Origin of the sequence: Collinsella bouchesdurhonensis (assembly GCF_900155365.1) — a bacterium.
GTDB classification, from domain to species: Bacteria; Actinomycetota; Coriobacteriia; order Coriobacteriales; family Coriobacteriaceae; genus Collinsella; species Collinsella bouchesdurhonensis.
In genome coordinates this window covers 264,749-322,419 of record NZ_LT699743.1, presented here as the reverse complement: position 1 = coordinate 322,419, position 57,671 = coordinate 264,749, and the positions used below count along the sequence as shown (strand labels likewise).

Genomic DNA, 57,671 nt, shown 5'->3' with positions numbered 1-57,671 from the left:
GCAAGTCTTGCCTGTATGGCGCCGAGCATCATTCATTCTCTGTGGGGCATCGAGCTGGCGCTGGGGGTCAAGATTGCACTCGAGCTTATCTTTGTTTGGGGCGTAACGCTGCTGGCTTTCTCGCCCGTTTCCGATTCTGAATGGATCATGAACGGCGGGGCAATTATTAAAGTCTTTGTCGTGCTGGTGGTGGGTGCCTGCGGCGTCTGGTTTGCTTGTACGCAGGGCTTTGCCAACGATATGAGCCCCCAGACCTTCATTCCCGATTTTTCGGATACAAAATCGTTGACGTACCTCTCGATCATCCTCTTCAACTTTATGGGATTCGAGGTCGTGGCAACCTTTGCCGGTGCCATGAAGGACCCCTCGCACGACATTCCTCGTGCCATTATCGTGGGCGGGGTAGCCATCGCTGCTATTTATATACTGTGCGGCATTGGTATCGGCGCTGCGGTGCCCACCGAGAAGCTCTCGCTTGACTCAGGGATAGTGGATGCCGTGGCGGCTATGCTGGGAACGGCGCATCCTCTAACCACCGCGGTTGGAATTGCCTTTATGGTGACGCTGTTTGCAAATATGACCTGCTGGTCGTTTGGCGTAAACCAGGTGGCATGCTATGCCGCAGGACACGGCAATATGCCTAAGATCTTCTCACTTTGCTCGAAGCGTACGGGTATGCCAAATGGTGCTGCCATCATGAATGGCGTTATCGCGAGTGGCGTATTGCTTCTTCAAGTGTTTTTAGGTGAGGATTCCGACGTGTTTTGGGTCTTGTTTTCCACCAATGTCGTGTTTTTGCTCTTGAGCTATATTCCGATGTTTCCTGCTTTTTGGTGCCTGCGTACATACGACAGCAAGACCAAGCGCGTTTTTCGCGCTCCGTTTGAGGGTAAGGTGCTGTCTGTGGCGCTGATTTTGCCGGTGATTGAGCTCGTGCTTGCTATTGTGGCCACCATTGTGCCTTTGGGCATGGGCGCAGAAGAGCTTGCGAAGCTTCCCATGCTTTTGAGCGTCATCGTTCTCGCAGCGGTGGGGGAGGGCGTCCGTATTTACTCGAAACGGGGCCGTATGAGCGATTTTCCCGGTGTGGCAAAGCGCTAACGTGTTTGCGGCCTGCGTGCTCGGCCCAACTCTTGCTAAAAACAATGAAATAGAGCGCAAAAAGCGCGGTCCGAAGGCTTTCGGGTCGCGCTTGCGTTTGTCTACAAGGGTGTATCTCGACGTATCAGAAGATAATTACAGCGATGCAGAGGCGATGTGACCAAGGTAGGTACGATCTGCCAGATGCCTGCGAGGAGCCGTGCTATCAAAAGCGCATGCGGAGCAAAGATCCGCAAAATAGGTCTGAATCGCAAGAACAAAGGAACTGATCGCTGCCACTGCCACTCCAAGTCATTCGTCTATAGCCCATGTACCTGGGCATGTTGTCAAATCTACCAAACAGGAGTGTACCGGGGGCGCTTGTTCCCGTTAAAGGAGAGTCGCGATGCGCACAATAAATGCAACTCGAGAACACAAAATTTAAACAATTTGAACGGCAGGGATGAGAAAGGTTTAGTCCGGAAGCAGACGGCCTGGAGACAGAAAAAGGGGTTTGAAAAAATGCTTTAACCGGGTAAAGTAAGCGAATTTGAGATAAAACGCCTGCGGACGGTGAACGGTCGTTCAAGATGTAATGAAAAATAGGTATACTGCATCTACCTGCGGGTTTGTGCGGGTTTAGGGAAGGTCTATTTCTTTAGGCGGCCTTTAATCTCGAATAAACTAACGCTTTTCCGCCAATGTGGGAATCATGGAATTAGTGACAAAGCGGATGCGAAATAGATCGTGTCCACAAGGAAAGTCGGTGCTGCCGACGGAAAGGAATCGCAATGGCGCTGCCCAAGGATTTTCTCGACACTAATGACTTCACCAAAGAGCAGATTCTCGCTATCGAGGATCTTGGCCTGGCAATGAAGAAGGCCATCAAGGTTGACGGTTTCTATCCTCACCTGCTCCGTAACAAGAGCCTTGGCATGATCTTCCAGCAGGTCTCCACTCGTACCCGTCTTTCCTTCGAGACCGCCATGTGCGACCTCGGTGGCCACGCTCAGTTCTATGGTCCTGGCACCATCCAGCTCGGTGGCCACGAGTCCCTGGGCGATACTGCTCGCGTCATGGGCGACCTCCTCGACATCATGATGGCTCGCGTTGACCGTCACAAGGACGTCGTCGGCCTCGCCGCTGGCTCCGCTGTGCCCGTCATCAACGGCATGTCTGAGTTCAACCACCCCACTCAGGAGATGGGCGACCTCATGACCATGCTTGAGAACCTCCCCGAGGGCAAGAAGATCGAGGACTGCACCCTCGCCTTCATCGGCGACGCTACCCAGGTTTGCCTCTCCCTCATGTTCATCTGCTCCAAGATCGGCATGAACTTCGTGCAGTTTGGCCCCAAGGGTCACCAGATCTGCGACGGCGCCCTGCATGTTGGTACCCCCGAGGAGCGTGCTGAGTTTGGCAAGAAGCTCATGGCTATCGGCGAGGAGAACTGCAAGGTCTCCGGCGGCTCCATCGTCATCTCTGACGAGATCGACTGCATCAAGGGTGCTGACTTCGTCTACACCGACGTGTGGTATGGCCTGTACGACGAGGAGGTCGAGGGCGAGAACTACATGGACGTCTTCTATCCCAAATATCAGGTCACCATGGACATGATGAACTTCGCCGGCCCGAACTCCAAGTTCATGCACTGCCTGCCCGCTACCCGCAACGAGGAAGTTGTCGACGAGGTCATGGACGATCCCGAGCGCTCCCTGTGCTGGGTCGAGGCCGAGAACCGCAAGCACTCCATCCGCGCCATCCTGGCTGCCCTCGGCAATCGCACCCCGCTCAACGACGAGAACGTCGAGTACTCCGCCAAGGCCGAGCTCCATGCCGCTCTCGACGCTCTCGAGCAGCTCTAAGCCATCGCCTTTCTTCCTGATGGGCGGCAGATGCCCGTCTCCTGCCGCCCATCGTCCGCGCCGCTGCGCATGCGCGCTGGCGCCCTGTCTGAAAACGACCGAGCAAAGGACTAATTATGAGTGACGGAAAGAAAAAGCTTTCCTTCCTGACGGTCATCTCGACCATCATCTGCGTCGTCTTCGTGTGCGAGGCCGCCGCTCCCGCCGCCGCCATCGGCAACCAGCAGTTCTTCTGGTGGATCTTCCTGATCCTCACGTTCCTGCTCCCCTACGGCATGGTCGTCGCCGAGCTGGGGACCACCTATGACGGCGACGGCGGCATCTACGACTGGGTCCGCGATGGCCTGGGCGACAAATGGGGCGCCCGCATCTCCTACTACTACTGGGTCAACTACCCCCTGTGGATCGCCTCCCTGGCGACCATGTTCCCCGACATCCTGGGCATGGTCTTCGGCGTCGAGTTCAACATCGTCGCCAAGATGGGCATCGAGCTCGCCTTCGTGTGGATCGTCTACCTCATGGGCCGCTCCAAGGCCGCCGACTCCGAGTGGGTCCTCAACGGCGGCGCCCTGATCAAGGTCGCCGTGGCAGTTATCGTCGGCGCCCTGGGCATCTGGTTCGCCATGGAGAACGGTTTCGCGAACGATATGTCCGCTGCCACCTTCCTCCCCGAGCTCACCAACACCAACGCTTTGGGCTACCTGTCCATCATCATCTTCAACTTCATGGGCTTTGAGGTTATCTGCACCATGACCGATGATATGGCCGATCCTTCCAAGGACATCCCCAAGGCAATCATCGTCGGTGGCGTGTCCATCGCTGTTATCTACCTGTTCGCCGGCTTTGGCATCGGCGCAGCTGTGCCCGCCGATTCCATCGACCCCGACTACGGCATGATCGTCGCGGTCCAGACTATGGTGGGCAACTCCATGCTCTTCAAGGTCATCTGCATCGCCTTCCTGATCACCCTGTTCGCCAACATGGCCGCCTGGTCCTTCGGCGTCAACTCCGTCGCCCGCTATGCTGCTGAGCACGGCAACATGCCCAAGGTCTTCGCTTCCATGATCTCCGAGGACGACATGCCCAACGGCGCCAACCTGGTCAACGCCGTCGTCGCCTCCCTGGTCCTCTGCCTGCAGCTGGTGCCCATCGACGCCATTTCCAACGGCGTCTTCTGGATGCTCTTCGGTACCTCCGTCGTCTTCCTGCTGCTCACCTACATCCCGATGTTCCCGGCGTTCCTCAACCTTCGCAAGAACGACCCCGACCGCGAGCGCATCTTCAAGTTCCCGTTCAAGGGCGCGATGATGAAGGCCATGCTCGCCATCCCCTGCATCGAGCTCATCCTGGCCATCGTCGCGACCATCGTTCCGCTTTCTGCCGACGAGATTGCCGACAAGGTCCCGATGATCGTCATCTTCATCGTGCTCGTGCTCATCGGCGAGGTCGTCCGCGTCGTCTCCGCTAAGGGCCGCAAGGAAGAGTACAAGGGCCTGACCCCTGAGCTCGCAGCCCAGCGCCTGGCCGAGGAAGCCGAGGCTGGCGACGAGGAGTAAGGCATCTGCCCCTTCTCGGTGCCTGCCGCCTTATTTTCGATGAGATGGGCCGCGCACCCCTGTCTCCTTGCGCAGCCCGGACCCACCGCCCGCGAGTGCGGATATCGACTCGCTGAGGTAATCAAGTGACGTTGCTCTTGGGCCCTCCCTGTGCTCATCTCCTCTCTCGGCGTCATCGGGTCCTCAAACTAACCGGTCGTCCGGCGGGTGCGACCGAAAACAGACCCGCCGCACTTTGGTGTTTTGCCGCGGGCACTCGCGCCTGCGGTGCGATCGCTACGGTTTGGAGGAAATCACATGCGTACGATCACTGAATCCGAATCCACCCCCAAGGCCGACGGCTTCTTCATGCCCGCGGAGTTTGCTCCGCAGGATCGCGTGTGGATGGGCTGGCCCCACCGCACCGACACCTGGGCCCATGGCGCCAAGCCCGCCCAGAGGCAGTACGCCGCCATCGCCCGCGCCATCGCCGAGTTCACCCCGGTCTATATGTGCGCCAACCAGGCCGACTACGCCAACTGCAAGGCCGTCTTCGAGAACGACGAGAACGTCACCGTCGTCGAGATGACCACCGACGACGCCTGGTTCCGCGACACCGGCGCCACCTACGTCATCAACGGAAAGGGCGAGAAGCGCGCCAACCACTGGCACTTCAACGCTTACGGCGGCCTCGTCGACGGCCTGTACTTCCCGTGGGACAAGGACGAGCAGATCGCCCTCAAGATGGCCGAGCTCTCCGGCTGCCGCCGCTACCGTCCCGACGACATGATCCTCGAGGGCGGCTCCATCACCGTCGACGGCGAGGGCACCCTCGTCGTCACCGATCAGTGCCTGCTGTCCCCCGGCCGCACCTGCTCCGCGGTGCTCGAGGAGGAAGAGGATCCCGAGTCCATCTGGCCCAAGTTCAAGAAGAGGTTCGAGCCCTGGAGCGAGGAGCTTCGCGAGTACATGAACGAGCACCTCAAGGATTACCTCGGTGTCGAGAAGGTCATCTGGGTCAAGGAGGGCATCGATCCCGAGGAGACCAACGGTCACATCGACGACGTCGCCACCTTCATCGCCCCGGGTGTCATGGCCTGCATCTGGACCGACGATCCCGAGTACCCGTTCTATGATCAGTGCCACGCTGCTTACGAGACCCTCTCCAACGCGGTTGACGCTAAGGGCCGCAAGATGAAGGTCTACAAGCTCTGCATGCCCGTGAACCCGCTGTTCATGGACCAGGCTTCCTGCGACACCATCGACGCCGACGAGAACGCTGAGCCCCGCGTCCCCGACGAGCCGCTGATCGCCTCCTACATGAACTACCTCGTGACCAACCACGGCGTTATCGTTCCGCAGTATGGCGACGAGAACGACCAGCTGGCCGTCGATACCCTCCAGAAGATCTATGACGAGGTCTGGGGCGAGGGCGTCTACAAGTGCGTGGGCGTCCAGTCCGAGCAGGTCGTCTTCGGCGGCGGCAACATCCACTGCATCACGCAGCAGGAGCCTTCCGCTTAATGTGACAAAAGTCCTCAGACTTGATTTGTCATATTTAGCCGCGTAATAAAACGCCTTATTCGGGCGCCCCTTCGACTCTGCGCCGGGGCGCCCGTCTGTTTTTCACCCTTCTTTGAATCGAAAGGAACGAGCTATGTCTAAGCCTCTCGGCAAGCCCGACCGCATCGTCGTCGCCCTCGGCGGCAACGCCCTCGGCAACACCCCGGCCGAGCAGATCGAGGCCGTGGACAACACCGCCCACGCGCTCCTCGGCCTCATCGAGCAGGGCAACGAGATCATCATCACCCACGGCAACGGCCCGCAGGTCGGCATGATCCAGAACGCCTTCGCCGCCGCCCACGACGCCATCGGCACCCCCTCCATGGACCTGCCCGAGTGCGGCGCCATGTCTCAGGGCTACATCGGCTACCATCTGCAGCAGGGCATCGGCCGCGAGATGCACCGCCGCTACAAGCGCTGGCACGCCGCCACCGTCGTTACCCAGATCGAGTGCGACCCCGACGACCCCGCGTTCAAGAACCCCACCAAGCCCATCGGCCCGTTCTACACCGAGGAGCAGGCCAAGCAGATCATGGCCGAGGATCCCGAGATGATCTTCGTCGAGGACTCCGGCCGCGGATGGCGCCGCGTCGTGGCGTCCCCCGAGCCCAAGAAGATCGTCGAGGCCGACTCCATCCTCAACCTGCTCGACAACGAGTTTATCGTCATCGCCTGCGGCGGCGGCGGAATCCCCGTCGTGCGCGACTACGAGAACAAGGGCTGCTACAAGGGCGTGCCCGCCGTCATCGACAAGGACCTGGGCGGAGAGCTGCTCGCCGAGGATTGCTCCGCCGACGTCCTGTTCCTGCTCACGGCCGTCGAGCACGTGGCCATCAACTTTGGCAAGCCCGACCAGCAGGAGCTCGAGGAGCTCACCGCCGACGAGGCCGAGCGCCTGGCCGACGAGGGCCAGTTCGGCAAGGGCTCCATGGAGCCCAAGGTCCGCGCGGCCATCAAGTTCGCCCGCTCCCGCAAGGGCCGCACCTGCATCATCGGCGCCCTGGACAAGGCCGCCGAGACCATGGCCGGCCTTTCTGGCACCCGCATCACGGCCTAGTTTCGCCTATACGCTGGGGTGGGGGACATACGTCTCCCGCCCCTCTTTTCTTTGGCTGTATTTTGCACTGAAGACAGCGACCAGCATGTCTTTGGCGTAAAGGTCATCCACAACACATATCAATGAGCGAAAGGTCCGGTAGTGAGCGCGTTCTACTTCTTCTATGGAATCACGTTCGTCTTGGTTTGCATGGTGGCGGTGTGCGTATCGGTGTGCACGTACCTCGTCTCACATCGAACAAGCTACTTGACGGTCTCGGCCTTCTTTTTCTTCGACATGCTCGAAAGCGCCATCGTATTTCTCGATGAGTATCAGGGCCGTAAGATGATGACGGATATCCTCAGCGACCAATTTCCCATGACTCACCCTATAGTGAAACTCGTCCTATCGATTGGAATCATGACGAGCATGTGGGCATTTGCATTGGCGATCGTAAACAAGACGAGCCGGCTTCACGTGCTCGTGCCCTGCATCGCCTTTTCTGCTTTCGAGGCCATGTCGCTTGTGTTGCAGCCCGATTCAATCAAACAGCTCGCCTTTTATGCGTTGCGCTCCTTGTTCATGTTCGTGGCGTTTGGCATGATTTTCGTCTGCTACCGCAAAAGCAAGCCGTTGGCGCGAAAGAGTTTCTACGCACGCTACGGCAGGTTTCTTATTGTGATGGCTGTGTTGACCGTGTTTGTTCTGATCGAGGATGTGCGCGTTCTTGGGCTGGGCATCGGGCGGATCGAAGCCATTGATTACCTGTATTTTGCTCATGGCAGAAACATCCCAGAGAACATTATGAGCGTGGTGGCCGCAATATATACCGTTCGTAGGGCGTCGCAGATCTTGTCGTTGCGCTTTTCTGCTCCTCCCACAACGTCTGCCGCCTCTGCTAAACAGGTTGCGGAGGTTCGCTTCTCGGCATTCTGCGACCAGCACGATATCTCCGCGCGTGAACGCGAAGTGCTCGAGCATCTGCTCGATGGCCAGGATAACCGCGCTATAGCGAATGATTTATTTATCTCTGTCGGCACGGTCAAATCGCATGTTCACACGATATTCCGTAAATGCGGTGTCTCATCGCGGTCCGAGCTTCTTCAGAGCTTTTGGGCAGGTTAAAGGCAGGGTTATAGGGGATATAAGCCTCCGCTTACGGCAATAACCCTGTTTGTGCAGACAAGTTTATACCCGGGGGCGTTATTCAAAGGGATAGCAAGCGTCGCGAAAGCGCGGCGATGTCAACAGAAAGGTGGGTCATATGAGGACCTCTATCCCTCCCGTCTCCCGCAGAAGCTTCCTTGGCCTGAGCACGTTGGGCGCCGCGGCTGTTGCGGTGGGTGTCGCCGGTTGCGCCAACAATTCTTTGAATGCCGGAAGCACCGGCAGCGCGATTTCCGATAAGGCATCCATTGTCTTTCGTAACGGCACGATTCAGACGATGGTCAAAGAGGGCGACACCGCGGCCGCTCTGGCTGTTTCGGGCAACAAGATCATATATGTAGGCGAAGACTCCGGTGTTGACGAGTACATCGATGACAACACGCGCGTCATCGATCTTGATGGCGGTATGGTGACCCCCGGCTTTATGGACGGCCATATCCACGCTCCGGGCAACTGGGTGACCGCGCTGTACGAGATCGATCTTACCAAGGGCACCACGATCGATGAGTATAAGAAGGCGATCAGTGACTTTATAGCCAAGCACCCCGATGATAAGGCTTACGTTGGCGGCTCGTTCATGATCAACGCCTTCGAGCAAGAGGATGGCACCAATCCCGGCCCCAATAAGTCCATCCTCGATGAGATCTGCTCCGATAAGCCCATCATGCTGTGTGATGTTTCCTATCATTCGGTGTGGGTCAACAGCCGTGCGCTCGAGCTTGCGGGCATCGATAACGATACCCCCAATCCCACGGGCGGCATCATCACCCGCGATGCAAACGGCGAGGCGACCGGCTACTTGATCGATTCTGCTGCCACTATGGTGAGGGAGGTCGTCTCCGTCGAGCATACGGACAAGGAGCTTGAGAACGCTATCGACAAGTACCAGCAGGCGGCTGCGAAATACGGCATCACCGGCATTACCAACATAAGCGTCGTGGGAACGTCTACGGCACAGGATTGCCAGTTCTATACTGACCTTGAGAAAGATGGCAAGCTTAACCTGCGCATGCGAGTACTTCCTACCATTAGGCCCGGCATGACGGCTAAAGAGGCCCTTAAAACCGTGAAGGATCTTAAGAAGTTCGATAGCAACATGATCTCTACCGGTACGGTCAAGATCTACTCCGATGGCGTTACCGAGGGCGGCAGCGCCGTGATGCTCGAGCCATATACCTCCGCCGCCGGTAAGGGCGATAACTGGTACGGCGAGTCCGTCTGGGACCAGCAGGAGTTCAGCGACATGGTGGCCGCCCTCGACAAAGAGGGTGTTCAGATTCATGTTCACGCGATCGGCGACGGTGCCGTTCACAACACCCTCGATGCCTACGAGCGCTGCGTCAAGGAGAACGGTGAGCGCGATGATCGCCGCAACACCATGACGCATGTGTGCGCAATCACCGACGAGGACATTCAGCGCGTCGCCGATCTCGACATCGTGTGCGCGTTGCAGTTCCTGTGGATGTATCACGATTCTTTGTGCGACCTCGAGATCGCCTTTGTGGGCGAGGATCGCGCCATGAAGTTCTACCCCGTCAAGAACATGCTCGAGGCCGGCTGCTTTATCTCCGGTGCGAGCGATGGCCCGGTCACCGGCTATGCGCCGCTCGAGGAGATCGAGGTGGCCGTTACACGCAACAGCCCGTATCCCGAGGAGGAGGACACCGATATGTATCGTTGGCCCGAGCAGGCCATCACGGCATATCAGGCGCTTGAGGCATATACCAAAAACGTTGCCTTCGAGAACTACATGGAGGATAAAATCGGTACGCTCGAGGTGGGCAAGCTCGCCGACCTCACGGTGCTCGACCAAGACATCCTTCATTGCGATCCCAAGAAGATCTCCGATACCAAGGTTCTGTTCACTGTCTCCGATGGCCGTATCGTATACGAGGGATAATCGGTCGATCGAGGTGAAGAGCGGACGATCTGCTCGGTAGAACGCTCGGTTGCTAGCCGTCGTTGCGATTTAGCGCAGGCCGCCGCGCCCGTGTGAAGTAACGCTGGGCGACAGTGCAATGTATAGGGCCCGCCTCGGTAGATTGAACTGCATCGAGGCGGGGCCTTTGAGGTTTGATGGATCGCTGTATGTTGAAAGGGCGCCTTTAAGCAAGGCCGCCGTAGATGTAGACGATAAAGCCATCGCCAGTGTCTTGGCTGTGGTCCTCGGCGACACGCTCCATACCCAGATGCTCGTAGAACTCCCAATCGGAGCGGTTGTCGGTCATGAGGAAGAAGCGTTTGCATCCAAGCTCGCGCATATGCTTGCGCGCGACTTCAATCAAGCGACGTCCAAGGCCGCAACCCTGGTATTCGGGCAAAACGATAATCAAATTGAGCTGTCCGTCGGCGTAGACGCTGTCGGATGCGCCAAAGCGATTGCCGGTTGCCTTCTCGCGCGAGTCGCCAAACAGAGAACCCTCAAGATTGTCGTCGGCAGTCTGTGCGCGAGCGGTTGCCCGCTCGAAGAGCTCGTCGTACGCTTGCTGCCAATAGGGGTTCGTACGCGGCGTGCCCTTGTCATAGACACCCACATAGCACGCGGCAATGATCTTGCCGTCCAGCTCGGCAACCAGGGCAATGGGGGAGCACTGTGCTTGCATGACGGTATTGAAACGCGCAACGAGACGCTCATCCTGCGCGTGCTCTTCGCGCCTGAGCCAGCCGCACCACAGTGCCGAGTAGATATCGGCGATTGCATCGATGTCGTCAAGCTCTGCCGGTCGAATAACAACGTTGTTCAAGTCCATTGCAAACTCCTTGATAGAGGGGGTTATCTAAATGATATGCAGGGGCTGGGCCACGGTGCATCATGATTCGGCATCGGTGGCCGATACCTCGGCAAACGCGCTGTGCTCCCTGCGGCGCGACGTTATGTTTCGTATATGTGGCCGAGATGTCATTTTTGCCGGTAAAAGACGTTGCACTTTAGTGGGCAAAAGTGGATAATCCAACACATTCGATTTCTCTGGCGCCAGCACCAAGGCGCCACAATACGAAAGCAACAGGTGCATGCCATGGCCATGAATTTCAAACGCAGGCTTCCCATTCCGATGGAGATTCGCGAAGAGATGCCCCTCGGCCCCGAGCTGATGGAAAAGAAGAAGGACTTCGACGCCGAGGTTGCGCGCATTTTTGCGGGTAAGGATCCTCGCAAGGTGCTCATCATCGGCCCGTGCTCGGCCGACCGTGAGGACTCGGTGCTCGAATATGCCACGCGCCTGGGCAATCTTGCCGAGGAGGTCAAGGACAAGCTCCTCATCATTCCGCGTGTGTACACCAATAAGCCGCGCACGAAGGGCACGGGCTACAAGGGCCTGCTGCACAATCCCGACCCCGAGTCTCCAGACGATCTGCTCGCAGGCGTAAAGGCCATCCGCCATATGCATCTCCGTGTGATTCAGGAAACGGGCATGTTCACTGCCGATGAGATGCTCTACCCCAGCAACTACCAGTACCTCGTCGATCTGCTGTCCTATGTGGCGGTGGGTGCTCGCTCGGTCGAGAACCAGGAACATCGTTTGGTTGCGAGTGGCATTCCCGTGCCCGTGGGTATGAAGAACCCCACGGCTGGCTCGACCTCCGTCATGCTCAATTCCATCTATGCCGCTCAGGCACACCAGTCGTTTATCTTCCGCAATTGGGAGGTCGAGTGCGACGGTAACCCGCTGGCGCACGCTGTGCTGCGCGGCTATATCGGTCTTGACGGGCGCACCTACCCCAACTATCACTACGAGCACCTGGAGCGCCTGGCCGAGCGTTATACCTCGGAGAAGTACGCGAATCCTGCTGTCGTGGTGGATTGCAACCACGACAACTCGGGCAAGCGCCCCTTGGAGCAGATCCGTATCTGCAAAGAGGTGCTCGACTCTTGCCGCCGCAATGAGGCCGTGGCCGGTCTGGTCAAGGGCTTTATGATCGAGTCTTATCTGGAGGACGGTAACCAGGCGGTTGACGGCGCGGTATTTGGTAAATCCATCACCGACCCCTGCTTGGGTTGGGAAAAGACCGAGGCTCTTATTCGCGAGCTTGCCGAGCGTCTGTAGAGCGGCCGGCCCTTAGAGTAGGCGATTGATTGCGCCCGTCGCGAGCGAGTCGCGGCGGGCGCTTTGTTGTGCAGATTTGCGGGCACGGGGGAAGAACGGCCGTCGGTACCAAGGGCAGCTGACGCTAGTGCACACTGCTTGTTCTAGTGTTCGCTTTGTTGCAACTTGTCGCCTACAAGCATGAGCGCATATCCCAAGACTACATCGTTCATGTTTTTCCCGCCTTTGGGTGATTGTATGGCAGCTACGCCAGAATCGGCGCATTCGGGCGGCCCGAGGTCTCTTGATAGTCGTCGTCTCCATAGAGATCGCCGTCGTCATCGTCATAGTCGTATATGCCGTAGTGGTCGCCAAAATCGTCATCGTCGTAGACGTAGCACTCATCTGCGTCGCCGTTCCATCCCTCTAGTTCGACGCCGGGGTCGACAAGCAGGTCGTCAAGCTCGGGGACACCGCTGACGTCAAGCTCGTCCAAGCGGTTGTCGTAGGCCCACAGGGTAGTGAGTTTTTCTGTCTCGGGAAGCTCAAGGTCCTCAAGGTAATTGCCCGAGCAGTCCACAAAGCGCAGTTTGGTGTTCTGCGAAAGGTCGAGAGACTCGAGCTCGTTGTCGCAGACGAGTAAAACCTTGAGATTCTTGAATACCTCGATGCCATCGAGGTCCTCGACGCCGGAGGCGCAAAGGCCGTTTCCGTAGGTGAAATCTTGAGACAGATTGCCGATGGAGGTTACTCGGTCCGCTTCCTTTTGCGAAATGTAACCGTCTCCATCTGTATCGACCTTGCGCGAGAGATAGTCTGCAAAGGCGTCATCGTCCACATCGTCGATGTCCAGGACAGCGTCTACGCTGTTTGCCGTCTCGACCATCGCGGAACCGAGAATGAATCCGCCCAAGCCAAAGATAAGCGTGCCGATGATGACAAGGGCTGCGACACCCGCGATAATACCGATTACCAGTTTGTTGTTGCTCCTTTTTGGCGCCTGGAACGCAGGGGGCGCTGGAGTGTAGGGATTGGACGCAGGGGTTTGGTTTCCTGCGGTCGCATTGGGCGCCTGCGAGGGCGCGGCGGCGCTGGTGCCCGCCTGGGGCTCGGAGCTCGTCTGGCCTGCAGACGCGCTGGCACCGTTCGGGGCTTGTGCGTCTGCGCCCTGCGCCGATAGGGGCGCGCCGCAGGTGGTGCAAAACTTGCAGGTATCGGGAACAAACGCTCCGCATTCAGTGCAGTACATCGTGTTCCTTTCTATCGGGTGTGTGCATACGCACGCCGAGCCAACGGTTTCTTAGGAGACAGTCTAGTTGAAAGTGCAGCTATAGACACGAGCGAAGGTGTAATCGTGCTCAACGGCGGCATTGGCGGCTTGCATCGCTGCGGTTGCGGACATTAAACCCAAACCGCCCGGTGCAGGGGGATACACCGGGCGGCCAAGGGAAAGGAAGGCGATATGTTGAGACGTTCTCACAGGGTTGGCGCTGCCAGCGAGTTGTCGAGGGTGGCCTACACAGAAGCTGCGTAGGGGCGCTGCGGCCACATCTCCGACGGCGCGGGATTGTTTGTTGCCGCAGAGGTGGCGGGAAGCGCGCGCATGAACGCGTGATAGGAACGCTTGAGGTTCATACGCTGGGCATCGGCCCGGTTGGGAAGCGCGTTGATGCGAATGGAGTTCTCTCCTGTCCGCTCAAATACCGGGTGAGGCTTTGCCTTTTGCTTTGTTGTTGTGCGCATGCGATCAACTCCTGTTCAGCATTGCCGGGCGCATGGGCGACCGGCGGTCGATTATCGTTGCGCTCGTTATATATGTACCGCCCGGGGCGCGCGCTAAACATGCCTGTGTGCACTCCACACGCCATTCAGAATCCGCACACGCCGGCACCATATTTGCAGGATGGTATACTGGCGCTATTTCATTGTGCGGTATTGATGAGCGAGGATCGAGGCGTGATGCGTCCTTAATGCGGCTTACAGACAACTGATCGACCGATGTACGACGGCTTGCGCCGTCGCCTTTGTTTGCGAGCAACCAAGGAGCACATATGTCTTCCCACCTTTGTCCGGCGCTTTCCGCACAGGCAAAACGCCTGGTGGCAATACATTTTCTTATCTACACCGGTTTTCAATCGAGCTATTTTATCGGCGTAATTGGCACGCTTACCTATGCAGACGGCGCGTCTGTCGCTTTTACGTCAGCGGCGGTGCTGTTGATGAACATCTTTGTGATTTTGGGTTCCTTTACGGGTGGCTCGGCGCTCGATGCGTGGGGTCCGCGTAGGCATTACTTCACGAACGTTTTTGGCGTGCTTGTCGTGGGTTGCGTGCTTGTGTTTTTCGGGCATGCGACTATGGCCGTCCTTGCAGGTGCGGCGCTTTTGGGTTTCATGATCGGGTACTCGCAGGTTGCGGCCACATCGTATCCTGCCTATCTTTCGAGCGACCCTGCTGAGCTCAAGGCGATCAACTCGGTGCTCACTACGCTTTCCAACGTGAGCATTATCGTGGGACCTATTCTGGGCGGTTTTGTAGCGGCTGCGGGCTCGTCGCTTGCCGTCTTTCCGCTCATGATGGTGTTTGCCGCGCTGTCGCTTATTCCCGGCTGGGGCTTTAGACCGCAAATGACGTCGGCCCAATCCGATACTGCTGCGTATGAGAAGACGGATGAGGAGGATGGGGGTGCCCACGCCTCGTTTGCGATGAGCATCAAGACTGTCTTTACCAATACCTTGCTGCTGCTCCTTTTCGTCATCATGTTCCTTACGAACTTTGGCTACGGCGCGTTTGATCCGTTGGAGTCGTTTTTCTACCGTGATGTTTTGCACGTTGGCGTGGAATGGATGGGGTGGCTTTCTTCTGCATCAGGCGTGGGCGCCGTGGTGGGCGCGCTGTTGGTGCTGCACATGCCCACACGCCTCGTGAATCTCAAGACGCTGCTCGTGGCGCTTGCGGCGATGGGACTAGGTAGCCTGGTGTATGTGGGAACACCCTATGTTGCTGTGGCCTTGGTGGGGCAGATTGCCCTGGGAGTGGCATGGGGAGTTATCCATCCGCTTCACAACACCATTGTGCAGACAACGGCTCCGCTCGAACAGCTGGGGCGCGTGAACTCGGTAATGAGCTTTGGCAACATGTTTGCCGGGGTTGCTCCGCTTGTGGTGGCGCCATGGCTTGCCGCGCGCTTTGGGGTGCAGTCGACGCTCGTGGGCGCGGCCTGTATCGTTGCGGCAGTTCCTATGGTGTTGCTCCTTTGTGGGCATCGGTATTTGGGCCGGGTAGCTACGATGGAGGCCGATGCAAATAGCGCCGCGCGCACTAAGACGCGCGCTTAGGGGGTAACCATGGAGACCATTGCGAGCTTTACCGTCAATCACCTGCTGCTCGATCCGGGCGTGTACGTTTCGCGCCAGGATCGCGATGAGGCAACGGGGTGCGTCGTCACCACGTTTGATCTGCGTCTGACCAAGCCCAACTGCGAACCGGTGATGAACACGGCCGAGTGCCACACCATCGAGCACCTGGGCGCTACGTTTTTGCGCAACCACGCCGAGTGGTCGCAGCGCATTGTCTACTTTGGCCCCATGGGTTGTCGGACGGGCTTTTACCTGGTTGTTTTTGGTCAGGTGAGCTCCGAGGAGATCTTGCCGCTTGTTCGCGAGCTCTTTGTGTTTGTGCGCGACTTCGAGGGCGCGATTCCCGGTGCCGCCCCCGAGGAGTGCGGCAACTATCTGGATCAAAATCTTCCTATGGCAAAGTGGCTTGCCGCTCGCTACCTCGAGCGCGACCTCGACAATATCGACGAGGCACACCTGCACTATCAGGGGTAGTTTTTCTCGTTAATCGTACGGCGAATGTGTCTGTTACGTTTCTGCTGCACCCTCGGCGCCTCCTTCGTGCTTATAAGCCTTGGCGCCTATAATGGTGCGGTCAAACTGTGCACGGAAGGAGCGCCTATGGCACTCAGCGAGAAGGATGTTCGGGGAATAGCCGAATACGCCAAGATTGCGCTAACCGATGATGAGCTTACCGAGATGACTGCGTACATGAACAACGCAGTGAGCATTCTCGAGCCCATTCTTCAATACGACCTGCCCGACGTGGAGCCCACGTTCCATCCTATTGGAAGCCTGTCCAACGTGATGGGAGACGACGGGCTCGAGCCCGCGCGCGATCTGCCGCTCGACGTGGCGCTCGAAAACGCCGGGAGTGCGCGTGACCGTTACTTCCGCGTTCCGTCCATTCTGGGAGAGGGGGAGAGCGAGTAATGGCGCTGAATATCGATTCTCTGACCGCGTCCCAGATTGCCTCTGGCATTGCCGCGGGTGACTTTACCGCTACCGAGGTGGCGCACGCATCGCTCGATGCCATTGAAGCGCGTGACGGCGCCGTCAAGGCCTTTTTGCAGGTATCCCCCGAGCTTGCGCTCGATGCTGCTGCTCACATCGACGCAGCTCGTGCTGCCGGTGAGGCCCTGCCCCCGCTTGCAGGTGTTCCCCTGGCAATCAAAGACAACATGAATCTCGTGGGTACGCGCACTACCTGCGCATCGCGCATGCTCGAGAACTACGAGAGCGTCTACACCGCCACCTGCGTGGAGCGCATGCTCCAGGCGGGCTGCCTGCCTATGGGTAAGGCCAACATGGATGAGTTCGCGTTTGGCTCCTCCACGGAGAGTTCTGCCTTCCATCGCACGAACAACCCTTGGGACACCGAGCGCGTACCCGGTGGTTCCTCGGGCGGATCTGCTGCTGCTGTCGCTGCGGGTGAGGTCGCGCTTTCGCTCGGTTCCGACACAGGCGGATCTATTCGCCAGCCGGCGTCTTTGTGCGGCGTCGTGGGGCTCAAGCCTACGTACGGTGCCGTTTCGCGCTACGGCGTGGTGGCTTTTGGCTCCTCGCTCGACCAGGTGGGCCCCTTCGGCCGTACCGTCGAGGATGTTGCCCTTGCCATGAACGCTCTGGTGGGTGCCGGCCACGACCCGTATGACTGCACGAGCCAGGACTGCCCGGTCGATTTCCTTGAGCATCTTGAAGACAGTATCGAGGGCAAGCGCGTAGGCATCATCCCGTCCTTTATGGAGGCAGAAGGCCTGACCCTCGAGGTCAAACAGGCTGTTGAGCGCGCCGCTCACGAGCTGGAGGCTCAAGGTGCCAAGCTGGTTGAGGTTGACCTGCCGCATCTCGATGCCGCTATCGCTGCATACTACGTCATCGGTCCTGCCGAGGCGTTCTCCAATCTTGCCCGTTTTGACGGCATTCGCTATGGCTATCAGGAAGAGGGCTGTGCGAACCTCACCGACCAAAGCTCGCTTTCGCGTGCCCATGGTTTTGGCGCGGAGGCTAAGCGCCGCCAGATGCTCGGCGCTTACCTGCTGAGCTCGGGCGTGTATGACAAGTATTATTACGCGGCCCAGAAGGCTCGCACCCTCATCACGCAGGATTACAACCGCGCGTACGAGCAGGTCGATACCATCCTCATGCCCGCAAGCCCGCGCACGGCGTTCAAGTTTGGCGAGATCTCCGACCCCACCCAGATGTATCTTTCGGACCTGTATACCATTTCGATTAACATCTGCGGTAACGGTGGCATCTCGGTTCCGCTGGGTCTTGGCGGTGATACCCATCTGCCTGTATCCGCCCAGCTGGTGGGTCCCGCTTTCAAGGACCGTCAGCTGCTCACGTTTGCTCGCGCGCTTGAGCGTGGCATTGCCGGAGGCATGTCCGTTGCGCCTGATTTTGCCGGGAAGGGAGGCGAGCTGTAATGAAGGAGCTCTCCGAGGTTTTGCAGGATTGGGAGGCTGTGATCGGCCTCGAGATCCACACCGAGCTCACCGCGCTTGATACCAAGATGTTTTGCAACTGCAAGCTGAGCCATGATGACGAGCCAAACGCCAACGTGTGCCCGGTTTGTCTGGGTTTACCCGGTGCCCTGCCTGTGCCTAACAAGAAGGCAATCGAGAGCATCGTCAAGGCCGGTCTCGCCACAAACTGTGAGATCCAGAAGCACTCGATGTTCTATCGCAAGCATTACTTCTATCCCGATATGGCCAAGAACTTCCAGACCACGCAGGGTCCGGTTGCTTTTGCCATGTACGGTCATCTGGATTTGGATGTGACTGGTCAAGGCGCTGCCGAGCGCCCCGATTGCGCATTTGGTGCCGCCGAGGCCGAGAGCCTCGCTTCGGCCTCCGCCAATGCCGAGGGTCTTTCCACGTTCATGACCTCGCAGATGCGTGAGGGCAATCAGCGCGCCGGCCATCTGGCGAGCTACGATGCCTCCAACATGCAGATGCCCGAGCGCCGTGCCGATGGTTGCTATACCGTGCCCATCCGTATTCTTCGCATTCATATGGAAGAGGACGCCGCCAAGATGGTGCACGTGGGTGGTGCCGAAGGCCGCATTACCGCTGCCGCTGAGTCGCTCGTCGACTACAACCGCTGTGGTACGCCGCTCATTGAGCTCGTGACCGAGCCCGACCTGCGCACGCCCGAGGAGGCGCGCCTGTTCATGGAGAAGCTCCGTCGCATCTTTGTGACGCTGGGCATCTCCGACTGCTCCATGGAGAAGGGCTCCATGCGCTGCGATGGCAATGTGAGTCTTCGTCGCCGTGGCGAGACCAAGCTAGGCACCAAGACCGAGCTCAAGAACCTCAATTCCTTCAAGAGCCTGCATGATGGCCTTGCCTACGAGATTTGCCGTCAGGCCGAGGTTCTTGAAGAGGGCGGCATCATCTATCAGGAGACGCGTCATTGGGAGCCCAGCCGCAAGCGCACGGTGGTCATGCGCGTGAAAGAGACGGCCGACGATTATCGTCTGTTCCCCGACCCCGACTTGGCTCCGTTCGATCTGAATGATGCCTTCATCGAGAACTGCCGCGAGCAGATCCCCGAGTTGCCCGACGCCAAGCGCGCTCGTTTTGAGGCCGATTTTGGCATCAAGGCAGCCGATGCCGAGCAGATTGCGGGCGATCCTGCCTATGCCGATTTCTTTGAGAAGGCGGCTGCGGGCACGTCTGGTAAAGAAGCCCAGACGGTTGCGAACTTGCTGGTCAACGAACTTGTTGGCTATCTTAAGAGCGCGGGTACCGCTCTCGATGAGAGCGGTATTGCGCCCGTTCAGGTTGCCGCTTTGGCAAAGCTGCTGGCAAGTGACGCCATCTCGAGCAATCAAGCGCACGAGGTCTTCGAGTTGATGGCTCAGACCGGCGACGACCCCAATAAGATTGTGGACGAGCGCGGTATGCGCCAGGTGAGCGATACGGGGGCGTTGCAGCCGATTGTCGACGAGGTCTTGGCCAACTGTGCGGATCAGGCTCAGCAGTATCGCGACGGCAACCAGAAGGTGCTGGGATTTTTGGTAGGCCAGTGCATGAAAGCGAGCCGCGGCAAGGGCAACCCCAAGCTCTTCAACGAGTTGCTGAGAGCGTCGCTCTCGTAGCGTCAGAACCTGGAAGCCCCGGCGGGGCTCTCAGGTTTTGATGATTCGACCGTTCGGGTCAGACGGGCAGGGGGAGCATTTCATCGCCGTGTTCTATAGCGGCATTGGATCTTCGCTGCTACTTGCCGGCATCCTGTTTGGTGTCAACTTTGGCAAGGCGGTGTACGTTTCGTCCAATCGTGCTGCTGTCTAGATAACGTCAGCACAGTGTCCCAAATGCGGCCTTCAGCTGGATATTCCGCTGAAGGCCGCATTTCGTGATGCGTATTCGATCTGCTTTGAAAAAAGAACCGGCATCTCACAGTGCGCTACAGGGGGCTATTTGCCGCATATGACTGTCGCGCGAGTCTCTTTTATGCCAAGGCGGCTGCGGCTTCTATGGCATTGGCCTCGGCAAGCATGCTCATCGCGGCGTTGCCATCGCCCTCGAGGGCCGCAAGGCCGCGGTAGAGCCAAGCGTTGATGGTTTGATGCGTGGCCTCTTTAGCCTGAAGCTGACACGCTATATCCGCAAGGCGCCCGAGCAGCTCCTTTTTCGAGCTGGAGAACTCCTTGACGTTGGCGACGGAGTGTACGGGCACGCCGCGTTTTTCACTTACGTGATCGATGAGCCCGCAGACCGACTCGGTCTTCTTGCTAAGCTCTTCATCGGAGAGTCTGGCCTGGAGCGAGGCGAGGCCGTCGATGACGACGGTCGCAGGATGCCCACAGGGGACAAAGCCATCAATCTCATCCATGGCTTGATAAATAGTCCCACCAAGGCCGACAAGCGCTCCTGCAAGTTGTGCGTTTTCGTTCTTCATCGTTGGTATCCAATCTAGGGGGTTAGGGCCTAAACGGTTGTTTGATAGAGTAGCTATTCTTCGCGTGGGAGCAAACTTGTTCATATTTTTGTCAACAAGTTCTTGCAGGCTCTTCACGAAATATCGTTGTTATATTTCAAATTTGTTAAGAACGTGCTGGTCCAGAGGCTGGGCGGACGCATGTGTGATTTGGCGTGCGATTGAGGCGGCGTACAGTTGAGACAGAGTGCAGCCGAGACAGAGTGCGTTCAAGCCAATGTGCGCTCGAGCCGGTGTGCGCTCGAGTCGATGGCTCACAGCAGAAAATGATTGGCGGTAAATCGAACATTTTGTGATAAGTGGCGGTAGGTAGTGCATTTATGTGCGAAATCTTGCCCCGAGACGTTTCAAAAACCGCCACTCGTTTACAGATGATGGAAAAACCGCCACTCGTCTTGCGGTGCTGTTGGGACGAGTGGCGGAAAGACACGCAGTCTTGCTGCGACTGCCATCGGGAATCGAAGGGCTGCCACGCATTTGCAGCTCAGATACGAACGGGCGATAGCGCCGCTGATTGGCACGCCGGGGCCGGTTGGCGCTGGCGGGGCCGGTTGGCGCTGGCGGGCCGGTTGGCGTTGCCGGCGCTATCCGATAAACGAGCGGATTGCCTCGAGTTGTCGTTGCGCTGCCTGCCTGCCCTGGATATACAGGTCGAGGAGCTTGGACGCATCGCGTTCAACGTGCTTGACGGTGACGGGCTTTGCGGGCGCGATGACGAGTGCACGGCCCTGACGCTCGTACTCCCAGATGTGTTCGCGCTGCTCGTTGTAGCGATTGTGGCGCGTGGCGATGGCGTCGAGGAGATAGGGGTATTCGGCATAGCGGGCATTTGCTGCCGGCATGAACTCGTAAGAGCCCTTTTTGTAGTTGCGATCCTGGGTGAGGATTACGATTGCGCGGTCGAAGCCGGCATCTTCCAGCACGTGCTCCACAGGTACGGAGTCGGCGACTCCGCCATCAAGGTAGAGATGCCCGTTGAGCTCGACAACAGGGGTGACGAGCGGCAACGACGTGCTGGCGCGTACGGCGTCCAGGTCGAGGGTCGAATCCTTGACGGGGAGATAGTCGGCGGTGCCAAAAACAACATCGGTGACGGCGACGTAGAGCTCGAGGGGGTTGGCCTTAAACGTCTCATTATCAAAGGGGTCGATGTAATCCTGGATGTCATTGAACAAGAAGTCGTAGCCCACCATGCTTCCGCTTTCGGCAAAAGACTTGGTGCCTACGTAACGCGAGTCGCCGCAAAAGGCGAGGTTCAGGCGATTGCAGCGGCCAATTTGCTTGGATTTGAAGTTGACGCCGTTAAGAGCACCGGCAGATACGCCATAGCAGGCATCGACTGTGATGCCCTTCTCCAAGAAGACGTCGAGCACGCCGGCTGTAAACTGCCCGCGGAAGCTGCCGCCTTCAAGTACCAAAGCGGTCTTTCCCGCGTTGTTTGCTTTTTCGCTCATCGTGGCCCCTTTCGAAGTCTGTATCGGGCAAGGTGTGTTCCTGGGACTTCTTCTACCACAATGGGACGTTCTCAAACCAACTTGGGTAAATCTCAGGGCAATCTATTCGGCAAATCGCTTTGATTGCCCTGGGCGATAAGGCTCGACGAAGATCTAAATGCTCGAATAATAGGTATAGAGATTGCCGTTATAGCAAGTGAGTGTGTATCCAAACGGCACAAGTTTTCCCTCGCGTCTGGTAAAGGTGCTGTGCGAGGCGCAAAGCAGGGCGATGTCGTTTGCCTCAAGGAGTTCTTGCTGTTCTGCGGTGGGCAGCTTTGCCGTATAGGATGTTCCCTGATACTCTCGCTCGATTCCTTGCGAATCGAGGAAGGCGTAAAACGACTGTTCCAGGCACTTGACGTCGATTGCGGGGACGATTTTGGTGGATATGTAGTTGTAGCTGATGGCGATGGGCTTACCGTTGCCGGTGCGAAGGCGTATGAAGTAGTGCAGCAGCTCGTCATCGGAGAGCTTGAGGCGCTGAGCGATCTCGGGCTTATCGTGCGCGCGGATAACCTCATACGAGATAAGCTTCGAGCCGGCTACAAGGCCGATTGCCTTCATGTCTTCGGTGAAGCTGCGGGCGCTGTCGGTGGGCTTGGAAACGCGCGTGGCGCAGACGTATGTCCCCTTGCCCGGCTTGCGCTCGATAAAGCCGTCGTTGCTCAGGTTGTTGAGGGCCTTATTGATCGTCATGCGCGAAAAGCCAAACCGGTCGACAAGTTCCTCCTCGGTCATGATGCGCGTTCCAACGGGATACGTGCCGTTGATAATGCGATCTTTAATGAATGACTCGACTTGTCTATATTTTGCTACCTGTGACATAGACAGCCTTTCTAGCTGCTTAAATGCAATTTCTCGCGACCATCTTAACGCCGTTCAAGGCTTGCTTGCCTACCGATTAGGTAATCGGTAGGCAACATTGTATATACAAAGAGTTTACTAACGAGCTTTGTATGTATAATTCGAGCTATCTGCTACATATAGAAGGGAGCCCGGATGGTCGAGCTGTTGCGCGTCGATGACAGGTTGCTTCATGGCCAGGTGGCGTATGCCTGGTGCAAGAACCTGACGGTCAATCTCATTGTCATTGCAAATGATGAGGTGACAAAGGACCAGGCGGCGAAGAATGCCTTCGCGCTTTCGAAACCTGCTGGCGTCAATTTGGTTATTTCGACGGTTGAGAAGACGATTGCTTTTTTGAATTCTGCAAAGGCTCGGAAGTACTCCGTTCTTGTTTTGGTCAAGAACGTGGCCGATGCTGCGGCGCTCGCAAAGGGCTGCGAGGGCATCGATGCCATCAACGTGGGCGGCATTCGCGAACATGACGATTCTCGCCGTTACACCAATGCCGTATGCCTGGATGCGGCGGATGAAGAGGCGATCAAGGATCTTGCCGCTGACGGCGTCTTGGTCTATGCACAACAAGTTCCCGCCGATGGTAAGACCGATCTTGCCGCGATGATCAAATAAGGGGAGAAGATGAACATCATCCAGATGGCCCTTTTGGGCCTAATCGCTGTTTTTGGCTGGTGCGAGTACGTTGACGGTATCAATAAGTCCACGAGGCCTATCGTTATGTGTACACTTGTCGGCCTTGTGCTTGGGGATCTGCCGCAGGGCATCGTCATCGGTGGCACGCTTGAGCTTGCGACGATGGGCATGATGGGAATTGGCATTTCAATTCCCATCAATATCACTATCGCGGGCGTGCTGGGCGCAGGCTTTGCCATTTCGAGCGGGCTTTCGCCCAAAGCCGCAGTGGCGCTTGCCATCCCCATTGGCATTGTCTATCGACTCTTGGAGCACTTGGCAACGACGGGCTATGACCTTGTTGCCGCAAAGATGCTGTTTGATCATCCCGAGCGCAACACTACGCGCCGCGTTACCCAGACGTTTTGGTTGATCTTTGGTCTTTCCTGCGCCTTTATGTTCCTCACCGTGTTCTTGAGCTTGCTTATTGGCGCCGATGCCGTGGCCGGCGTTGCCAACGCTATTCCCGAGAATATCCTCAATGCAATCGGTACGGGAACCAACCTGCTCGCTGCCTTGGGCTTCGCGATGCTGTTCAACCTCACGCGCACGCCCAAGACCATGGCGTTCTTCTTTATCGGATTTGTTTGTGCATCGTATCTCAATATGCCTACGATGGCAGTTGCTATTGTCGGTGCGGCATTTGCCGCTATCGCATACTTCTTTACGGGTAACGAGAGCGCGCCGAAGGAGGCTGCCGAGGAGATTTTCGACGACTTCGATGCGTTGGACGACGATCCGGAGGAGATTGCCGCCGCCCGCGAGCACCTGCTTGGCAAGCGCGAGCTCAACCAGGTCTTCTTTAAATCGTTTGGCCTGGAGGGACCGTTCATTTACTCCCGCCTGCAGGCTATCGGCTGGTGCCGCTCGATGCTTCCGGTGATCGAGAAGCTCTATACGACCGAGGAAGATCGTTGCGCAGCCGTTAATCGTCACCTGGAGTTCTTCAACTCCAATCCGGAGTTCTCCACTGCCATTATGGGCATTTCCGCCTCTATGGAAGAGCAGAACTCGGTTGATCCCGACTTTGACACCGCGAGCATCAACAGCGTCAAGGCTGGTCTGATGGGTCCTGTCGCGGGCATCGGCGACAGCTTTTGGTGGGGCATCGTCAAGACGGTCGCATCGGGTATCGGTTGCCAGTTTGCCATGCAGGGCAGCATTTTGGGACCCATCCTGTTCCTTCTTGTTTTCAACATCCCGCATTGGGTGATTCGCTACATCCTCACCTTCAAGGGCTACGAGTTGGGCGGTCGCGTTCTTGAGTCGATGGCCGAGAACAACATCATCGAGAAGATCTCGCTGTGCGCGGGCATCCTGGGCATGATGGTGATCGGTGCCATGACCTGCAGCATGATCAGCGTTACCACACCGCTCGTGTTTAACATGGCCAACGGCGTGACCCTGACCCTTCAGGAGACGCTCGACGAGATTTTGCCGAACATGCTTCCGCTGGCTTCCGTGTTTATCGTTGCCACTCTGCTTCGCCGCAAGGTCAAGATTATTCCCTTGCTCTTTGGTCTTCTGGCCTTTGGCATTGTGTTTAATCTGCTGGGAATTATTGCGTAGGAGTAGTTCATGAGAAGTATGTATACCTATATTGAGCAGGCTCCGGCGATTGCTCGCGAGATCATCGCGCGTCGCGAAACGCTGGTGGGCCCTCTTGTCGAGCAGTTTTGCGGCATGGCACCCAAACGCCTGCTGATCGTCGCATCGGGCTCGTCTTACGACATCGCAATGTCGATGAGGCCATTTATGCAGCAGACGCTGGGTATCGAAGTAAGCGTCGAATGGCCTATGAGCTACATCCTGTATAACCATGCTCAAAATGGCGAAACGTTTGTTCTTTGCATGTCGCAGTCGGGCCGCAGCACGAACACTATTGAGGCAGTTCGTCGTGCCCAGGCGTGCGGGCATCACGTTGCCGTGCTGACGTGTAATCCTGACGCTCCGATGCGTGAGTACTGTGAACACGTGTATGCCTACGGTAGCGGTACGGACGACTACTATGTGGCAAAAGGATTCCCAACCAGCTGCGTCTATCTAGCGCTTTTTGCCATTGAGGCTGCTCGCGCCCTCGATGTGAGGGGTGCTGACGATTGCGCGACGCTGCTTTCGGATGTGTCTGCGGTTGTGGAGGATATGCCCGAGGCTTACCGCGCTGCGCGCACATTTGCCGAACAGCATCTGGACGCGTTTGTCGATGCCCGGCGCATCATGTGCGTGGGCATCGGCGCTGGATATGGCGTTGCCTTGGAAGGCGCACTCAAGCTCAATGAGATGATCGGTGTCGCGGCAAACGCTTATGAGATGGAGGAGTTTGTACACGGACCGACCTACGAGATTCGCCGTGGGCACGTTGTCGTCCTTGTTGATTTGGGCGGTCCTGGTCATGAGCGCATGATGCAGCTCTATCGCGCCTTGCATGTCCTGACCGACGAGGTCTATGTTATCGATACGGTTGGGGAGGGACTTGCTCAGTCCAACGAGAAGACGTTTGCGCTGAAGCCCCTTATGGGGTGCGAGCTCGACGCGCCTCGCGCGGTTATTCCGTTCCAGGTTCTTGCCGAGTCCATCTGCTCCAAGCTCGATCTGTTGAGCTACAACCTCTCCAATTTGGAGTTCGAAAAGCAGATCAAGAACAAAGCCAACTGAGATTGCCTTGATGTTTGCACTTCTTGATGGGCAGTAGAGAAGTGCAAACATCGACGGCACATGAATAGCATGGCGCTCAACGTGGTAGAATACAGGTCCGCGTTGAGCGCGTGTTCTTTGAAAAGGTCGATGTTGCTGCCGTAGTTGTGATGTGCAGCAATGCCATGACCTCTCGATTGAGGGGGTGACTGGTTTCGACACGATAGCCTTGAGAGAGGAAGCAAGCCGAGGTCTCCTCGCCTCGTAAAACAGGGGTACCGTCAAATTGAATTGACAACAACACTTCTTATGAGCCCATGGCTCTCGCTGCTTAATTTATAGCTGGCGCGTCAACCCGGTGATTTCCCTGACACCGGTGCGACGTCATTTTAGGGGAATGCTCCTGTGCACGTAATCGGTATGGCGCGGGCTAAGACCGAACCGGTTGGGATGCTGCGAGCGTGTCGCTGCGCGCAACGCGTCCGAGATTAAATCAGCGACTGAGCTTGGAGATGCCGATCAGGGGGCTTTCGTGGACCGGAGTTCGATTCTCCGCACCTCCACCACATGGAACAAGCAGGTAGATATGGGTATCTACCTGCTTTTTTATTGCTGTTAAGTCTTGCGGTGTGACAAAAACAAGACAGGTTTATTTTGTCACATAGGGTACCTAACAAAATGCACCCCGGTTACGCGGGGCCTTCCGGGTGTCGAATATAAGAAAGAAAAACGGCGGAAAAGCCTGAAATCCAGGCTTTTCCGCCGTTGCGTACATATTGATATGTGCGAGCGTTGCGAACTAGTCCAGGTAACGGGAGAGGAACTCGCGCGTGCGGGGGAGTTTGGGCGCGGTGAACATCTCGTCGGGGCTCGATGCCTCGGCAATGACGCCCTTATCCATAAAGACAAGCTCATCGGAGACGTTGCGGGCGAAGGCCATTTCGTGCGTCACGACAACCATCGTCATACCGCCTGCGGCAAGATCTCGCATGACGCTCAGTACCTCGCCGGAGATTTCGGGATCAAGAGCGGACGTGGGCTCGTCAAAAAGCATGAGGTCGGGCTGCATGCACAGGGCACGGGCAATTGCAACGCGCTGCTTTTGGCCACCAGAAAGACGGGTTACATCGGCGCGTGCAAAATCGGCAAGACCCACGGCTTCGAGATGGCGCATAGCCGTCTGCTCGGCCTTGTCTTTGCTCATTTTCTTGAGCGTGACGGGAGCGAGCGTGCAGTTGTCCAGTACGTTCATATTGTTGAAGAGATTGAACCCCTGGAATACCATGCCGATTTTCTCGCGCAGCTTGTTTACATTTACGTGGTCGGCGGCGAGGTCTGCTCCATGGAACCAAACATGGCCGGCATCGGGGGTTTCCAACAGGTTGAGGCAGCGCAAGAGCGTCGACTTACCTGATCCAGAGGCGCCGATGATGGTAACCACCTGACCGGGCATAACCGAAAGCTCGATGTCGCGCAAAACGACGTTGCCGTCAAAAGACTTGCGCAAGCCCTCAACGCGAATGACGGGCTCGTTTGCAGAAGGCGAGAAAGAAGTTGCGTCCAAAGCCATGACTAGGCCTCCGTTCCAAGAGAAAGGGGCTTTGCGTCCGAAGTGCTGCCAAGGGGCTTGCTCTTAACGTTGAGGCGACGTGACAGACGTCCCAGCAGCCACGATGCAATGGCAGTCATGATGAGATAAGCCACAGCGGCGACCAGATACGCATTGAGCTGTTTGTAGTAGATGCCCGCAACAGTGCTTGCGGCAAAGGTGAGGTCGAACACGCCGATGACAGAAAGAACCGAGGAATCCTTGATGTTGATGACGAGTTCGTTGGAAAGACCGGGGATGGCAAATTTAATACCCTGGGGGAAGACGACCTTGATCATTGCCTGCCATTGCGAAAGGCCAAGCGAGCGCGCTGCTTCCATCTGACCCATGTCGACCGACTCGATGCCGCCTCGCAGTACTTCCATCATGTAGGCGGTGGAGTTGAGCGAAACTACGACAAGGCCTGCGGTGAAGCGCGACCAGATGTTGTTGACCTCGGTAATGCTAAAGCCAAAGCTGCTCACAACGGCGATGCCCAAGTAGTAGATAATGACGCCCTGCACGAGCATTGGGGTGCCGCGCACGATAGTGGAATAAAACTTAGCAAAGCCCACGCCGACCTTCTTGAGGAAGCGTGTGAAGTCGTTATCGGACCGATCGATTTCCATGATGCGGATGGCAACCAGCAAAATTGCCAGGAAAAATGCGATGACCGTACCAAAGACGGCGAGCTCGATGGTGGTGACGACGCCGGCGATATAGGTTTGCTTGCCCTGCTGGAACATATAGAGCACCTGGACGAGCATATCCTTGGGCATAGAGGTTGCGCTGGCTGCGGCTGCCCATGCAGAGGCGAATCCCAGGACAACGCGATCGACGACGAGTATAGCCACCATCGCCCAGATGACATACGACCCAAGACGGAGGGCGCGCACGACGCCCGGTTTGGTAAAGGGTGCCGTTTGCGCATAGGTCTTCCAATGCGTGAATTTAAACACCAGCGCCACGGCAGAAAGAACGATCCAGGCTACGAGCAGGTAATACATCACGAGTTCAACAGTGAACGCGTGGGCGAGAAAGCTCATAGGGGAGCGGGGCTGGCTGGAGAGCATCATGCCGATTGCGGCGATCGCAGAGGTGCCGAGCAGCACGTAGCGATGATCGCGGCGGGCAAATGAGGCGATGCGTGAGAATGCGGACGCCATAATAATCCTTAGTGTAAATCAAGAAAGGGCGAAGATGCGATCTTCGCCCTGCAGCGTACATACAGTATGCGGCGATTAGGCCGGCTGGCGATCCATGCAGTCCTGCCAGATCTGCAGGCGTTCTTTTTGCGAGATATCGCCGATAATCTTATTGAGCTCGTCGAGGATGTCGTCTTGGCCCTTTGCGATGGCGGCGTTGTCGGGGTTGCTCGGATCGGAGAAGCCCTCACCGTCGGCCAGCTCGACCTTCTTAAGGTCGGGGTAGTTTTCAAGCAGGTTGGGCAGCGACATGGAGGAGAAGGTGATGGCGTCGCAGGTGCCGTTCTCGATGCCGTCGACTACAAGCGGTACGGTAGCAACCGGCGTAAGATGATTGACCTCGGGAATCTCGTCAATGAGCTCATCGTAGAAAGTGTCCTTCTGGCCAAGAACGGTGGCGCCGGTGAAGTCGGAGAGTTTGGTGGCGTTGGCGTACTTGGAATCTTTCTTCACGACCATGATCACTTCGTCATCGATATAAGAATCGGTGAAGTCGGCAGACTGGGTTCGCTCGGGCGTGACCGACATGCCAGCGCAGATGATATCGATGGTGCCGTTGCCAAGAGCGTCGACGAGCGCGCCAAACTCCATCTTGACGGCGACGGGCTCCATGTCGAGAGCTTTAGCAATGCGCTTGGCGATTTGCACGTCATAGCCGTCGGCATAAGCGCCCGAGACGTTCTCGATGGGGATTGTGGTGTCGGATTCGGCAGACTCCTGCCAGTTGTAGGGGGCGTATGCGGCCTCCATGCCGATACGCAGGGTCTTGCCGTCACCGAGCTTGCCGACGGCTTTCTTGGAGGAGCTGGATTTAGAGGAACCCGTGTTGGAGCCGGTGGTTTGTGCTGCAGGGCCGCAGCCGGTAAGGAACGTTGCACCCGCAACGGTGAATGCGGTGATGCCGCTGAGTTTGAGGAAATCGCGGCGTGAGCATGCGCGACCAAACGCGCCGAAGTTTTTCTCCATGATGAGAGCCTCCAAAAAAGTTGTGTTACCCCTTCCGCACGACGCAACCGGAAGGGACTCATTCCCTTCCCCCTTGCAACCTAATGCGAGAAAGTTACGCGCGCTAATCAACTAGAATACGACGAATGGAGCCGCTACCTGCAAAAAGCACAGACGGAAACAATGCAGAAACGTTGGGCGCCGTGCCAGGTAGCCGTAGCACCAAGAATAACCTGTCGTTTTGGCACGTGGGGTTCGTGCGGTAGGCGCCGACGATCAAGTGGCTACCAACCGAGTAGTGGTTTTTGGTGCGCTTCCGGGTTCGCTATTTCCGGTTTGTGTGATGGCGTGTCCTGTCGAGTGGCGGTTTTGGTGCATTTCTAAACGAGTGGCGGTTAATCGTGCATCCGAGGGGACAAATCGTTCGCAAAACGTTGGATTATCCGCCATTCATTTTGAAATGCGCGTTTTACCGCCACTGGTTGGCCTAGTGGTGAGTGCGGGCGGCGACAGAAGGGCGCGTCGGGGGAGGAAAGAATCTTGTCGAGGGGCGAAAAAGCCGCCAGCGGGCGCGCCGGTGACACGAGGGGGTATGGTGAGGTCGTTGAGCGCATTACAGAAGAAGTCGTACTTGGCCGAGTAGCCATGATCGCTTGCATCCTATGGGCAAAATGCAGGCACCATCCTTCATTTTCATGGCCAATGCCTCGGTGGGCATGGCACTCGTCAAATCGCAATCGCGCCCGTGTTGATATTCCCCTCTGTACCAGTGCGACCACTGCTGGCTATGCGCGTTTTCCTGCGCTGATCGTGCACTGAGACAATCGTCTCAAACCGTTATTGGAACGTGTGTCACCTGATATGGCCGCCCCCTTTTCTGAATAATCAGACTAAGGATATCTGGCAAAAGAAAGGGGGCTCGCTATGAGCAAGAGGATGAGGGGATTTGCCATGATGGCGCTCGTCTTGCTGCTGGCTCTGCCGGCACTGGCGATGGGCGCTGCCCCAGACTCAAACGCTTCTCCTGCAAGCGAAGGGGGAGGGGTGCAGGCGACCGCAAAGGTCGATCCCGATACCCGCGATCGCTGGCGCCATTGGGCGGCGGGTGGCGGCAACGAGTCGCACATCTCGACGCAGAGCGTCGGGCGTATCTGGACCGACAAGACCGTTCGAGTGGCGGATGACGAGAAGTCCGACTTCCTAACCACGCTCTCGGTCATGTCATCTACCTCCGATACCACCACGACTGAGGTCAAGCCTCTCGACATTGTACTGGTACTCGACGCCTCCGGATCGATGGACGATCCGATGGGCGGCCACGACAGAACTAAGCGCATCACGGCGCTCAAGGGTGCTGCCGGTGACTTCATCGACACGATTGTCGAGCAGAACGAGGGGCTTCCCGCCGAGAGGCAGCACAAGGTTGCCATCGTCAAGTTCGCGGGCAAAAAGTCCAGCAGCGTGGGCAACGGCACGTACCGCAGCAACGGCTATACTTACAATTACTCGCAGGTCATGAAGGAACTCACGCCCTGCGATACGGCTGGGGCGACAAGCCTCAAGGACACCGTTGACTCAATTAGCCCCGCGGGCGCCACGCGTGCCGACCTTGGCCTTCAGCTTGCGCAATCGCAGCTCTCGAGCAGCAATGGACGCGCGGACGCAAAGAAAGTCGTTGTCTTCTTCACTGACGGTTCTCCTACTAGCAGCAACGGATTCGAAAGTGACGTCGCCACGAGCGCTGTTACGTCTGCCAAGGCGATGAAGGATTCCGGTGCCACCATCTATACCATTGGCATCTTTAACGGGGCCGCGCCCACAGACGATCCCGCGAAGAGCGGCACGAGCAAAGAGAACAGATTCATGCACGCGGTGTCGAGTAACTACCCGCTCGCTACATCATATGCTGCAGGATCGCTTGGCTTGCGTGCGCAGAACTCCAACTACTACCAGTCTGCGGCCACGACCTCCGAGCTCGAGAAGGTCTTCAGCGGCATCTCAAGCTCTATCACCACGGGGGCGGGCTATCCCACTCACATCGAGGACGGGTTCGGCCCACATGAGACCGGCTACATCACGTTTACCGACACGCTGGGCGACTTCATGCAGGTTGACGGCTTCCACAGCGCCCAGATTAACGGCACGTCCTTCGCGGTCGCCGGCATGTCCACCGAGGGCAACACTGACACCTATACGTTTGAAGGCACGGCAAAGGACCTGGTCGTTACCGTCGAGCGCGCGGGCGAAGCGAACCCGCGCCAGGGCGATAAGGTTGCCGTCAAGGTGCCGGCATCACTCATCCCGCTGCGCGAGTACAAGATCGATAAGGCAAAGGGCACCTTTGAGGTGGCGGACATCGATGCCGTCAAGCCTCTGCGCGTGACGTATGCTTCGAGCGTCAAGGGCGTCGTGCGCGACAACCTTTTCACGCCCGCAAACGTCACCGGGCTCACTGACTATATCGATGCCAACGGGGATCACGACGCCAACACGGTGAGCTTCTTGGCTAACAAGTGGTCCGGTGGAGACTTGGGCGATACGTACGCCAGCTTCCGTCCGTCTTCTGCCAACAGCTACTACTATCTCCAGAAGGTGACGCCTCTCTACACTGATGAGGCGTGCACCCAGCGTGCAACCGGGAGCCTCGAAGACGCCGCGACGTACTACTACAAGGACGAGTACGTTATCCGTGGTGATGACGGAAAGCCAAAAGATGCCTACACCGCGGTTGCCATCGGCGGCAGCATGATCTCGAGCTTTGAGGGGGCCCTTACCTCCGACGGTACCGGCTATGCGCTTGCCAAGGGCACCGCGCGCCTGCTCTTCATCGACCAGCTGCACACCGAAAAGACCGCCGTGGGTGGTAACGCCACCGGCACCGCCCGCGATGTACTCAATCCCGAGTGGAATGACAGCTCGAGCCTGGCCCGCGCAACGCAGGTCAACGCCCATCTGGGCAACAACGGCAAAATTACGTTTGGTTTAGGCACCACGCCCGCCGCGCTCGATACCAAGGCAAGATTCGGCCTGACCAAGGTTCTCGAGGGTCGCGCGTGGACCGATGCCGACAAGTTCACGTTCGAGATTGGTCTCGCGTCCGGTGACCGCGATGCCCAGAGTGTGCCTAAGACAAGCGTTACCTTGACTAAGAGCGACGCAGACGGACAGGGTCACGCCGCTATCGACTTTGGCACCATCACCTACACCAAGGCCGGTACCTATGTCTACGAGGTCTTTGAGAGGGATGGAGGCGCAAGCGGTATTGCTTACAGTACCAACCGCGCCAGGATCACCGTGGTGGTCACCGTCGATAAGGCCGGCGTGCTTTCTGCAGTTGTCTCTAAGGTCGAGAACCCCACATTTACCAACACATATACCTCCGAGTTAAGCTATTCTGCCGCCGGCGGCCTTGTTATCACCAAGACGCTCAACGGCCACAGCATGGCAGAGGGACAGTTCACGTTTACCGTGGCACCCACCGACGCCGCCTCCGCCAAGGCGCTTGGCCTGTCGGAGGGCGACAACACGTTCGTGACGCCAGCTGCCGCAGACGGCGCGACGGTATCCATCGATGTTCTCGGCGGGCGTGACGTTACGTTTACGCAGGCAGATGCCGGCAAGACCTATAGCTATACCGTCAGCGAGAAAAATGACGGCGCCCTAGGCTATACCTACGACACCGCCAAGCGCACGGTGAGCATTGCCGTGGCAGACGATAGCGCGGGCAAGCTCACGGCTACCACGACCGTTACCGGTGGCGCCATGGGCAGCAAGACCTACACCTACGCCACAGGCGAGACGTCCGAGAAGGCAAAGGTCCCGTTTACCAACAGCTACTCCGCCTCAACCGATAACCAGGGCGGATCGACTGCAACTATCATCGCCGTCAAGGAGATGAAGGGACGCCCGCTTACTGACGGCGAGTTCACGTTCCATCTGGCCTATGCCGGCACCACTACTCCCCTCCGCACGGTACGCAACAACAAGGACGGCACCGTTGGCTTTGGGGCCTTTTCCTATGACACCGCCATGCTGGCAGACCTGGTCAAAAGCGGCCACGCGACCAAGAGTACGAACAAAGACGGCAACTTTGAGTGGACCGTTGAGTACGTGGCATATGAGGATGAGTCCAGCCTGCCCAAGGGCGTGAGTGCTGAGCTTGCGAGCTTCACCGTGATCGTGCACATTGTTGACAATGGCGACGGCAGTCTTAAGGCGACAGTACAGACTGAGGGTGAGGGCAAATGCGTATTCCGCAATGTGTACTCCACGGGAGATCCAGTGACCATGCGGCTTAACGGCACCAAGTTGCTGACCTCGACCGATGGTCTCACGCCGGCGAGCATCAAGGGCAAGTTCACCTTTACCGTGACGCCCAAGGAGGACGGAGCGCCCATGCCCGAGTGCGCGACCGCAACGAACGATGCCGACGGCAACATCGATTTCGGTGACATCACCTTCACCCTCGCGGACCTCAACCGTGCCCTTGGTAACAATGGCACGGCGGATCAGGACGCTTTGGAGCTTGACGCGGCAGTGACCGGTGATGAAAATGCCCAGGCGCTTGACGGAGCCGACGGCATTACTGCAAAAAGCGCGCCCGCAGGGGACGATACGACGTTCGAGCTCGAGGGACCTGCGGCATCGGACGAAGCCTCAGTGAGCGACGCTCCTGCTACCGATGAGGGCAGCGGGGACGTGGCGCCGGTTCCTGTCGAGAAGTCCGGTCCCGTTGGCGATACCATCATTGAATCCGATGAGCCCATGTTGCTCGGCATGCCCGAAATCGAGACCGTGGCGCATAAGATCGCCGATCCCGCAGCACCTGCGGCAACGAAACCCCGCTCCCATACCTTTGTCTATACCATCCGCGAGAGCGGAAGCGCCCCCGGCGTCGCCAACGACCCCGCGAGCACGCGCACGGTTTCTTTTACCGTGACTGACGACGGCGCAGGGCGTCTGACGGTCACGCGTGACCCCGCAGAGGGTCCGGCCTTTACGTTCACCAACAGCTATAGCGTAGAGTCGGTTAGCTCGAGCGTGACCGACCAGCTCACGGTTACCAAGAAGCTTGAGGGCCGCAACCTTGTCGCCAAAGAGTTCACGTTCGAACTCGTCGAGGGCGATACCGTGGTGGCGACGGGCACCAATGCCAAGGACGGCGGCATCACGCTGAGTCCCATTACGTACAAAGGGCCTGGCACGCATACATATACTCTCCGCGAACACGACGCGGGAAAGCACGATCGCGGCATGACGTTTAGCGGTGCCTCCTATATTGTGGTGACCACGGTTAGCGACAACGGAGAGGGCAAGCTTTCGGTGAAGCATGCACTCGAAGACGCTCAAACGGCGACTTTCACCAACGTCTATCGTGCTGCTCCTGCAAGCGTCAAGATTACAGCGATTAAGTCGCTTGTCGGGCGGGACCTCAGAGATGGCGAGTTTGCTTTCACGCTTACGAGTGAGGGCGATACGGCAGACATAAGTCAAACCGCCAAGAACGATGCGTATGGCAACGTATCATTCGATGAGCTGACGTTCGAGGCACCCGGTGTCTACACCTTCAGGATTGCCGAGGTCAAGGGTACCGAAGAGGGAATGACCTACGACGAGAGCGTCTATACGATCACGGTTACCGTCGTTGACAACGGAGAAGGTCAGCTTGAGGCGTCCCTCAGCTACACCAAGAATGGGGAGGCTGTCGAGGCGATTGAGTTCTGCAATACCTTCACCGAGCAGAAGACTTCCGAGAAGCCCCCGGTAAAACCGGATACGCCCATACCGCCGACCACGCCCAAGGGACCCGGCAAGCCAGGTAAATCTGGCGGCATCGTCACTCGAAGCTTCCTGCCCCAGACTGGTGACACCGCTGCGGTGGCCATGGTCATCGCAGCAGCACTCGCCATCGCGGGAATCGCCTTCATCGTCTACGGACGACATCGGCGCTAACGCCTTGCGCGATACGACGTAGCTTTGCCCACTCCCCTCAAGGGTCTGCTCCGTTTGGAGTGGGCCCTTTTCCATGGAGCGACTTTATGCCTCTACGAAGCGTTGTACCAGGTCCAAAAGAACGTGATGAGAGCCGTGCGCGAAGCGGTGCCCGTCTTCTTGTTAATCGATGCGATGAGACGGTAGAGCGTCGAGCGCGAAAGGAAGAGCGCGGATGCGATATCACTCACGCTGTCGTCCATAGTCAGAAGGGCGCGCACCACATCGCCCTCGCGTGGAGTGAGGCTGTATGCCTGGCAGAAGCGCTTGAGGGGCTCCTCAAGCGAGAGAGCGGCTGGCGGTGTCGATGTCGCCTCGCTCGAGTGCGCGGCACCTTGTTGCGACGTATCCTCGGTATTGATGTCGGCTCGGGGGTTCTCGTGTGGGTTCTCGTGTCCGATCTGCTCAGTTCCCGAGCTTAAGAGAAGCGATGCGGCGACGCCCGCGAGCAGAACGATTGTGGCAACTATCATGCCAAGAAGGTCTCCGTAGTCGATCAGGGCAATGGCAGGCGCGCTCACGAGCATCGAGCCGATGTTGTTGAACACACGGCCCATACTCGGCCACAGCTCATGCATCCTCATATGAGCAGAGAGTTTCATATAGGTCGTGGTGAAGAAGACGACAAATACGCCCGACCCCAGGTAGAAAACGATGGCGCTCGCACGTATGCCGACATTGCCTATGAGGATGAAAAGGGCGCAGGCTGAGAGCGCCGCGACGGCAGTCATGATCATGCCGACACGACGCATGTCGAGCTTATCGAAAAGCATGCCGGCGGTAAGGGCGCTTGGCACGAGGAAGAGGCGCGGCCACGAGCCGAGGTCGATGGCATTGGAGGCATGCGATAGGGTGAGTGCGGAGTTGAGGGCTGCAAAAATTCCCGTGAGGCAAAAGATCGCCACGGTGAGACGCACGGTTATCTCTCTGGTTGCGGGGGGTGGAACGGCACCCATGGTCGAAAGATCTTGCCACGCGGCACCATCGGGTGCTTTCGTCTCGGCAATCGCATGGAGAAGGGTCACCACGGCGAGCGTGGAGAGTACGAGGACAATCTGGTTGGGCATATCGCCTGGAACGATGATGTGGAAGATAAACTGAAGAACGATTGCCGAAGCGTAGGTGATAGCGACGGTGCGCGCCAGATAGGGCGTCTTGGCATAGCGGCGCGCAAGGAACGAATGGGCGGCGCTGCCGATATAGCCGAGCGTCGCGAAGAGGACGATGCCCCCGGCGAGGAACGCCCAGGTGCGTCTGGCCATGATTGTAACGACAATCGCGGCGACGGCGAGCGTGCCTATGAGGGTCGAGACATCGTGCCGCCTAGTGGGGAGGCGGTAGCATAGATAGGGCCTGAGGATGAAACCAATGACACTCGAGCCGAGCATGAGGCTCTCTAGGGGCGAGACGAGGGAAGGGCCAAAGAGTAGTGCCGCATGCTCGTCGAAGATAAAGGTACTCGTGAGGAAGACGAAAAAGAACAAAGCCAAGCTAACGAGCTCCCGATATCCTGTCTGCGTCCGCTGTGTTCTGTGCATCCGCGCTCGCATAAAGGCTTCCTTTCGCTATCGATTCTTCGTATTGTACAAAAGGCCTCAAGGATGCGCGAAGGATGTTCGGCCGCATATGCAGAAACTCTGATAGAACGCCGAATTATCGTTGACTTAAAGCGTTCGCGCGGTATACTCGACAAGTTACTTTGCAGAGCCCCGTGAATCTCTGTTAAGACACGCAATGTACATGGAGGAGTCAAGTGATTCAGAAATCGACTCACTACGCCAAGCAGGGCGAGGTCCAGCGCAACTGGGTTCTCGTCGATGCCGAGGGTGCTGTTCTGGGCCGTCTGGCCACTCAGGTCGCAATGATCCTGCGCGGTAAGAACAAGCCTCAGTTCACCCCCAACTCTGACTGTGGTGACTTCGTGGTTGTCATCAATGCCGACAAGGTCCAGCTTACCGGCAACAAGGCCAACCAGAAGGTCTACTACCGTCACTCCGGCTACAATGGCGGCCTCAAGGCCGAGACCTTTGTCGAAGCCATGGAGAAGCACCCTGAGCAGGTCATCGAGCGCGCCGTTCGCGGCATGCTTCCCAAGACCACGCTTGGCCGTCAGCAGCTCAAGAAGCTGAAGATCTACGCTGGTGCCGAGCACCCGCATGCTGCTCAGAACCCGACCAAGATTGACCTGGAGGCTTAAAGATGGCTGAGAACACCGTTGTTTATTACGGCACCGGCCGTCGTAAGAACGCCGTTGCCCGCGTCCGTCTCGTTCCCGGTACCGGTAAGGTCACCGTTAACAAGCGCGATGCCGAGGAGTACTTTGGCCGCAAGCAGCTGGTCGAGGACGCTCTCGCTCCCTTCAAGGTTACCGATACCTTCGGTTCCTTTGATGTCATCGCCCTTCTTGATGGCGGCGGCATCTCCGGCCAGTCCGGCGCCCTTCGTCTGGGCATTGCTCGCGCTCTTCTGAACGCTGGCGATTACCGTGCCGACCTCAAGAAGGCCGGTTTCCTGACCCGCGATGCTCGCGTGGTCGAGCGCAAGAAGTACGGCCTGAAGAAGGCACGTCGCGCTCCGCAGTTCTCCAAGCGCTAAGCATTTCGCCTGGTATTTGGATTCAAAAACGGAGTCTGCCGCATGTTCGGCGGGCTCCGTTTTTTCATGTCGCTGGATCGCATCCAGCGTTTGCATAATGAATTGCTTTGTTGTTGACACATTCCGATATTCTGTTTAAATCGGACGTGCTTCGCGTTACGATAATGTCTGTGCGCTATATCGCGTGCGACAAGGAGGATCATGCTGAGCGGGCTTTTCAAGACTTTTGGCATGCGGAGCAAACGCAATACCTTGCTCTCGCCGCTTGCGGGTAAGGTAATTCCTCTCTCTGAGGTGAACGACCATATTTTTGCCGCCGGGCTCTTGGGCCAAGGCGTTGCTATTGAGCCCTCGGGTAACCATGTGGTTGCCCCTTCCGATTCTAAAATCGAAGCGATTTTTCCCACTGGCCATGCCGTGGCGCTTCACACCAACGAAGGTATGGATGTTCTCATCCATGTGGGCCTTGATACCGATCGTCTGGATGGAAAGTACTTCCACGTTTGCACCGCTATTGGACAGAACGTAAAAAAGGGCCAGGTGCTTATCGAGTTTGACCGCCAGGCTATCAAAGATGCCGGCTTTGACGTTACTGCCCCGATTTTGATTTGCAACTCTGTTGAGTTCTCCAGCATCAAGGGCAACGTGGGAAGCACCGTTTCGGAGCTTGACGAGCTTATTACCGCTCGCGAGAGGTAGCTCAAGAAAAGACCACTACACGCTTTATTTAGCGTTATGCTTTTGAGGGATTGTTATTGCTCTTTGAAAGGGGCCTTTCATGATTAAAATCGTTCGCGCTCGCGATTATACGGATATGAGCCGCAAGGCAGCCAACATCATTTCTGCTCAGGTTATCCTAAAGCCCAACTGTGTTCTGGGCCTTGCTACGGGCGATTCTCCCATTGGCACCTATGACCAGCTTATCGATTGGTACAAGAAGGGCGATGTTGACTTTTCCGAGGTCAGCACGTATAACCTCGACGAGTACTTTGGTATCGCGGACGACGACCCCCAGAGCTACCACTACTTCATGAATAAGCATTTCTTCGATCATATCAACATCGACCCCAAGAACGTGCACGTTCCCGCTGGATCTAACACCGATGTCGATGAGGTTTGTGCTTCTTTCGATAAGATGGTTGCCGACGCTGGTTTCTGCGATCTGCAGCTTCTGGGCATTGGTCGCAACGGCCATATTGGCTTCAACGAGCCGGACGACGTTTTCTCCAAGGGCACGCATTGCGTTAACCTGACCGAGAGCACCATCGAGGCTAACAGCCGTCTGTTTGAGCGTGAGGAGGATGTGCCGCGTCGCGCCTACACCATGGGTGTTCAGACCATCATGAACGCTCGCTCCATCTTGGTTGTTGCCAATGGCGAGAAGAAGGCCCAGGCTGTTCACGATATGTGCTTTGGCCCGGTTACCCCGCAGTGCCCTGCCTCTATCCTGCAGCTGCACACCAACGTCACGATCGTTGCCGATGACGAGGCGCTCGCTCTGTGTAAGGACGAGCTTGCCTAGTTTCGATTTGATACACCTTGGTGCGTAGATAGCGTCAAGGTTGTACGGCCCTGAAGTGATTCGGGGCCGTTTTTTTATGCTGAGTTATCAACAAAACTGCGCCAATCTAACTCATTTCTTACGGCAATCTCAAATAAATCAAACAGACCGGCTGGAGCTTGGCAAAAACTCTGATTAACACGTTTAATTCTGTCGGACAAATATGCAATGGCGAGCGCCGTAAAATGCACCATAAACGGTAGCCAATGTATAGTTACGTTGACAAATGGCATCGCTAAACTGTCAATATTGAAGACAGATTCCAGAGTTTTAGCAGGTAAATACATATGCCTTGAGAAGTTGACGGTAAGTATCGCGAAATAGGGGAAGATATGCTATATATCTCCCCTCAAATCTAACAAACAAGATTTCTTCGCCGAATTTACTATGCCCCTCTGGCAACCAGCTCGTATCTTGAATCGACAAGGCTCACATTGCGCGAGAGTGGGGGATGCAGTGAATGTTGGCAAAACGTATGTGGGGGACTTAAAGGGCGAATCGGATACGAGAGAGTTCTATCGAGTGCCAGCTGGATTTTCTGCGCGCAGAGACAGATTGGTGCAAGATCTTGTGCGCAAATGCCGCGATGGCGGCATGGCCGTAGTAAGCGCACCGGCGGGGTTTGGTAAAACCGCACTCCTTCTTCAATACGCGGACAGTATTAAAGAAGATATGACGCGCGGCGACGTGGGCCTTATCGATGCACAGGGAATGCGTCCCGCTGAGCTTGGGGAGCGTTTGCGACGTCTGCAGCGCGATATCGCGCCAACCGCTTCGCCCGTTGTGATTGTGGACAACATGCCTCGCTTTGGAAAGGCGGGGCTGCAACGTGTGGTTGATACGCTATTTGATTTGCGCGATCAGGGCTTCGAGATCGTTGTCTCCTGCCTTCCCACCAACCATGAATTCGTCAAGGCGGTGGGGGAGAGCTCGCTCATTCCCGCTCGATCCTTGCTGGTCCAGCCGCGAGAATACGCTCAGTGGGCGCGCTTATACTCAATCTCGGCCTCGCTTGATGTCTATCATCTGACACAAGGTGTCCCAGCTCTTATTGCCATGCTGCAAAGTATCAGCTCACAAGAGGCAGATGGATCTGCTCTTAACGCGGGTATCCTTGGGATTTATCAAGCGATTCTCAACAACTTGCAGCAGGCGCGCGATGGCTTGCTCAGGATCGTTTGCTTTATGTTGGCGATGGGATCGGGAACGATGGCCGATCTTGAGGCGTGCGGGGTGCGCGTGAAGCCGAACGTGTTGTTGCAGCTTTCGCGCGATTGGCCTGTGTTTGGATTTGCGGTCAATACCGGCGAGTTTAAGTGCTTGGGGTTGGGCGCACAGATCAAGCGCTCGCTTCAGCAAATGGTCGCTCGGCTTTCGAGTCAAATCGTTAGCCATGCCGGTCGAATGCTCGTTAAGGCCTCCCGCTTTGACGATGCGGTTGAGCTGTGCGAGAACGTGCTGGAGGATAATGACGCCATCGCCTTGCTTGCGATGCGCCCTACCGGATTTGTTCTGAGTGGCCATGGCTTGTTTATTAGCCGATTGCTGGGCCGGCATGAAGCCTCTACAGAGGAGCCGCTTGAAGCCGGTGCTCTGCTTGCGGCATGTCTTGCGGCGTTGACGCTTGGTGACCTTCGTCTTGCTCGCGCTGCGGCACTCGAGCTGAGGAAGCGCGCCTACGATATGGAACGCGATGTCGACCCAACGGAGTGGGCATGTGCCTGTGCGTTTGTGGCTCTGTGGGATTCGTGCGCGGGAATATCGCTTCCGACGCTTTCGGAGCATTTTTGCAGAGGCGCAAGGTCGTCGCATGCTGATCGGTTGGAGGCTTGTATTGCCGCCTATGACCGTCTTATGGCAGGCGACGGAAACATCGCTGCCTATAGTGCTCCAGAGCCTTTGCCGCAAAACAGAAGATGCAACGGGGTCGATTTGCTGGAGATTCTCGAATCTACGGTGGAGGTGCTCAAGCAAGCCTTTTGCGGCCGCCCGGAAGACCTCAGCGAGGCGATGTCTCGCTTAAGCGGCTTGCGCGATGTGCTTCTCGAGCGCAGGCTTTTGCCTTGTGCCGCGCGAGTGCGTATGGCACAGGCGGTGGGACACCTGATGCGTCTCGAGCCGATTGCCGACGAGCGGGCATTTATCGATGCCAATACGATGGCGGTTCGGCAATCCGATTTGCCAACTCAGCTGTTTTGCCTTGCGGCGGAAGGCTGGCAGGCATTGACGTTGGGGCAGGTGATGAATGCGCAGTTTCGTGGGCAGCAAGTGGAGAAGCTCGCAGACAAGTCGAATATCTTTCTGCGCGGTTGGGCTCATTTGCTGGTGCAAAGCGCTCAGCTAAGGGATGCCTCGATGATAACCGTTCGCGAACAGGCAGATCTTTTAGATCTTGCGACGCAGGCCAAAGATCCGGCTTGGGCGTGGTCTACGGCGTTGCATCTTTCGGCCGCACGTTTTGATGCGGAGCTTTCGGCATGGTTTTCGATGCATCGGTCCGTATTACTGGATTCCTCTTTTGCAACGCGTGCTTGTCTTGCTATGTCAGTGCTGGGGGATAGATCCGATTCGGCGCGCCGTCTAGTTCCGCTCCGGCACCCCTCGCAGTATCGAGGCGTCATCGATGAGGCAAAGGAGGTGGAGTCATATGAGACGATGCTCTATTTGGGGACTCCCGATGTGGGGCAGGTAACTATCAACCTCTTTGGCGGCTTTCACGTGTTGCGCAACGGCCATACCCTGACCGATGAAGTTTGGAAGCGCAAGAAGGCAAGTGCGCTTGCTGCGCGCCTCGTGCTTTCGATCGATACCTTTGTGGACCGTCGGGTGATTTCTGAGGAGATGTGGCCGGAGATGGATTATGCCCATGCGCGCAAGAGTCTCTATACTGCGCTCTCCTCCCTGCGGAGTGCATTGAGTCAGCGGAAGGACGGTCCTCAGTATGTGGTAACGCAGGCCGATGCCATATCCTTCAACGGTGATTATGTTACGTCTGATATTCGTCGTTTTGACGCGTTGGCGCGTGAGGTCTTGCTGCGCAAGACGGGTAGGAGCGCACAGGAAGTTATCGACGATTGTTTAAAGCTCGAGGAGGTATATGCGGGTCCGCTTTTTATCCCGAGCATTGGCAATACGCAGTTCTTTGTTCAACTGCGTCGCATGTATCAGTCCAAGTTTATCGACTGCATGATTCGCGGGATTGATTTGTCTGTCGAGGCTGGGAACACGGCATCGGCTACTTGGCTTGTCGAGGCGGCCTTGAGACAAGAAGCGACACGCGAAGACGTGATTAGACGCGCCATGGCCGTCTTTGACTTATGCGGACGTCGGCGTGAAGTGGTCGAGCTCTATAACAGCCACCTGCACTATCTGGAGCATGAAGTGCATGCGCTTCCCGAGGAAAAGACGCGCATCGCCTATGAGCAGATCATTGGAAGGTCCAAGGCCCCTGTCATGCTGTGAGCGCCTGGGTAATATGAAAAAGCGCGCTCCTCCAGGTGGGGGAGCGCGCTTGAGCAAAAGCGTACGCGTACGCGTTAGTCGAGCTTGATGTGGTCGGCGTCTTTGCGCGAGCTCATGCGATAGAGCGAAAAACGGTGGCCAATGACCTGGACCACGTCGGCGCCGCAGCGCTCTGCGAGCTCGTTGGCGGCTTCGCGTGCCGTAAGATCGCTGCCGTCCTGGACATTGCATTTGATAAGCTCGTGTGCTTCGAGGCACTCTTCCGTCTGCGCGACGACGCCGTCGTTGATGTCCCCGCGGCCAACGTTGACGACGGGATTGAGGTGATGCGCCAGGGCGCGGAGCTGGCGAACCTGTTTACCGGTGAGGGCCATGGAAAGCTCACTTTCTGCTGCTACTCTGTATTCCGTGCAATACGATAACGTACCGCAGGTCTGCATAGGGGCGAAAACCTGTGCATACACAATTGCAGTATGCCTTGGAGAGGAGCGCGGATGGCGATGGAGACCAAGCGGAGGGATGGCCGCGCGAGCGATGGGCGCATGTCCCATGTCCGTATGCCCGTCAATGCGCTTGATGCCGCCAAGAGGGCGGCTCATGCCAGGCCGGTGGAGCGAGAACGCCTGCGTGCTGCAGCTGCGGGTACGCGTCGCGCGATATCGAACGGTGCTGTCGAGCGCTCAAGCCGTGCTGTTTCGTTCGCGGCGGCACTGGTGGGAATCGGGCTGGCGCTTGTTGTTGTATATCTGATCGGTGGCGCCCTGACGGGCGTAGCCCATCACCGTGATGGTGCGGCTGCCGGAGAGGCGGAGGTTGCGGTGGTCCGCTCTTCTGAGGGCACCGCAAAAAAGAGCATCGAGTACGGTGGATTTGTTTACCGTTTATCTGCAACAGGCGATGGATGCGTCCTTCAGCGACGCGCCCAGGGCTCCGAAGACGAGTCGAGCGACCTTTGCGAGATGGACGGTTCCCCGGTAGGCGTCATTGAGTACTCGGGTGCGGTATATGCCATATCGACAACCGATGCAGATTATCACGTGACAAGTCTTGCTTTAGGCGACGGCTGCGTGCCGTTCGAGCTTGTTCGAGGAGACGGCTGCGTGCAGAAGGCCAGCCTTTCCAAAGGCGTCTTAGAGCTCGAACTGCGGGATGGAACGATGAAGAATATCGAGCTTTGAGCGTAGCTGCTCTAAAGATACGAGAGGTAGGAAACGTAGTTTTGCGAGCTCTCGGGCACGGCAAGCGTAATGGTCTGACCCCAGGGGCTGATGGAGACATACGATGGGTCTGTGTAGGTTGTGACCGTGACGTTTGTGCCTTGATACGAGGTCTGAAAACTACCCGCTACGGTGGCATCGGCGGGAAGCGTCGTGACGCTCCAAGAAGAGATGTCAATTTGGTTGATGATATCTTCGACTTGACCTTCGGAAAGACCGGTCGCGGCGGCGATGTCGCCAGCGTGAGAGCGAAGCTCGCTGTCGAGTTTTCCTTTGATTCCCGAAGCATCGAGCGCGACGTTGGCGGCGGTAGCTCCGGCACCTCCCCCAAGATGCTGGAGGGTGGATGCCAACGGGGTTCCCGCAAGGAGCGTGCTGCACAGTACGGAAAGGATGCCAAAGACAACGACGATGCCCATGAGCACGCCGCCAAAGGTCTTAAAAAACTTCTTCATGTACAGCCTTTCTGCTGCGGGGTGACTGGTACGTAGCCCCAAACAATAGCAAACGGGCCGGTTGGCGCTGAGTCCAACCGGCCCGTAACACACATCAAACAGGATGCGCTAGTTCTTGAGCGAATTGAGCGGAGCGGGGAAGCGGCCACCGCGATGCGCAAGAACCGTGCCCGCGTTCGGATTGACGGGCATGATGGGCGCGCGGCCGAACAGTCCACCGTAGTCCACGCACTCACCCAGGCTCTTGCCGATGGCAGGGATGATACGGACGGCCGTGGTCTTATTGTTGATGACACCGATTGCCATCTCGTCGGCGATGATGCCGGCGATGGTCTCGACGGAGGTGTCGCCGGGAACGGCGATCATGTCAAGGCCGACAGAGCAGACGCAGGTCATGGCCTCAAGCTTCTCGAGCGAGAGGGCGCCTGCCTCGACGGCGGCGATCATGCCCGCATCTTCGGAGACGGGGATGAAGGCGCCCGAAAGGCCGCCGACGCTGGAGCTGGCCATAACGCCGCCCTTCTTGACGGCATCGTTCAGCATGGGGAGGGCGCATGTGGGGCCGGGGCCGCCACAGGTGCCCACGCCGATGATCTCGAGAATGCGGGCAACGGAGTCGCCTACGGCGGGGGTGGGGGCAAGGGAAAGGTCCACGATGCCCTTTTCCACGCCCAGGCGGCGGGAAGCCTCGCGGCTCATAAGCTCTCCGGCGCGCGTGATCTTAAAAGCGGTCTGCTTGATCTTCTCGGCAACTTCCATCATAGAGGCGGTGTCGGGAAGCTTCTCCAGTGCGGCTGCCATGACGCCAGGGCCGGAGACGCCAACGTTGATGACGGCATCTGCCTCGCCGCCACCGTGCACAGCACCTGCCATAAAGGGCGAATCCTCCACCATGTTGGCAAAGCAGACGAACTTGGAGGCGCCTACGGACTCGTGGTCGGCGGTGAGCTTGGCCGAGTCAATGATGGTATGAGCTGCCATGAGTACGGCATCCATATTGATGCCTGCGCGCAGGCTTGCCACGTTCATGGAGGAGCAAACGCGGCTCGTGCCGGCGAGCGCCTCGGGGATGGATTGAATCAAACGACGGTCGGCGTCACCGATGCCCTTCTGGACAACGGCGGAAAAGCCGCCCAAGTAGTCGATGCCGAGTGTCTCAGCGGCGCGGTCGAGTGCGTGGGCGATGGGGGTGAGGTCCTCGTCCTTGCAGCATGCGGCGATCTTTGCCACGGGCGTGACGGAGACACGCTTGTTAACGATGGGGATGCCATATTCGCGCTCAAGATCCTCGGCGGTCTGTACGAGATTCTCGGCAGTGCTGGTCACGTGGTCATAGACCTTGGTGCACATGCGATCGAGGTTCTCGTCGGCACATCCCATAAGGGAGATGCCCATGGTGATGGTGCGGATGTCGAGGTTTTGCTCCGCGACCATGCCGCGGGTCTCTGCGATTTCTTGAGGCGTGATCGCCATGCGCGCTCCTTATGCTTGAGTCCAGCTTGCGGGCACTATTCTACCGTGCTTTACCTGTGCACGGCGATAGGGTGTCGTTCTCGTTACCCATTTGTCAAAAAACGGGGACAAATCCTGCGGCGCTGTTCTGGTGTTTTGGATCTAGCCGCCAAAGACCTCTTCGGCGATGCGTGCGGATTCGGCGGCGTCCTTAGCATAGTAATCGGCGCCGATTTGCTTGGCATACTCGGGGGTGAGGACAGCGCCGCCTACGATAATTTTGACGCCGGGTACCTCGGCATGCAGCAGGCGGATGGTCTCCTCCATGCTGGTGACTGTGGTGGTCATGAGAGCCGAGAGGCCCACGAGTTTGATGTCACGTTCGCGCACTGCGTCGAGTACGGCTTGCGGGTCTACGTCGCGGCCCAGGTCAAAGACGGTGTAGCCGTAGTTGTCGAGGAGCATCTTGACGATATTTTTTCCGATGTCGTGGATGTCGCCCTTGACGGTGGCGACGCAGATCTTGCCTTTGTCGGCAATTTCGCCAGCGGGCATGGCCGCCTTGATGGTGTCAAAGCCCACGCGTGCCGCTTCTGCCGATGCCATTAGCTGCGGTAGGAAAAACTTTCCCTGGTCAAACAGGACGCCAACTTCGTCGAGCGCGGGGATGAAGTGGTCGTTGATGAGCTGCATGGCAGGAATTGTTTTGAGGAGTTCCTTGGTCGTGGCGGCAATTTCTCCCTTGCGTCCGCTAATGACCAAGCGAGCGATGGGGTCCTCGTTTGCCGGGGAATCTGCGGCCGCGGTAGGCACGGCGGCTGTTCCCGGTGCCAGTGCAAGGGCGGGGTCGGCAGCGATCCTGTAGGGATCGGTCCACTCGGCATAGCGGCCAATGTAGTCGACCGAGCCCTCGTCTTCGGCATTGATCACGCGATAAGCGCGGACAGCATCCATAAAGCGGGCGGATCCGGGATTCATGATGGGGGCGTCAAGGCCGGCACCGAAGGCGGCAGCCAGGAAGGTCGAGCCCAAAAGCGGGCGCGCAGGAAGGCCAAAGCTCACATTGGAAACGCCGAGGGCGCACTTCACGCCCAGGCGCTCCTTGACCATGCGTACGGCACGCAGGATTTCGATTACCTGAGCCTGATTGGTGGAGGCGGTCATGACCAGGCAGTCGATGAGAATACGATCGCGGGCGATGCCGTAACGCTCGCACTCATCTACGATGCGTTCGGCAATGGCAAAGCGCTTCTCGGCCGTCTCGGCGATACCGTCCTCGTCCAGCGCCAGACCAATCACGTTGGTGCCGTAGTGAGCTACGATGGGCAAGATCTCGTCCATGATCTGGCGCTTGCCGTTGACCGAGTTGATGATGGGCTTTCCGGCATAGCGGCGCGTTGCCGCCTCGACGGCGGTGGGGTCGGTCGAGTCGATCTGCAGGGGCAACAGCGTGGAGCCTTGGAGCTGTTCGCATGCCGCCTGGATCATCTTGACCTCGTCGATCTCGGGAAGGCCCACGTTGACATCGAGGATATCGGCGCCCTGCTCCTGCTGGCTGATGCCCTGGGATACCACGTAGTCGAGGTCGCCGTCGCGCAGGGCTTGCTGCAGGCGCTTTTTGCCCGTGGGATTGATGCGCTCGCCGATGACGGCGATGCGATGGCCCGCGACGGGAAGGGTAACGCAGCTCTGCGCGCTTGTGACGTACATGGAGGGGTCGTGATGGCGCAGCTGCGGCGTGTGCCCTTCGATGAGCTGTTTGAGCAAGCGCATGTGGTCGGGCGTGGTGCCGCAGCATCCTCCCACAACGCCTACGCCGTCTTCGATCATTTCGGCGACAGCATGGGCGTATTCGGGCGCAGCGATGTCAAAGACGGTGTTGCCCTCATCGTCTACGTGCGGCAGGCCGGCATTAGCCTGTACGAGCACGGGCTTATCGGTAACGTCGAGCATGCGCTTTGCAAAGGGGCGCAGGTCGGCAGGCCCCTGACTGCAGTTGATGCCTACGACGTCTGCTCCTAAGGCGTCAAGGGTGATAGCGGCGATCTCTGGGCTTGTGCCCAAAAACGTACGGCCATCCTCTTCGAACGTCATGGTGGCAAAGATGGGCAGGTCGGAGTTTTCCTTGGCAGCAAGGACAGCGGCCTTGGTCTCGGCAAGGTCGGTCATGGTCTCGATGATGAAAAGGTCGACGCCTGCCTTGACGCCCGCTTCGACCTCCTCTTTGAACAGCAAGTAGGCTTCATCGAAAGACATGGTGCCCAAGGGGCGCAGCAGGGCTCCGATGGGGCCGATGTCGCCTGCCACATAGCGCGCTCCGGCGGCGCGGGCACACACGACGGCGGAGGCAAAGACGTCTTCCACGCTAGCTGCCCCGTTGAGCTTGTGCGCGTTGGCGCCAAAGGTATTGGAGGTAATTACGTCGCATCCCGCCTCGACGTACTGGCGCTGGATGTCCGTGATCACATCGGGATCGGAAAAATTGAGGAGCTCCGGAAGGGCGCCCGCCTTCATGCCCGCCGCCTGCAGCATGGTGCCCATGCCACCGTCGAACAGCAGGTGCTTCTCGCCGCGCAGCACTGCACGCAGGTGATCGTCGCAACGCAAGGTTTCAATCGTTCGCGGCGCGTAGGCCGCCCCTTCGCGTCGTGCGCTGTCGATGGGTGCGGTGAGCGGATGACCGTTGGCGTCGGTGGTTTTGAGCGTGTATTTCATGAATGAGCCTCGCATCTTCAAAGGCGGGTATCGGGGTGTTGGCGTCTGCACAGGTGAGATAGCGTGGGCTACCGTGTTTTCTCACCATAGCAGGTCTTGCCCCGTGCACGGAAGGCGCAGCTGGGGCGCAGTCTGCAGATATTGCAGGTGGGCCGCGTATTGGCGTCGTGCACCGGGCCATCGAACAGGCCGATGAACGCCGTCACGCTCTTGGTGGGCATGAGCAGGTTTGTTGTTGTAGCGGTAAGGCCCAAAAGGCGGCTTGCGTTGAGCGCGGCGAGGATGCTTGGCTGGGCCGAGAGCGGGCAATCCCCGTAGCCGGGGCTAAAGCGCCAGTTTGCGCTCAGGCCCACATTGGCTGCTTGCGTGCGAACATCGCGGTCCATCTGCTCCACGGAAGCTTCGATATACGAGGAGCACGCGGCATCAAAGAGAGCGGCGTCAAGTGCCTGCTGGCTTGCCAGAGTGCGCAGTTTGCGTTCGCAATCCATGCCGAGCGTGCAGGCAAGCACCGTGCAAAAGGCGGCGTCTTTGAGATGCCGGTAGATGTCGCGTCCGGTGAGGACAATCTCGCTACCTACGAGTTGGATGCAGGGCATTCCATCGTCATCGGTGCCGCTGGCATCGACGCAAAAGGTGCGGCGCACGCCCTTGGGCTCGATGGAGAGCTCGAGCTCTTCGACGCAACGTACGATTCGGCGCTCAAGGTCGAGGTCAATCTCTTGGCCGCCGTAGCCTAGGTAGCGCAACATCTCCGCACGGTCCACACGGGGGCGCGCAGAGATGTTGGGCCGATAAAGCGCGGGTGTTGCAAAAGAGGCCGGGAGATCCATTATTTTCTGAGGGCCTCGATTGCGGCGCGGGCAACAGAAGGACGGTTCATGGTGTAGATGTGCAGGCCGTCGGCGCCGGCATCGCGCAGGCCCTCGAGCTGCCGGCAGGCGTACTCGATGCCAGCCTCGCGCAGGGCGTCCGGGTTGTCCTCATACTTGGCCAAAAGCTTGATGACCGGAGAAGGCAGCGACGCGCCGCACATGAAGACCATACGGCTGATCTGCTGCTTACTCATGAACGGCATGATGCCTGCGGTGATGGGTACCGTGATTCCCGCGCGGTCGGCCATCTCGCGAAAGCGGAAGAAGCATTCATTATCAAAGAAAAGCTGCGTCACAAAAAAGCTCGCTCCGGCATCTTGCTTTTGCTTGAGGTGTTCGACGGAAAGCTCGAGGTTCTCACAGGTGATATGTCCCTCGGGGTAAGCGGCTGCGCCTACGCAAAAACCGGCATCCACAAGGGCGGGGATGAGGTCTTTGGCGTAAGGGTATTCGGCGCGTGCGGCATCGGAGGCGTTGGTTCCCTGGGGCAAATCCCCGCGCAGGGCAAGGACGTTTTCCACGCCGGCCTGGCGCATCTCATCGATTTTACGTTGCAGCTCATCGTGCGTGAGGGAAATGCACGTCAGGTGGGCGACGGACGCGATGTCAAAGTCGTGCGTGAGCATCGAGGCGATTTTTGCGGTGGCGCCGGAGTTGCCCGAGCCGCCGGCGGAGTAGGTGACACTCACGAAATCGGGGTGAAGGTCTTGGAACTGCTCGGCAACCTCGCGTGCGTGTTCGAGGGTGAGCTCGCCTTTGGGCGGGAACATTTCAAACGAGATGGGCTGAGCGCCCGTTGCCTTTGCAGATGAGAAGATGTCGGCAACCTTCATGGGACCTCCGGGATGCGTTGGTGCGGCGTGTCCGCCGTTGTGTGGCAGAAATTTTACCGCAAGCATTGGCGATAGCATCCAAGCTGTTTCATTTGTTAACCATAGGTATTGTCTATTGCAAAGCGGGCATGCTACAGATTCGTGACAGGCGCATTTCCTGCACGTTGCGAGTTGGAGGCGCGCATGTTTCGCGTCCCTTTTCCCATCTTCTGAAAAAATCGTTTGACGTTGGGTTTTAGCTGCAGCTGCGGTATTCTCAACACGTTGGTTTTCGGCTGGCAACGTCTTGTTAATGCCGTCGAAACACGTCGCGCCTAATCTACGAATCGTTCGTTGGTAACAAACGCCGGCTGTAATCCGGTGTGAACATGAAGGGAGTTCCGCATGGCCGATCTTACCGACCGCTTCGGGACCATGGTGTTCTCGGAAGATGTGATGAAAGAGTATCTTCCCAAGGACATCTACAAGCGTCTCGCCGCCACCATCGAGGACGGCAAGCCGTTGGACCTGGACGTCGCTAACGCTGTTGCTCATGCCATGAAGGTTTGGGCTATTTCCAAGGGCGCCACGCACTACGCTCACTGGTTCCAGCCGCTCTCGGGCATTACGTCCGAGAAGCACGACAGCTTCCTCGAGCCCAACCACGACGGTACCGCCATCACCAAGTTCACGGGCAAGAACCTGATTCAGGGCGAGCCCGACGCTTCGAGCTTCCCCAACGGCGGCCTGCGCGCGACCTTCGAGGCCCGTGGCTATACCGCATGGGATTGCACGAGCCCCGCTTTCATCAAGGACGAGGTTCTGTGTATCCCCACGGCCTTCTGCTCCTACACCGGCGAGGCACTTGACAAGAAGACTCCGCTTCTGCGTTCCATGACGGCTCTTGATCGTGAGTCCAAGCGTGTATTGGCCCTCTTTGGCAAGAAGCCCAAGAAGGTCGTTCCCTCCGTCGGTGACGAGCAGGAGTACTTCCTGATCAAGAAGGACGCCTATCGCAAGCGCAAGGACCTGGTCATCACCGGTCGTACGCTTTTTGGTGCTACCCCCTGCAAGGGCCAGGAGCTCGAGGAGCACTACTTTGGCGCTATTCGCCCCACCGTCTCTTCCTACATGAAGGACCTCGATAGCGAGCTATGGGCCCTGGGCATTCCGGCCAAGACCAAGCACAACGAGGTTGCTCCCTGCCAGCATGAGCTTGCTCCCGTCTATGGCGAGGTTAACGAGGCGATCGACCAGAATCTCCTGATGATGGAGAAGATGAAGCTCATCGCTTCCCGCCACGACCTGGTGTGCCTGCTGCACGAGAAGCCCTTTGAGGGTATCAACGGCTCGGGCAAGCATAACAACTGGTCGCTGGGTACCGAGTCCGAGAACCTGCTCGATCCGGGTGAGACCCCGCTCGACAACCTGCAGTTCATCGTCTTCCTCACCGCGGTGATCGAGGCTGTCGATAACTATCAGGACCTGCTGCGTGCCTCTGTTGCCTCGGCTGGCAACGACCACCGTTTGGGCGCAAACGAGGCGCCCCCGGCGATCGTCTCCATCTTCCTGGGCGACCAGCTTACCGAGGTCGTCGAGAAAATCGCCGATGGCAAGGCTTCCATCCATGCCACGCATGGCGTGCTTGATCTGGGCGCCAACACGCTGCCCAAGCTCATGCAGGACAACACCGACCGCAACCGTACCTCCCCGTTCGCTTTCACCGGTAACAAGTTTGAGTTCCGTGCCTGCGGTTCCGAGCAAAACGTTTCCGATCCCAACACGGTGCTGGACGTCGCGGTTGCCAAGTCGCTCAAGTCTTTTGCCGACGCACTTGAGGGTACGCCCGAGGACAAGTTCCAGGATGCTGCACTTGATTACTGCAAGAAGGTTCTGACCGAGCACAAGCGCATTCTCTTCTCCGGCGACGGCTATTCTGACGAGTGGCCCATTGAGGCCGAGAAGCGCGGTCTGGCCAACAACAAGACCACGGCCGACGCTCTGCCCGCCTTTGTTGCCGAGAAGAACATCGCGCTCTTCGAGGAGATGGGCGTTCTTACCAGGGCCGAGGCTCAGTGCCGCTACGACTGCAAGCTCGAGAAGTACAACAAGCTCATGAACATCGAGGCTACCACGATGGTTCGCGAGGCTCGCCGCACCTATCGTCCGGTCATCACCGCCTATGCGACGAAGGTCGCCAAGGGCCTTGAGGCTATCCGCGCAGCCGGTGCCGATGCCGCCATGCAGTGCGAGCAGAACACGCTTAACAAGCTCTGCTACGGCATCACCGAGATCAACGATTCCATCAAGGCGCTCGACGCCCTGCACAAGGAGGCCGAGGCACTGGACGGCCAGGAGCAGGCAAACAAGTATGCTCACGAGGTCGTTCCCGCCATGGATAGGCTTCGCGCTGCTGTCGACGCCATGGAAGAGATTGTGGCTCGCGATTACTGGCCCGTCCCGACTTACGACGACATCCTGTTCTACGTGTAATCTCAACTGAGTTACCAAGGTAGATGGAAAGGAGCCTCGCTTTATGCGGGGCTCCTTTTTGTGCTAAGGGGATACAGATGAGGCCGTGAGCGCGGCTGCAGGCGTGACTCCTGCTTTGCGTCTTACCGAGCGCACCTTCGCATACAGAAGACTCCAAGGGCGATTGCGGCGACGCCAAGGACACCTATCGCTATCCACAGGGGCAAGCCATCGCCGGTCCCGGGCAAATTGTCGCCGCGACGGGTTTTGGACTTCTTGGTGTCTGATTGCTGGGGCACTTTCTGGTCCGTGCCGGGGCTGGGTTTGGGCTCAGGGGCAGGAGTCGGTGTGGGCTCGGGATCGCGCCACTGCGCGTAGAGCGTGATCGAGGCGCCCTGTTCAGAGCAGAGATTTATGACCTGCTGTGCATCTTCATAGGTATCGCCCGATCCGTCGCGTTGCGTGTTCCAACCGATAAATGTCGAATCTGCTAGTCCGTCGTTGTGGAAGACAAACGTGTTTTCGGGCAGGTAGAAGGCTTGCCCGTAGGTTGCTTCGACGGATTGCATGGCGGGACCATCGGCAAGATTGCCATCGAAATGCACGAAATAGGCGATGGGTTTCCACTGGGCGAAGAGCGTCAAAGTGCCCTCGCTATCCATGAGATTTTTGACAGTAGCGCCATCTGCAAAGGTGTCCCCGCTGCCGTCCGGCTTTGTATTCCAGCCGGCAAAGACGTAGCCCGTGCGTGCAAAATCACAGGTAAAGAGGTCTGCTTCGGTGTCGTAGGCGAGTGTCTGTTCCTCCATGGTACCCGTGGCGTCGTCTGCATTGGGGTCAAAGCGAATGCAATAGTCGATGGGGCGCGAGGTGGCATACATCGAGAGCGCCCTATCTACAAAGACCGTGGTCGGATTGGATGTTTCGGACGAGCTCTCGGCAAAGTGCGCGGTGCCGTCGGGCGAGGTCCATTGATCGAATGCGTAGCCGCGCGCAGTTCCACGCGCCGCCAGAGTCACATACGATTCCTCCAAGTACACCGTATCGGTACCCGCTGCGATGGGCCAGCTTGGCTGTACATCGACTCCTGCAAGCTTGCTATCGCAGCTGGTAGCAAGCGAGTAGAGGTTGAGGGACGCGACATCGGCGTCATCGCCTACTTCGACGGTTTTGCCCGTGTCTTTGCCGTCGAGCATGAGCATGTACGTGCCAGCGGGAAGCGCGCCTTCGCGCTTCAGCGCATAGTATGTTGCTCCCGATGCGTCGGTTTTCTCCTCGAAGGGGGCAAAGGAGGTCTCTCCGTCAACGAGCGTGAGCCTCGACGCAAAGCCTTTTGCGGCACTGTTGTCGATTCCGACGGTGACGGCAACGTCATGCGCGCTGACGCTGTTGTCAATCCAGCGAGCTGTGAGGGTTAGACCCATGGGCGAGCCGTTCGCGTCGAGGAGGATATTGCCGTCGACGTCTTTCGCACAGAGATTCGTGACCCATGCACCGTCAGAGATCGCGCCGCCCACAGATGCGGAGGGTGCCCAGCCGGCAAAGGTATATCCCGGCTTGTTAAAGCGGTTGGCGGGAAGCTGACCTGCGACGTCGATGTCGAACAGCGCGTCATCCATATGGCCGGTAGCGCCCTCTCCGCCTTAGAAATGAATCGTGTAGGGTTTGCGTGTCCACTGGGCGTAGAGCGTGACGGTTGCGCCATCGGTGTCGGAAAGATTGCTCGCGGCCTCTCCGGGGGCAAAGACAGTGCCGCTCCCATCGGCAGCGGTGTTCCAACCGCTGAGCGTGTATCCCGGAATAAAGAGCGTAGAGCCCTCGCCAATTTTGTAGGTTTTGCCGTATTTGGCGACTATGTCATCGGGCGCGGCACCCGATGCCGCGGCGCTTGAGCCTGCAGGCGCGTTGGCGTCGAAATGGACTGTGTAGGATACCGGACGCATCTGCGCATACAGCGTATACGAGCCGTAGGATCCCGAGCCATCGGTGCCGCCGCTGTAGATCCAGTTGCCCTGCGCATCGGTCAGGCGAGCGTCGTTTACCGTGACGTTTGGGGAGAGCTTCCCGCTGGCATCCATCACCTGCTCGCTATAGGGGTTGGGTGAGGCCGTGTATCGCTCGACAACTTGCCCTGTTACGATGGCGGGCTGGATTGCCTCGACACCTTGTCCGAACAGGGCAAGGGCGTGACCGTCTGTTCCCGTTCCATACGGGGAGAGGGTGAGCTTGCATGCTGGATACAGCGTTCCGGTCTTTCCGGACACGGCGGAGTCCGTATAGGGAACGCTTTGTGACTGCACGCTTGCATCGACGCGTACAAGCGTTGTCCCCGTGGGCAGCCAGGGACAAAAGAGCACCTCTTTCTTGCCGTTGCCAAACTCGTCATCAAGACTTATCGCGGTGACATCGTTCATGCCATAGTTGCTGCTCAGACCTTTGACGACTGCCTGGGATTTACCAAGGTCGAGCTGTTTGTTTTTCAGCGTGCCCATGGTTGCCGCTGTGGGTGAAACCTTATTGTGGGCGGCATCGGTGGGGTCTACCTGAAACGTGCCCAGGTTGGTTACGGAGTCGCCCGCGGCAAAGAGGATGGAACCTCCCGTGATGGTTGCTGCAAAGTATTTGCCTTTTTGGGTGTTGTATCCGTTGCCATTGGAGCCGAAGGCGCTCGCTTTGCTACCCCCTTTGGCAATGATGGTTCCGCCGCTGATATCGACCGCCACATGCGGATACGACCCGGGGCCGTTTGTGCCGCCTCCGCCGATGGCGTGGGCGTGGTCGCTGGTCGTGTAGGCGCGGACGATACCGCCCGTGATGGTGATGGTTTGGCGTCCGGTCGCCCTGCATTCATTGCCGATGGCGGCAGCGTGAGACGAGCTCGCTCCACCGCCAACAGCAGTGACGTTTCCGCCGGATATGGTAATCGACTTGCACCAGTGTTCGTTGGCCGTTCCGCCGCCACTGCCGATGCCGCAGGCGTATTCACCGGCGATTGCCTTGACGGTTCCGCCTTTGATCACAATGCTGTTGACCTTTGAGCGGAACGACCCACCGATGCCTGCGCCAAAGCCTCCACCCGTGGCATTGACGGTTCCACCCTCGATTGTGATAGCGCCATGGGTGAGGCCCTGCTCGTCGCGACCGCATCCGATTCCGGCACCGCTATCGCCGCCCTTTGCCGTGACGTTGCCGCCCCTGATGGTGATGTTTCGCATGGTCCCGTGAAAGCCGCATCCGATTCCCGCGCCGCCCGCGCTGCCATATGCTTCGATATTTGCGGTGCCTTCAATCGTGATCCCGTCGACACTGCCGCCGGAACCGCCGCCGATGCCAGCAGCGTCGGTTCCGCCTCGAGCGATTACTTTGCCGCTTTTGAAGACGATGTTTCCGGTGACCCCATTGGAGACGAGCTTGTAGTTAGTGCCAATGCCGGCGGACATGCTGCCAGAAGCTGCTGTTGCGCTGATGGTTCCCGGGTGTTCGGAATCGGCCGTGGAGAACACAAGCTTGGTTTGCGTTCCCTCCTTTTGGATCGCGGGGCTCGTAAGATAGCTCGACAGTTTTGCCTGGGCGTTTGCCTCGCTGATGATGTTGACGGTTCCGCCCGTGTTTTCAATCTTTATCGAAGGGCATGTCTTGCCCGTATTGGCCGAGATGCCGGGATTGATGTTGAGGCCGTCGGCAAGGTAGAGAGTGACGTTTCCCGTTTTGACGTGAACCCATGTTGTGCTGCTGGAGCCGTAAAGGCGGTAAGAGCCCGGCTTGTCGATGGTAACGGTGGTGTTGGAGCCTTTGCCAGAGATGTCAATCGTGGTTATAACGTCATCGGCAAAAGCGGGCGTTGTGGCAAGGACGAGCCCCAGGGTGCAGAGCGTAGCGAGTGCGAGCGTGCGCGAAAGATGGTTGCGCAGGGCGTGAAACATGCAGGATAGAGCGTCGGCCATAGCGGTTCCTCCTCGTGCGTTCGTTGCTCCGATTTTATCATGGGGCTTTTGGAGAGGTGGCTTTGTATGGGGGCAAAAGGTGGACGGCGGTGCGAGCCGATTGGGTGAAAAGCGATTCGTGCCGAGTTTTGCGACGGTATTGCAACATTTCATTGCGGCGCAA

The 57,671-nt window shown here is 57.8% G+C and carries 43 protein-coding genes and 1 other RNA gene (1 of these 44 cut by a window edge); 26 read left to right on the top strand and 18 right to left on the bottom strand.

Annotated elements, in window-relative coordinates; translation table 11 throughout:
* The 7 genes from BQ9843_RS07745 to BQ9843_RS07715 form a co-directional block, all read left to right on the top strand.
* On the top strand, nt 1-1,101 hold the 3' portion of the coding sequence (locus BQ9843_RS07745; protein WP_075844557.1) for an APC family permease. The gene continues 285 nt to the left of window position 1, outside the view; 1,101 of the gene's 1,386 nt are visible here — the last part of the coding sequence; the start codon falls outside the window, past its left edge; its stop codon occupies nt 1,099-1,101.
* 770 nt (nt 1,102-1,871) lie between these two features.
* Complete coding sequence (gene ptcA / locus BQ9843_RS07740; RefSeq protein WP_075844555.1) at nt 1,872-2,945, top strand: putrescine carbamoyltransferase; 1,074 nt, start codon at nt 1,872-1,874, stop codon at nt 2,943-2,945.
* A 116-nt stretch (nt 2,946-3,061) separates the two neighbouring features.
* Nucleotides 3,062-4,501: an APC family permease gene (locus BQ9843_RS07735; protein WP_075844554.1), complete on the top strand. Its 1,440-nt coding sequence runs from the start codon at nt 3,062-3,064 to the stop codon at nt 4,499-4,501.
* A 297-nt stretch (nt 4,502-4,798) separates the two neighbouring features.
* Nucleotides 4,799-6,004 carry an agmatine deiminase family protein gene (locus BQ9843_RS07730; RefSeq protein ID WP_075844552.1) on the top strand — a complete coding sequence of 402 codons (1,206 nt, stop codon included), beginning with the start codon at nt 4,799-4,801 and terminating at the stop codon, nt 6,002-6,004.
* A 133-nt stretch (nt 6,005-6,137) separates the two neighbouring features.
* Complete coding sequence (gene arcC / locus BQ9843_RS07725; protein ID WP_075844550.1) at nt 6,138-7,100, top strand: carbamate kinase; 963 nt, start codon at nt 6,138-6,140, stop codon at nt 7,098-7,100.
* A 141-nt stretch (nt 7,101-7,241) separates the two neighbouring features.
* On the top strand, nt 7,242-8,204 hold the full coding sequence (locus BQ9843_RS07720; protein WP_075844549.1) for a helix-turn-helix transcriptional regulator: 963 nt from the start codon (nt 7,242-7,244) through the stop codon (nt 8,202-8,204).
* A 139-nt stretch (nt 8,205-8,343) separates the two neighbouring features.
* The gene (locus tag BQ9843_RS07715; RefSeq protein WP_075844548.1) at nt 8,344-10,146 is read left to right on the top strand and encodes an amidohydrolase; all 1,803 of its coding nucleotides are present in this window, start codon (nt 8,344-8,346) and stop codon (nt 10,144-10,146) included.
* Between the two features lie 205 nt (nt 10,147-10,351).
* On the opposite strand, the gene BQ9843_RS07710 is transcribed toward BQ9843_RS07715, so the two are convergent.
* Nucleotides 10,352-10,996 (bottom strand): GNAT family N-acetyltransferase, encoded by a 645-nt coding sequence (locus tag BQ9843_RS07710; protein ID WP_075844547.1) that lies wholly within the window; start codon nt 10,994-10,996, stop codon nt 10,352-10,354.
* Between the two features lie 258 nt (nt 10,997-11,254).
* On the opposite strand from BQ9843_RS07710, the gene BQ9843_RS07705 reads away from it, so the two are divergent.
* On the top strand, nt 11,255-12,292 hold the full coding sequence (locus tag BQ9843_RS07705; RefSeq protein WP_268258804.1) for a 3-deoxy-7-phosphoheptulonate synthase: 1,038 nt from the start codon (nt 11,255-11,257) through the stop codon (nt 12,290-12,292).
* A gap of 244 nt (nt 12,293-12,536) precedes the next feature.
* Here the strand turns inward: BQ9843_RS07705 and BQ9843_RS07700 are convergent, their stop codons facing one another.
* Together BQ9843_RS07700 and BQ9843_RS07695 are read right to left on the bottom strand one after the other, a co-directional pair.
* Nucleotides 12,537-13,520 (bottom strand): hypothetical protein, encoded by a 984-nt coding sequence (locus tag BQ9843_RS07700; RefSeq protein WP_075844544.1) that lies wholly within the window; start codon nt 13,518-13,520, stop codon nt 12,537-12,539.
* A 266-nt stretch (nt 13,521-13,786) separates the two neighbouring features.
* The gene (locus tag BQ9843_RS07695) at nt 13,787-14,014 is read right to left on the bottom strand and encodes a hypothetical protein (RefSeq protein WP_075844542.1); all 228 of its coding nucleotides are present in this window, start codon (nt 14,012-14,014) and stop codon (nt 13,787-13,789) included.
* A 308-nt stretch (nt 14,015-14,322) separates the two neighbouring features.
* On the opposite strand from BQ9843_RS07695, the gene BQ9843_RS07690 reads away from it, so the two are divergent.
* The 6 genes from BQ9843_RS07690 to BQ9843_RS08730 all read left to right on the top strand — a co-directional run bounded on the left by BQ9843_RS07690 (nt 14,323) and on the right by BQ9843_RS08730 (nt 19,907).
* Nucleotides 14,323-15,609: an MFS transporter gene (locus BQ9843_RS07690; protein ID WP_075844541.1), complete on the top strand. Its 1,287-nt coding sequence runs from the start codon at nt 14,323-14,325 to the stop codon at nt 15,607-15,609.
* Between the two features lie 9 nt (nt 15,610-15,618).
* Nucleotides 15,619-16,104, top strand: coding sequence for an S-ribosylhomocysteine lyase (locus BQ9843_RS07685; RefSeq protein WP_022386904.1), 486 nt, complete (start codon nt 15,619-15,621; stop codon nt 16,102-16,104).
* A gap of 126 nt (nt 16,105-16,230) precedes the next feature.
* Nucleotides 16,231-16,542 carry an Asp-tRNA(Asn)/Glu-tRNA(Gln) amidotransferase subunit GatC gene (locus BQ9843_RS07680; RefSeq protein WP_075844540.1) on the top strand — a complete coding sequence of 104 codons (312 nt, stop codon included), beginning with the start codon at nt 16,231-16,233 and terminating at the stop codon, nt 16,540-16,542.
* A complete protein-coding gene (gene gatA / locus BQ9843_RS07675; RefSeq protein ID WP_075844538.1) occupies nt 16,542-18,038 on the top strand; it encodes an Asp-tRNA(Asn)/Glu-tRNA(Gln) amidotransferase subunit GatA in 1,497 nt (498 codons plus the stop codon). Before BQ9843_RS07680 ends, gatA begins: the two co-directional genes overlap by 1 nt.
* A complete protein-coding gene (gene gatB, locus BQ9843_RS07670; RefSeq protein WP_075844537.1) occupies nt 18,038-19,714 on the top strand; it encodes an Asp-tRNA(Asn)/Glu-tRNA(Gln) amidotransferase subunit GatB in 1,677 nt (558 codons plus the stop codon). The genes gatA and gatB overlap by 1 nt, the downstream gene beginning before the upstream one ends.
* A 40-nt stretch (nt 19,715-19,754) precedes the next feature.
* Nucleotides 19,755-19,907: a hypothetical protein gene (locus BQ9843_RS08730; protein WP_154665543.1), complete on the top strand. Its 153-nt coding sequence runs from the start codon at nt 19,755-19,757 to the stop codon at nt 19,905-19,907.
* 160 nt (nt 19,908-20,067) lie between these two features.
* Here BQ9843_RS08730 and BQ9843_RS07665 read toward each other — a convergent pair whose 3' ends face one another.
* The 3 genes from BQ9843_RS07665 to BQ9843_RS07655 form a co-directional block, all read right to left on the bottom strand.
* Nucleotides 20,068-20,517, bottom strand: a complete 450-nt coding sequence (locus tag BQ9843_RS07665) for a hypothetical protein (RefSeq protein WP_075844536.1) — start codon at nt 20,515-20,517, stop codon at nt 20,068-20,070.
* A 623-nt stretch (nt 20,518-21,140) separates the two neighbouring features.
* Nucleotides 21,141-22,010, bottom strand: coding sequence for a patatin-like phospholipase family protein (locus BQ9843_RS07660; RefSeq protein ID WP_075844534.1), 870 nt, complete (start codon nt 22,008-22,010; stop codon nt 21,141-21,143).
* 153 nt (nt 22,011-22,163) lie between these two features.
* Nucleotides 22,164-22,877 carry a GntR family transcriptional regulator gene (locus BQ9843_RS07655; RefSeq protein ID WP_075844532.1) on the bottom strand — a complete coding sequence of 238 codons (714 nt, stop codon included), beginning with the start codon at nt 22,875-22,877 and terminating at the stop codon, nt 22,164-22,166.
* Between the two features lie 174 nt (nt 22,878-23,051).
* Between BQ9843_RS07655 and BQ9843_RS07650 the strand changes: the two genes are divergently transcribed.
* From BQ9843_RS07650 to ssrA, 4 genes are all read left to right on the top strand, one after another.
* Entirely contained in the window at nt 23,052-23,525 is a 474-nt protein-coding gene (locus BQ9843_RS07650; RefSeq protein ID WP_075844531.1) for a PTS sugar transporter subunit IIB, read from the top strand.
* Between the two features lie 9 nt (nt 23,526-23,534).
* A complete protein-coding gene (locus BQ9843_RS08600; RefSeq protein WP_083648006.1) occupies nt 23,535-25,154 on the top strand; it encodes a PTS system mannose/fructose/sorbose family transporter subunit IID in 1,620 nt (539 codons plus the stop codon).
* A gap of 9 nt (nt 25,155-25,163) precedes the next feature.
* Nucleotides 25,164-26,240, top strand: coding sequence for an SIS domain-containing protein (locus tag BQ9843_RS07635; RefSeq protein WP_083648004.1), 1,077 nt, complete (start codon nt 25,164-25,166; stop codon nt 26,238-26,240).
* Nucleotides 26,241-26,420: 180 nt separating this feature from the next.
* Nucleotides 26,421-26,785: a transfer-messenger RNA gene (gene ssrA, locus BQ9843_RS07630) on the top strand.
* 233 nt (nt 26,786-27,018) lie between these two features.
* Here ssrA and BQ9843_RS07625 read toward each other — a convergent pair.
* The 3 genes from BQ9843_RS07625 to BQ9843_RS07615 all read right to left on the bottom strand — a co-directional run bounded on the left by BQ9843_RS07625 (nt 27,019) and on the right by BQ9843_RS07615 (nt 29,978).
* Entirely contained in the window at nt 27,019-27,789 is a 771-nt protein-coding gene (locus tag BQ9843_RS07625; RefSeq protein ID WP_075844528.1) for an amino acid ABC transporter ATP-binding protein, read from the bottom strand.
* A gap of 2 nt (nt 27,790-27,791) precedes the next feature.
* Complete coding sequence (locus BQ9843_RS07620; protein WP_195906640.1) at nt 27,792-28,973, bottom strand: amino acid ABC transporter permease; 1,182 nt, start codon at nt 28,971-28,973, stop codon at nt 27,792-27,794.
* Nucleotides 28,974-29,048: 75 nt separating this feature from the next.
* A complete protein-coding gene (locus tag BQ9843_RS07615) occupies nt 29,049-29,978 on the bottom strand; it encodes a transporter substrate-binding domain-containing protein (RefSeq protein WP_083648049.1) in 930 nt (309 codons plus the stop codon).
* A 903-nt stretch (nt 29,979-30,881) separates the two neighbouring features.
* Here BQ9843_RS07615 and BQ9843_RS07610 point away from each other — a divergent pair.
* Nucleotides 30,882-35,909 (top strand): Spy0128 family protein, encoded by a 5,028-nt coding sequence (locus BQ9843_RS07610; protein ID WP_075844527.1) that lies wholly within the window; start codon nt 30,882-30,884, stop codon nt 35,907-35,909.
* Between the two features lie 92 nt (nt 35,910-36,001).
* Here the strand turns inward: BQ9843_RS07610 and BQ9843_RS07605 are convergent, their stop codons facing one another.
* The gene (locus BQ9843_RS07605; protein WP_075844525.1) at nt 36,002-37,438 is read right to left on the bottom strand and encodes a helix-turn-helix transcriptional regulator; all 1,437 of its coding nucleotides are present in this window, start codon (nt 37,436-37,438) and stop codon (nt 36,002-36,004) included.
* Nucleotides 37,439-37,701: 263 nt separating this feature from the next.
* Between BQ9843_RS07605 and rplM the strand changes: the two genes are divergently transcribed.
* The 5 genes from rplM to BQ9843_RS07580 all read left to right on the top strand — a co-directional run bounded on the left by rplM (nt 37,702) and on the right by BQ9843_RS07580 (nt 43,566).
* Nucleotides 37,702-38,145: a 50S ribosomal protein L13 gene (gene rplM / locus BQ9843_RS07600; protein WP_022387324.1), complete on the top strand. Its 444-nt coding sequence runs from the start codon at nt 37,702-37,704 to the stop codon at nt 38,143-38,145.
* 2 nt (nt 38,146-38,147) lie between these two features.
* Nucleotides 38,148-38,543 carry a 30S ribosomal protein S9 gene (gene rpsI, locus BQ9843_RS07595; protein WP_022387323.1) on the top strand — a complete coding sequence of 132 codons (396 nt, stop codon included), beginning with the start codon at nt 38,148-38,150 and terminating at the stop codon, nt 38,541-38,543.
* 201 nt (nt 38,544-38,744) lie between these two features.
* Entirely contained in the window at nt 38,745-39,242 is a 498-nt protein-coding gene (locus BQ9843_RS07590) for a PTS sugar transporter subunit IIA (protein ID WP_022387322.1), read from the top strand.
* Between the two features lie 79 nt (nt 39,243-39,321).
* Entirely contained in the window at nt 39,322-40,065 is a 744-nt protein-coding gene (gene nagB / locus BQ9843_RS07585; RefSeq protein ID WP_040221210.1) for a glucosamine-6-phosphate deaminase, read from the top strand.
* A 711-nt stretch (nt 40,066-40,776) separates the two neighbouring features.
* Nucleotides 40,777-43,566: an AfsR/SARP family transcriptional regulator gene (locus tag BQ9843_RS07580; protein ID WP_075844524.1), complete on the top strand. Its 2,790-nt coding sequence runs from the start codon at nt 40,777-40,779 to the stop codon at nt 43,564-43,566.
* Nucleotides 43,567-43,640: 74 nt separating this feature from the next.
* Here BQ9843_RS07580 and yhbY read toward each other — a convergent pair whose 3' ends face one another.
* Nucleotides 43,641-43,940 carry a ribosome assembly RNA-binding protein YhbY gene (yhbY, locus tag BQ9843_RS07575; RefSeq protein WP_075844523.1) on the bottom strand — a complete coding sequence of 100 codons (300 nt, stop codon included), beginning with the start codon at nt 43,938-43,940 and terminating at the stop codon, nt 43,641-43,643.
* Between the two features lie 120 nt (nt 43,941-44,060).
* Between yhbY and BQ9843_RS07570 the strand changes: the two genes are divergently transcribed.
* A complete protein-coding gene (locus BQ9843_RS07570) occupies nt 44,061-44,744 on the top strand; it encodes a hypothetical protein (RefSeq protein ID WP_075844521.1) in 684 nt (227 codons plus the stop codon).
* Nucleotides 44,745-44,755: 11 nt separating this feature from the next.
* Here BQ9843_RS07570 and BQ9843_RS07565 read toward each other — a convergent pair whose 3' ends face one another.
* The 5 genes from BQ9843_RS07565 to BQ9843_RS07545 form a co-directional block, all read right to left on the bottom strand.
* Nucleotides 44,756-45,238, bottom strand: a complete 483-nt coding sequence (locus tag BQ9843_RS07565) for a hypothetical protein (RefSeq protein ID WP_075844519.1) — start codon at nt 45,236-45,238, stop codon at nt 44,756-44,758.
* Nucleotides 45,239-45,346: 108 nt separating this feature from the next.
* On the bottom strand, nt 45,347-46,711 hold the full coding sequence (locus tag BQ9843_RS07560) for a PFL family protein (RefSeq protein ID WP_075844518.1): 1,365 nt from the start codon (nt 46,709-46,711) through the stop codon (nt 45,347-45,349).
* A 141-nt stretch (nt 46,712-46,852) separates the two neighbouring features.
* Complete coding sequence (locus BQ9843_RS07555) at nt 46,853-49,405, bottom strand: homocysteine S-methyltransferase family protein (RefSeq protein ID WP_083647999.1); 2,553 nt, start codon at nt 49,403-49,405, stop codon at nt 46,853-46,855.
* A gap of 68 nt (nt 49,406-49,473) precedes the next feature.
* Entirely contained in the window at nt 49,474-50,157 is a 684-nt protein-coding gene (locus tag BQ9843_RS07550) for a hypothetical protein (protein ID WP_230205638.1), read from the bottom strand.
* Nucleotides 50,158-50,237: 80 nt separating this feature from the next.
* Nucleotides 50,238-51,113, bottom strand: coding sequence for a methylenetetrahydrofolate reductase (locus tag BQ9843_RS07545; RefSeq protein ID WP_075844514.1), 876 nt, complete (start codon nt 51,111-51,113; stop codon nt 50,238-50,240).
* A 384-nt stretch (nt 51,114-51,497) separates the two neighbouring features.
* Here BQ9843_RS07545 and BQ9843_RS07540 point away from each other — a divergent pair, with 384 nt between their 5' ends.
* On the top strand, nt 51,498-53,585 hold the full coding sequence (locus BQ9843_RS07540; protein WP_075844513.1) for a glutamine synthetase III family protein: 2,088 nt from the start codon (nt 51,498-51,500) through the stop codon (nt 53,583-53,585).
* A 122-nt stretch (nt 53,586-53,707) separates the two neighbouring features.
* On the opposite strand, the gene BQ9843_RS07535 is transcribed toward BQ9843_RS07540, so the two are convergent.
* Together BQ9843_RS07535 and BQ9843_RS07530 are read right to left on the bottom strand one after the other, a co-directional pair.
* On the bottom strand, nt 53,708-55,183 hold the full coding sequence (locus BQ9843_RS07535; protein ID WP_075844512.1) for an InlB B-repeat-containing protein: 1,476 nt from the start codon (nt 55,181-55,183) through the stop codon (nt 53,708-53,710).
* 24 nt (nt 55,184-55,207) lie between these two features.
* Nucleotides 55,208-57,508: an autotransporter outer membrane beta-barrel domain-containing protein gene (locus BQ9843_RS07530; protein WP_075844510.1), complete on the bottom strand. Its 2,301-nt coding sequence runs from the start codon at nt 57,506-57,508 to the stop codon at nt 55,208-55,210.
* Nucleotides 57,509-57,671: the final 163 nt, after the last annotated feature.

Bases quoted from the DNA above. Each gene is read 5' to 3' on its own strand.
- arcC (WP_075844550.1), top strand. From the start codon at position 6,138: ATGTCTAAGCCTCTCGGCAAGCCCGACCGCATCGTCGTCGCCCTCGGC.
- BQ9843_RS07535 (WP_075844512.1), bottom strand. From the start codon at position 55,183: ATGGATGACGCGCTGTTCGACATCGACGTCGCAGGTCAGCTTCCCGCC.
- BQ9843_RS07710 (WP_075844547.1), bottom strand. From the start codon at position 10,996: ATGGACTTGAACAACGTTGTTATTCGACCGGCAGAGCTTGACGACATC.
- gatB (WP_075844537.1), top strand. From the start codon at position 18,038: ATGAAGGAGCTCTCCGAGGTTTTGCAGGATTGGGAGGCTGTGATCGGC.
- BQ9843_RS07555 (WP_083647999.1), bottom strand. From the start codon at position 49,405: ATGAAATACACGCTCAAAACCACCGACGCCAACGGTCATCCGCTCACC.
- BQ9843_RS07730 (WP_075844552.1), top strand. From the start codon at position 4,799: ATGCGTACGATCACTGAATCCGAATCCACCCCCAAGGCCGACGGCTTC.
- BQ9843_RS07700 (WP_075844544.1), bottom strand. From the start codon at position 13,520: ATGTACTGCACTGAATGCGGAGCGTTTGTTCCCGATACCTGCAAGTTT.
- BQ9843_RS07635 (WP_083648004.1), top strand. From the start codon at position 25,164: ATGAGAAGTATGTATACCTATATTGAGCAGGCTCCGGCGATTGCTCGC.
- BQ9843_RS07590 (WP_022387322.1), top strand. From the start codon at position 38,745: ATGCTGAGCGGGCTTTTCAAGACTTTTGGCATGCGGAGCAAACGCAAT.
- BQ9843_RS07655 (WP_075844532.1), bottom strand. From the start codon at position 22,877: ATGTCACAGGTAGCAAAATATAGACAAGTCGAGTCATTCATTAAAGAT.
- BQ9843_RS07625 (WP_075844528.1), bottom strand. From the start codon at position 27,789: ATGGCTTTGGACGCAACTTCTTTCTCGCCTTCTGCAAACGAGCCCGTC.
- BQ9843_RS08730 (WP_154665543.1), top strand. From the start codon at position 19,755: ATGATTCGACCGTTCGGGTCAGACGGGCAGGGGGAGCATTTCATCGCC.
- BQ9843_RS07530 (WP_075844510.1), bottom strand. From the start codon at position 57,508: ATGGCCGACGCTCTATCCTGCATGTTTCACGCCCTGCGCAACCATCTT.
- ptcA (WP_075844555.1), top strand. From the start codon at position 1,872: ATGGCGCTGCCCAAGGATTTTCTCGACACTAATGACTTCACCAAAGAG.
- BQ9843_RS07620 (WP_195906640.1), bottom strand. From the start codon at position 28,973: ATGGCGTCCGCATTCTCACGCATCGCCTCATTTGCCCGCCGCGATCAT.
- BQ9843_RS07570 (WP_075844521.1), top strand. From the start codon at position 44,061: ATGGCGATGGAGACCAAGCGGAGGGATGGCCGCGCGAGCGATGGGCGC.
- rpsI (WP_022387323.1), top strand. From the start codon at position 38,148: ATGGCTGAGAACACCGTTGTTTATTACGGCACCGGCCGTCGTAAGAAC.
- BQ9843_RS07715 (WP_075844548.1), top strand. From the start codon at position 8,344: ATGAGGACCTCTATCCCTCCCGTCTCCCGCAGAAGCTTCCTTGGCCTG.
- BQ9843_RS07680 (WP_075844540.1), top strand. From the start codon at position 16,231: ATGGCACTCAGCGAGAAGGATGTTCGGGGAATAGCCGAATACGCCAAG.
- BQ9843_RS07690 (WP_075844541.1), top strand. From the start codon at position 14,323: ATGTCTTCCCACCTTTGTCCGGCGCTTTCCGCACAGGCAAAACGCCTG.
- BQ9843_RS07660 (WP_075844534.1), bottom strand. From the start codon at position 22,010: ATGAGCGAAAAAGCAAACAACGCGGGAAAGACCGCTTTGGTACTTGAA.
- BQ9843_RS07545 (WP_075844514.1), bottom strand. From the start codon at position 51,113: ATGAAGGTTGCCGACATCTTCTCATCTGCAAAGGCAACGGGCGCTCAG.
- BQ9843_RS07580 (WP_075844524.1), top strand. From the start codon at position 40,777: ATGACGCGCGGCGACGTGGGCCTTATCGATGCACAGGGAATGCGTCCC.
- BQ9843_RS07610 (WP_075844527.1), top strand. From the start codon at position 30,882: ATGAGCAAGAGGATGAGGGGATTTGCCATGATGGCGCTCGTCTTGCTG.
- BQ9843_RS07550 (WP_230205638.1), bottom strand. From the start codon at position 50,157: ATGTTGCGCTACCTAGGCTACGGCGGCCAAGAGATTGACCTCGACCTT.
- gatA (WP_075844538.1), top strand. From the start codon at position 16,542: ATGGCGCTGAATATCGATTCTCTGACCGCGTCCCAGATTGCCTCTGGC.
- BQ9843_RS07735 (WP_075844554.1), top strand. From the start codon at position 3,062: ATGAGTGACGGAAAGAAAAAGCTTTCCTTCCTGACGGTCATCTCGACC.
- BQ9843_RS07650 (WP_075844531.1), top strand. From the start codon at position 23,052: ATGGTCGAGCTGTTGCGCGTCGATGACAGGTTGCTTCATGGCCAGGTG.
- yhbY (WP_075844523.1), bottom strand. From the start codon at position 43,940: ATGGCCCTCACCGGTAAACAGGTTCGCCAGCTCCGCGCCCTGGCGCAT.
- BQ9843_RS07695 (WP_075844542.1), bottom strand. From the start codon at position 14,014: ATGCGCACAACAACAAAGCAAAAGGCAAAGCCTCACCCGGTATTTGAG.
- BQ9843_RS07685 (WP_022386904.1), top strand. From the start codon at position 15,619: ATGGAGACCATTGCGAGCTTTACCGTCAATCACCTGCTGCTCGATCCG.
- nagB (WP_040221210.1), top strand. From the start codon at position 39,322: ATGATTAAAATCGTTCGCGCTCGCGATTATACGGATATGAGCCGCAAG.
- BQ9843_RS07665 (WP_075844536.1), bottom strand. From the start codon at position 20,517: ATGAAGAACGAAAACGCACAACTTGCAGGAGCGCTTGTCGGCCTTGGT.
- BQ9843_RS07615 (WP_083648049.1), bottom strand. From the start codon at position 29,978: ATGGAGAAAAACTTCGGCGCGTTTGGTCGCGCATGCTCACGCCGCGAT.
- BQ9843_RS07560 (WP_075844518.1), bottom strand. From the start codon at position 46,711: ATGGCGATCACGCCTCAAGAAATCGCAGAGACCCGCGGCATGGTCGCG.
- BQ9843_RS07540 (WP_075844513.1), top strand. From the start codon at position 51,498: ATGGCCGATCTTACCGACCGCTTCGGGACCATGGTGTTCTCGGAAGAT.
- BQ9843_RS08600 (WP_083648006.1), top strand. From the start codon at position 23,535: ATGAACATCATCCAGATGGCCCTTTTGGGCCTAATCGCTGTTTTTGGC.
- BQ9843_RS07565 (WP_075844519.1), bottom strand. From the start codon at position 45,238: ATGAAGAAGTTTTTTAAGACCTTTGGCGGCGTGCTCATGGGCATCGTC.